This window comes from Flexilinea flocculi (assembly GCF_001192795.1).
In the GTDB taxonomy this organism is placed as follows: Bacteria; Chloroflexota; Anaerolineae; order Anaerolineales; family Anaerolineaceae; genus Flexilinea; species Flexilinea flocculi.
In genome coordinates this window covers 808,371-858,913 of sequence record NZ_DF968181.1, presented here as the reverse complement: position 1 = coordinate 858,913, position 50,543 = coordinate 808,371, and the positions used below count along the sequence as shown (strand labels likewise).

Annotated in this window: 36 protein-coding genes, 1 pseudogene and 1 riboswitch (1 of these 38 only partly in view); of the genes and pseudogenes, 16 read left to right on the top strand and 21 right to left on the bottom strand. The window is 43.0% G+C overall.

Going from position 1 to position 50,543, the window contains the following annotated elements:
• The first annotated feature begins 83 nt into the window (after nucleotides 1-83).
• A complete protein-coding gene (locus tag ATC1_RS08620) occupies nucleotides 84-1,262 on the top strand; it encodes an integrase catalytic domain-containing protein (RefSeq protein WP_062280459.1) in 1,179 nt (392 codons plus the stop codon).
• Nucleotides 1,263-1,652: 390 nt separating this feature from the next.
• Here the strand turns inward: ATC1_RS08620 and coaE are convergent, their stop codons facing one another.
• The 3 genes from coaE to ATC1_RS08600 all read right to left on the bottom strand — a co-directional run bounded on the left by coaE (nucleotide 1,653) and on the right by ATC1_RS08600 (nucleotide 4,674).
• A complete protein-coding gene (gene coaE / locus ATC1_RS08615) occupies nucleotides 1,653-2,315 on the bottom strand; it encodes a dephospho-CoA kinase (RefSeq protein ID WP_062280457.1) in 663 nt (220 codons plus the stop codon).
• A 9-nt stretch (nucleotides 2,316-2,324) separates the two neighbouring features.
• Complete coding sequence (locus ATC1_RS08610) at nucleotides 2,325-3,548, bottom strand: tetratricopeptide repeat protein (RefSeq protein WP_172667743.1); 1,224 nt, start codon at nucleotides 3,546-3,548, stop codon at nucleotides 2,325-2,327.
• Between the two features lie 505 nt (nucleotides 3,549-4,053).
• A complete protein-coding gene (locus ATC1_RS08600; RefSeq protein ID WP_062280451.1) occupies nucleotides 4,054-4,674 on the bottom strand; it encodes a hypothetical protein in 621 nt (206 codons plus the stop codon).
• Nucleotides 4,675-4,940: 266 nt separating this feature from the next.
• Here ATC1_RS08600 and ATC1_RS08595 point away from each other — a divergent pair, with 266 nt between their 5' ends.
• The 7 genes from ATC1_RS08595 (at nucleotide 4,941) to ATC1_RS08565 (ending at nucleotide 14,360) form a co-directional block, all read left to right on the top strand.
• The gene (locus ATC1_RS08595) at nucleotides 4,941-5,705 is read left to right on the top strand and encodes an SH3 domain-containing protein (RefSeq protein ID WP_062280448.1); all 765 of its coding nucleotides are present in this window, start codon (nucleotides 4,941-4,943) and stop codon (nucleotides 5,703-5,705) included.
• A gap of 156 nt (nucleotides 5,706-5,861) precedes the next feature.
• Complete coding sequence (locus ATC1_RS08590; RefSeq protein WP_062280445.1) at nucleotides 5,862-7,358, top strand: hypothetical protein; 1,497 nt, start codon at nucleotides 5,862-5,864, stop codon at nucleotides 7,356-7,358.
• Between the two features lie 292 nt (nucleotides 7,359-7,650).
• Nucleotides 7,651-10,122, top strand: coding sequence for a helicase HerA domain-containing protein (locus tag ATC1_RS08585; RefSeq protein ID WP_062280441.1), 2,472 nt, complete (start codon nucleotides 7,651-7,653; stop codon nucleotides 10,120-10,122).
• Nucleotides 10,123-10,398: 276 nt separating this feature from the next.
• On the top strand, nucleotides 10,399-11,250 hold the full coding sequence (locus tag ATC1_RS08580) for a DarT ssDNA thymidine ADP-ribosyltransferase family protein (RefSeq protein WP_062280438.1): 852 nt from the start codon (nucleotides 10,399-10,401) through the stop codon (nucleotides 11,248-11,250).
• A 454-nt stretch (nucleotides 11,251-11,704) separates the two neighbouring features.
• Nucleotides 11,705-12,277 (top strand): hypothetical protein, encoded by a 573-nt coding sequence (locus ATC1_RS08575; protein ID WP_062280436.1) that lies wholly within the window; start codon nucleotides 11,705-11,707, stop codon nucleotides 12,275-12,277.
• A 40-nt stretch (nucleotides 12,278-12,317) separates the two neighbouring features.
• On the top strand, nucleotides 12,318-13,370 hold the full coding sequence (locus ATC1_RS08570; protein ID WP_062280434.1) for a thiamine ABC transporter substrate-binding protein: 1,053 nt from the start codon (nucleotides 12,318-12,320) through the stop codon (nucleotides 13,368-13,370).
• A 27-nt stretch (nucleotides 13,371-13,397) separates the two neighbouring features.
• Nucleotides 13,398-14,360 carry a carbohydrate kinase family protein gene (locus ATC1_RS08565; protein WP_062280432.1) on the top strand — a complete coding sequence of 321 codons (963 nt, stop codon included), beginning with the start codon at nucleotides 13,398-13,400 and terminating at the stop codon, nucleotides 14,358-14,360.
• Nucleotides 14,361-14,855: 495 nt separating this feature from the next.
• Here ATC1_RS08565 and ATC1_RS08560 read toward each other — a convergent pair whose 3' ends face one another.
• The 3 genes from ATC1_RS08560 to ATC1_RS08550 form a co-directional block, all read right to left on the bottom strand.
• On the bottom strand, nucleotides 14,856-15,926 hold the full coding sequence (locus ATC1_RS08560) for an aminotransferase-like domain-containing protein (protein WP_062280429.1): 1,071 nt from the start codon (nucleotides 15,924-15,926) through the stop codon (nucleotides 14,856-14,858).
• Nucleotides 15,927-16,542: 616 nt separating this feature from the next.
• Nucleotides 16,543-17,928: an adenylosuccinate lyase gene (gene purB, locus ATC1_RS08555; RefSeq protein ID WP_062280426.1), complete on the bottom strand. Its 1,386-nt coding sequence runs from the start codon at nucleotides 17,926-17,928 to the stop codon at nucleotides 16,543-16,545.
• 7 nt (nucleotides 17,929-17,935) lie between these two features.
• Nucleotides 17,936-19,210: an adenylosuccinate synthase gene (locus ATC1_RS08550; protein ID WP_062280423.1), complete on the bottom strand. Its 1,275-nt coding sequence runs from the start codon at nucleotides 19,208-19,210 to the stop codon at nucleotides 17,936-17,938.
• A gap of 361 nt (nucleotides 19,211-19,571) precedes the next feature.
• Here ATC1_RS08550 and hpt point away from each other — a divergent pair, with 361 nt between their 5' ends.
• The gene (hpt, locus tag ATC1_RS08545) at nucleotides 19,572-20,123 is read left to right on the top strand and encodes a hypoxanthine phosphoribosyltransferase (RefSeq protein ID WP_062280420.1); all 552 of its coding nucleotides are present in this window, start codon (nucleotides 19,572-19,574) and stop codon (nucleotides 20,121-20,123) included.
• 231 nt (nucleotides 20,124-20,354) lie between these two features.
• Nucleotides 20,355-21,500 carry an SPFH domain-containing protein gene (locus ATC1_RS08540; RefSeq protein WP_062280417.1) on the top strand — a complete coding sequence of 382 codons (1,146 nt, stop codon included), beginning with the start codon at nucleotides 20,355-20,357 and terminating at the stop codon, nucleotides 21,498-21,500.
• A 165-nt stretch (nucleotides 21,501-21,665) separates the two neighbouring features.
• On the opposite strand, the gene ATC1_RS08535 is transcribed toward ATC1_RS08540, so the two are convergent.
• The 5 genes from ATC1_RS08535 to ATC1_RS08515 all read right to left on the bottom strand — a co-directional run bounded on the left by ATC1_RS08535 (nucleotide 21,666) and on the right by ATC1_RS08515 (nucleotide 26,942).
• Complete coding sequence (locus ATC1_RS08535; RefSeq protein WP_062280413.1) at nucleotides 21,666-22,166, bottom strand: C-GCAxxG-C-C family protein; 501 nt, start codon at nucleotides 22,164-22,166, stop codon at nucleotides 21,666-21,668.
• Nucleotides 22,163-23,767, bottom strand: coding sequence for an ArnT family glycosyltransferase (locus ATC1_RS08530; protein WP_062280409.1), 1,605 nt, complete (start codon nucleotides 23,765-23,767; stop codon nucleotides 22,163-22,165). Before ATC1_RS08530 ends, ATC1_RS08535 begins: the two co-directional genes overlap by 4 nt.
• Nucleotides 23,754-24,905 carry an endolytic transglycosylase MltG gene (gene mltG, locus ATC1_RS08525; RefSeq protein ID WP_152024273.1) on the bottom strand — a complete coding sequence of 384 codons (1,152 nt, stop codon included), beginning with the start codon at nucleotides 24,903-24,905 and terminating at the stop codon, nucleotides 23,754-23,756. The genes ATC1_RS08530 and mltG overlap by 14 nt, the downstream gene beginning before the upstream one ends.
• Nucleotides 24,874-25,338 (bottom strand): Holliday junction resolvase RuvX, encoded by a 465-nt coding sequence (gene ruvX, locus ATC1_RS08520; protein ID WP_062280403.1) that lies wholly within the window; start codon nucleotides 25,336-25,338, stop codon nucleotides 24,874-24,876. The genes mltG and ruvX overlap by 32 nt, the downstream gene beginning before the upstream one ends.
• A gap of 116 nt (nucleotides 25,339-25,454) precedes the next feature.
• Nucleotides 25,455-26,942, bottom strand: a complete 1,488-nt coding sequence (locus ATC1_RS08515; RefSeq protein ID WP_062280399.1) for a hypothetical protein — start codon at nucleotides 26,940-26,942, stop codon at nucleotides 25,455-25,457.
• A gap of 256 nt (nucleotides 26,943-27,198) precedes the next feature.
• Between ATC1_RS08515 and hflX the strand changes: the two genes are divergently transcribed.
• Entirely contained in the window at nucleotides 27,199-28,563 is a 1,365-nt protein-coding gene (gene hflX / locus ATC1_RS08510; RefSeq protein WP_062280396.1) for a GTPase HflX, read from the top strand.
• A 76-nt stretch (nucleotides 28,564-28,639) separates the two neighbouring features.
• Here the strand turns inward: hflX and ATC1_RS08505 are convergent, their stop codons facing one another.
• Nucleotides 28,640-30,274: an amidohydrolase gene (locus tag ATC1_RS08505; RefSeq protein WP_062280392.1), complete on the bottom strand. Its 1,635-nt coding sequence runs from the start codon at nucleotides 30,272-30,274 to the stop codon at nucleotides 28,640-28,642.
• A gap of 10 nt (nucleotides 30,275-30,284) precedes the next feature.
• Nucleotides 30,285-31,670, bottom strand: a complete 1,386-nt coding sequence (locus ATC1_RS08500; protein WP_062280389.1) for an APC family permease — start codon at nucleotides 31,668-31,670, stop codon at nucleotides 30,285-30,287.
• Nucleotides 31,671-31,997: 327 nt separating this feature from the next.
• A riboswitch (Lysine riboswitch) is annotated at nucleotides 31,998-32,175 on the bottom strand.
• Nucleotides 32,176-32,886: 711 nt separating this feature from the next.
• Here ATC1_RS08500 and ATC1_RS08495 point away from each other — a divergent pair.
• Both ATC1_RS08495 and ATC1_RS08490 read left to right on the top strand, forming a co-directional pair.
• Nucleotides 32,887-34,629: an ABC transporter ATP-binding protein gene (locus tag ATC1_RS08495; protein ID WP_062280387.1), complete on the top strand. Its 1,743-nt coding sequence runs from the start codon at nucleotides 32,887-32,889 to the stop codon at nucleotides 34,627-34,629.
• A complete protein-coding gene (locus ATC1_RS08490) occupies nucleotides 34,626-35,444 on the top strand; it encodes an energy-coupling factor transporter transmembrane component T family protein (RefSeq protein ID WP_062280384.1) in 819 nt (272 codons plus the stop codon). Before ATC1_RS08495 ends, ATC1_RS08490 begins: the two co-directional genes overlap by 4 nt.
• Nucleotides 35,445-35,472: 28 nt before the next feature.
• On the opposite strand, the gene ATC1_RS08485 is transcribed toward ATC1_RS08490, so the two are convergent.
• Together ATC1_RS08485 and rpmF are read right to left on the bottom strand one after the other, a co-directional pair.
• Nucleotides 35,473-36,030 (bottom strand): ECF transporter S component, encoded by a 558-nt coding sequence (locus ATC1_RS08485; protein ID WP_082174717.1) that lies wholly within the window; start codon nucleotides 36,028-36,030, stop codon nucleotides 35,473-35,475.
• Between the two features lie 139 nt (nucleotides 36,031-36,169).
• Nucleotides 36,170-36,370: a 50S ribosomal protein L32 gene (gene rpmF / locus ATC1_RS08480; RefSeq protein ID WP_062280378.1), complete on the bottom strand. Its 201-nt coding sequence runs from the start codon at nucleotides 36,368-36,370 to the stop codon at nucleotides 36,170-36,172.
• Between the two features lie 554 nt (nucleotides 36,371-36,924).
• On the opposite strand from rpmF, the gene ATC1_RS08475 reads away from it, so the two are divergent.
• The 3 genes from ATC1_RS08475 (at nucleotide 36,925) to secF (ending at nucleotide 40,319) form a co-directional block, all read left to right on the top strand.
• Nucleotides 36,925-37,647, top strand: coding sequence for a SpoIIE family protein phosphatase (locus ATC1_RS08475; protein ID WP_062280375.1), 723 nt, complete (start codon nucleotides 36,925-36,927; stop codon nucleotides 37,645-37,647).
• A 321-nt stretch (nucleotides 37,648-37,968) separates the two neighbouring features.
• Complete coding sequence (gene secD, locus ATC1_RS08465; protein WP_062280368.1) at nucleotides 37,969-39,375, top strand: protein translocase subunit SecD; 1,407 nt, start codon at nucleotides 37,969-37,971, stop codon at nucleotides 39,373-39,375.
• 11 nt (nucleotides 39,376-39,386) lie between these two features.
• Nucleotides 39,387-40,319 carry a protein translocase subunit SecF gene (gene secF / locus ATC1_RS08460; protein ID WP_062280365.1) on the top strand — a complete coding sequence of 311 codons (933 nt, stop codon included), beginning with the start codon at nucleotides 39,387-39,389 and terminating at the stop codon, nucleotides 40,317-40,319.
• A gap of 96 nt (nucleotides 40,320-40,415) precedes the next feature.
• Here the strand turns inward: secF and ATC1_RS08455 are convergent, their stop codons facing one another.
• From ATC1_RS08455 to ATC1_RS08435, 6 genes and pseudogenes are all read right to left on the bottom strand, one after another.
• Nucleotides 40,416-41,135: a hypothetical protein gene (locus ATC1_RS08455; RefSeq protein WP_062280362.1), complete on the bottom strand. Its 720-nt coding sequence runs from the start codon at nucleotides 41,133-41,135 to the stop codon at nucleotides 40,416-40,418.
• Nucleotides 41,132-43,099, bottom strand: a complete 1,968-nt coding sequence (gene pglZ / locus ATC1_RS08450) for a BREX-3 system phosphatase PglZ (protein ID WP_062280359.1) — start codon at nucleotides 43,097-43,099, stop codon at nucleotides 41,132-41,134. The genes ATC1_RS08455 and pglZ overlap by 4 nt, the downstream gene beginning before the upstream one ends.
• A 7-nt stretch (nucleotides 43,100-43,106) precedes the next feature.
• Nucleotides 43,107-43,388, bottom strand: a pseudogene (locus ATC1_RS15000) (NYN domain-containing protein); the annotation flags it as partial.
• 15 nt (nucleotides 43,389-43,403) lie between these two features.
• Nucleotides 43,404-43,751: a PIN domain-containing protein gene (locus tag ATC1_RS14995; RefSeq protein WP_201777265.1), complete on the bottom strand. Its 348-nt coding sequence runs from the start codon at nucleotides 43,749-43,751 to the stop codon at nucleotides 43,404-43,406.
• Nucleotides 43,752-43,933: 182 nt separating this feature from the next.
• Nucleotides 43,934-46,630, bottom strand: a complete 2,697-nt coding sequence (locus tag ATC1_RS08440; protein WP_082174837.1) for a DNA methyltransferase — start codon at nucleotides 46,628-46,630, stop codon at nucleotides 43,934-43,936.
• 355 nt (nucleotides 46,631-46,985) lie between these two features.
• Nucleotides 46,986-50,543, bottom strand: the 3' portion of a protein-coding gene (locus ATC1_RS08435) for a DUF6079 family protein (RefSeq protein ID WP_062280357.1). 219 nt of this gene lie beyond the right edge of the window; only the last 3,558 of its 3,777 coding nucleotides appear in the window; the start codon falls outside the window, past its right edge — the gene reads right to left on this strand; its stop codon occupies nucleotides 46,986-46,988.

Sequence of the window (50,543 nt, the reverse complement as noted above, 5' to 3'; positions counted from 1 at the left end):
CGACGTGAATCATAATTATTGTTACCCAAGAAGCATCGATGAATCAAAATAAATTGTTACCATAGGCTGCGGAGGAAAGGCTGATGGGTAACAAAATGAGTAAGAAAAGCAGGCTGGAATTAGCAACGCAAATACAATCCCGATATCTAAAAGCGAACAAGGCGGCGAAAGAAAAAATTCTCGATGAATTTGTAGAGAGTACCGGTTACCACAGGAAGACGGCGATACGCTTATTGCATTCAGATCTTCGGCCAAAGACGTTCAAAAAGAGACCTGGGCGAAAAAAGAAGTATCCACGAGAGATAATCAAAAAGTTGGAACGGTTGTACGAGATCAGCAATTATATCTGCGGACAGCGATTACAGCCATACATTTCCGAGCTGATAGATATACTGGAGCGATGCAATGAAATGTACTTCACATCTGAGGAAAAACGTCTGCTAACCGAGATGAGTTCGGCAACGATCAATCGAAATCTGAGGGAATACAAGAAAAACCATCAAGGAAAAGGCAAAACCATGACGAAGCCCGGCGGATTACTCAAGAAACAGATTGCGATCCGAACGGGGATGGACTGGGATGATAATCGCCCTGGATTTCTGGAGATAGACCTTGTTGCTCATTGCGGGCAATCAGCAGCAGGAGCTTTCTTTTACACGTTGACAGCTACCGATGTATGCACCGGTTGGACAGATAACTTCATTCTCCGGAACAAATCAAAGGAAGCCGTTGTGGAAGTGATGACTTTGCTTGAATCCCTTTTACCTTATCCCATCCTTGGTATTGATTCTGATAATGGCTCCGAGTTCATCAACCATCTCCTTTTTGATTATTGCAATAATCAGGAAAGAAAGATAATCTTCACCCGATCAAGGCCTTACAGGAAGAACGATCAAGCTCATGTTGAACAAAAGAACTGGGCCGTAGTCAGACGTTTGCTTGGATACAACCGCTTCTATACTCCAGACCATTTTTCACTCATTCAGCGAATTTATCAACTGAACCATGTGTTCAATAATTTCTTCCAACCTGTACGTAAGACCATTGCCAGACCAGATAAAGATGCCGGTGTCTTTTCTCCTAAATACGAATCTGCTAAAACACCTTACCGTCGTATCCTCCTTCAATCTGGTGTCTTATCCATTCCTAAAAAGGCCTCTCTTGTAAACCTGTATATTGCATCAAATCCCGTCAAGATCCTTGCAGAAATCAATGATCTGCTCCGTATTCTTGCCGAAACTTCTTCTTATCAAACAAAGTAACGATAAAAAAACGATAAAAATTGGCTACTTGGGTTTTTCGCTTTGGGCCAATTCCTATCGTTTATGGTAAAATGCCCCTGCACTTCCAGGGGATAGAGCTCTGCTGGGGAGCAACTCGAGCACTGGATGTGCCCAATTTACTATCGTAGAGATGCCTACACATCTCTACATTTTTCGTGACCGTTGGGTAACATTTTTATTTGATTCTTCGATCCCCGCAAAGTAACATTTTCTTTTGATACACACCGCAGCAATTAGAAATTTGATCAGTAATTTGAAGTTTGGTTTGACCTTTCGAATAAAACGAGGAAATTTGTTGTTAAGTCCAGCGCAAAAAGCCGCTTAAACAAATTTCTGCTCTTCTCATAAACAACTTTTCCAGATACTGTCTCAAGATGAAAATGGATTGGTACCATCCTGATAATCTTTCCAATCCAAATTGGCATCCATTTTTTCTAAAAGCAAAATCACTTTTAAACGTAATTCCGAGAGCGGCACATTTGAATTGATAATCGCATCAAAATCATCAAGATTCCAGCAAATGGATTTCTGTGCAGCAACACGAACCCGTGCTGATTCAACGGATAGTCCTCTTTTTTCCATAAGACGATGAATTTGCGTTTCCTCATTTGAAACAACAAGCCATTTTTGTCCGCAGAGTGATGCCAGATCCGTTGACATCAGTTTAATGGCTTCAATAACAACCGGCTGATCACTCTGTTCGATTAACAATTTTATACGCGCAATAATATAAGGATGAGAAACGGATTCCAGCCATTTTAATGCATCCTCATCCGAAAACACGAATTCAGATAAACGCATACGGTTAATGGAAGCACGTTCCGGATGATCCGGAAAGTCTAAGATTTTTTTCCCGAATCTGCCAACAACCGCATCAAATACTGGCGAATCTTTCTGAAAAACTTCATGACTGATTTGATCTGCATCAATCCCTAAAAAACCCAGCGATTCAAGTATTTTTCGAACCTCACTTTTCCCGCTGGCGATTCCTCCTGTCAGACCAATTATGATTTTTTGCTTTCGTTCTTCCATCTTTTTCCTTTAACGATACCCATATGAAGCGCAAATTGCCTGACCATCCCGCACAATTGACATCACCGTTTCATCATCCGCATAAACCATTTCTATATCTTTCGCTGTTTTTACAGCATCCTCACAATAGCGATTCACTTTCGTATGCATGTAGGCCAATGCTCCGACATAGCTGAAATAGTAAGTAACACTGGATCCTGATAATGGAAGTCCTTTAATCTCGATTAATGGGTTCCCGGGATCATCACACTCCCGTACAGTACAGCTTTCTAAAGCGCCGCACCCATAGGTCGCACATTTAAGCGCTTCAATGGCAGCTTCATAATTTCTGGCTTTGTAGTAATTTACACCCAAGCGGCCATACACATCCGCATTGTAAGGATTAATCTGCAGTGCCTTTTTAATATTTAATCCAGCTGCATAGAAATCTCCTGTCTGTGAATATGTATTTCCAATTGCCAAATAAGGCAAAGGATCCAGAATACCCAATTGGTCATTGATCCGTGCTGCTTTTGCAAACATCTCAAGCGCTTTGTCATAGTCTTTGATTTGACGCCAATTAACACCAACTCGAATCTGAAGAAACGTCATGTTGGGAGAAAGCTCCAACGCGCGGTTATAGGCATCAATTGCGCTGCGATATTGCCCATACGACTCAAGAAGAATTCCTTGAACGCGATAAACATCGAACATTTCTGCTTCAGCCTGTTTCCCATATTCCAGTGCCTGACCGATCATTTGCTCTGCCCGTTCATAATTTGCCTGATCAAGAAGTATCTCAGCGTAAAAAGCATATGCCATCGCATTTCTCGGACCGTAATCCACCGCACGGCGAATGTTATCCTCGGCAGTCGCAAGATATGTTTCGACCATATCCGGTCCGCACAGGTCTTCATCCGCATACCATAAATAAACCAACGCCAAAACAGCATAAATATTCGAATCTTCTGTAAAAACACTCTTTGATGATTCCAGTAGGTCAATTGCTTTCGTCAATGTCTCGATCTTCTCTGCATCAGTGGTTTGCGAACCGGTCATATAAGCTAATGCACGTCCCTGTTTCCAAATATATTCCGCTTTTTCCGGATCGATTTTTGCGGCTTCGCTGTAAGCATCCACGGTTTTCTGCAAATTTCCGGATGAAAATTGAGCTTCTGCTTCTAAAGCATAAGAGGCGGCTTCCCGTGTAGGAACAAGTGTCGGAAGCCAGGGAGATACAATTTTTTTTGTCACAACACTCTTCAATAAAAAGAAGCTTAATACGCATAAAAACATTAAAAAGATAACGACTCCGGAGTTGGATCGATTCTTATGTTTAAATTCCAGATTTTTCCCAGTCAAGTTCATATTCGTATTGTACTGCATCTGTTTTTATATTTTTTCTTATGATTCCCTAAAGGCAATCATACGTAATATGGAGAGGTCTTTTGAAAACAGAGAGAACGATAATTTCATCGGAGAAAGATTGATTTCACCATCAACTTGAGATGGTATGAATCGTAGATCGAAAAACAAAATAAAGCTCAGACATATTCCTGCTAATTGATTCCAGGAATTCTGATCAGTAACAGCAATACGAAATATAGGGGGAATCCTTTGTTGTTGTGATGTTTTTGCGCTTCGTGTAAAAAACATCACAACAACAAGTTTTTCCTTCTTTATTCGAATAGCAAGTCGATATTTCGAATTGCCGGATCAGTATGTTCGAATTGATAGAAAAGATGATTAAATTGATTAATCAGGGTCTGTCATTACAACCGTTCATATTATTACCGTATTCGCAGTACCAGCAGCTCCCCTGATAATAATTGAGTTCATCGAAACAATCTGCATTGTATAAACCAGTGATATATCCGTTCTCGTCATATACCAGATTTCCGCCGATAAAACAGGTCCCGTCAGCTGCATAATAACCGGCTTCTATACATTCCGTATAGGTAGAAATAGACTGAGGTGGATTTAAGATCCCATCAACTGCCGACATATACTGGTAGACCGTCTGCCGTAACTGCTGACATCTTAACGCTGTTTCGTTAGCTGAACCGGCATCTGGCAGAAAATTGTTATAGATTTCCCAAAAAGCGTCGGTCAGCTCAGGATGGAAATCTCCCATTAAGTAACTGAAGTTTTCGATGGATACGGAGAACTGTTTTTGAACAGTTTCAAAAGCGGAACCATCTCCGGAAGCAATTCGACTGGCAAAATCAAGCAAATTCTGAGACTCAATCGCCAATAAATTCAAAACTTGCTGAGCACGATCCGGTGGAATCGGAGATTGTGCACCGGCAGCCATATTTGGCAATAATAAAAAGAATAAACAGAACAGCAGGAGGATTTTGTGTTCAGTTCTCATTTTCATAAAGACCTCCAATAATAATTTCCCTTGATGATCAAACGTTTTTCAGAGAAAGAAAGTTTAATAAAAAAATGGATTTATAAAATTTCCTTGCTTCATTTTATAATTTCGAAATATTAAATTATCGATTTTTTCTTCGTGAATTCTTCTTAGCGGCAACTCTTGCAGTTACCCGTTGTGGTTTGATTGGCAATAACTGATTTCTGATAAAGCGTAGCTGCACTATACTATAATCCATTCATATGAAACATTGTCTGAACTGCTATCGAATGCTGCCAAACGATGCAAAAATCTGTCATTATTGCGGAACGGAACAGGCAGAGAAGAAACCTTTGCCCGGAAGAAAAATTGACTGTTGTCCGCGGTGTTTGTCTTTTCTGTATTCAGAAGAGAGCGGATGTCAATCTTGCGGATACATCCATCGATCAAAGAGAAATTATTCCGGATTGGTCATAGCGATTTTGGCTGTTCTGCTGGCATTCTTCCTATTGTGGCAAGCCGGATTTCTTCCCTGGATTCCGCATGGCGGTAAAGCCGTGCAATTCGTCATTAGAAAAGAAGATGGAACGCCGACGAACACCGCTGTGATGGAAGATTTGATCATGAGTCAATCAATCACCAGTACAATTTCATTAAATAGCACAGAAATAAACACTGCCGAACCGGATATGACAGAAACACCGACTGAAGAAAATGATTTGCTTTCAACGGAAGTTACACCTGTCATTCCAGTATCCACGATTGAACCAGTGACTTGTGGAAATTGGGATAATCGTCTGGGAATAGGTTCACACGGAAGTATCATCACAGGCGGACGATCCAGCAAAATTCGAAAAAGTCCATCGACAGACAGTGAACTTGCCGGCATCTTGAGATCCGGGCAGGAGTTTGTGGTAGAGGATGAAAAACCTGTTTGCAACAACGGATATCTATGGATAAAAATCACCACAGTACCGGATCAAATAACCGGATGGACAGTGGAAGCAGACCAGAACGGTTATTGGCTGAAACCAATAGACGAAATAAACGAATAAAACATCTTCCATATTACTTACAAAAATATTACAATACAGGAATGCAAACAAGCAGATCAATCAGCATGCTGCTACGATCTGAATGCAATACGATTTCAGCTTTCTTTGATTAATATCAACAACAATTTTCGAACGAAAAATTTTTCGGAGGGCTTTATGAAAAAAAGCATCGACATCGAGTTGTTCGACAAAATTCTGATAAAAGGCAGCATCTTTTATTTGATCTTACCAATTCTGTTGTTCATCTTCTTTTGGCTTGACGAAAAAGTAGCTCCGTTTATGTTAATTTTTTTATCGTTCTGCGGTTTTCGAATGGATCGTTCCATCGCCTTTCGAAAAGGTGAATACCAAATTACAAAAAGAAATCTGCTATCGTTATTGGTGGTTATTTCCCTGTTAATCGTCTGGTTCTATTTTTCCGGGATTGGCCGATTCGTCTACCAAAATTATGATCATCGATATAAAAATGCCATATTTCAAGATTTGATGACCTATCAATGGCCAGTGCATTTTCATGACGCGGTTTATAACAAACCGGCTATGCTCTGCTACTATTTTTTTTTCTGGCTTCCACCGGCATTGCTTGGAAAAGCCGCAGGTCCGTTTCGAGCAAATATCATCCTTTTTCTCTGGAGTCTGATTGGACTGGCGTTAGGTTACGGTCTCTTTGTCAGGCTTCGCAAGAAGATTTCTATCCTCGAAACACTTTTATTCATTTTTTTCAGCGGTCTCGATATTATCGGATTTCTACTGCTTCATAAATCGTTCCCTGATTTTGGATTGCATTTGGAAACATGGATCCCACAGATCCAGGTGAGTTCAATCACAACACAATTCTATTGGTCTTTTAATCAATTTATTCCGGTACTGATCGGTACTTTCTTACTCTTAAGCATAGACAGAAAAAAGAATTATATAGCAATCTTCTCCTTATTATTTCCTTATTCGCCTTATGCAGTAATCACATTAATTCCACTGGTTCTGTTATGGACAGTATCTGAAAACTATGGGTTGGAATCAAGATTTTCATTCAATTTCAAACAGATCGGGAGCAAGTTCCGTAACGCAATAAATATTGAGAATGTTTTAACGCCGCTGCTCATCATGGTTGTTTTTATTCCATTCTTCCTGATCAACTCAAAACGTGTTCCAATAGAAACAGCTAAGAACTGGATTCCCATCAAAGAATATTTGCTTGCCATTTTATTAGAATTCCTGATTTATTTTTTAATCATGATCCCAAAATTCAAATCAAATATATCGGGCTGGTGTATTGTCACTGTTTTATGTATCATACCGATCTTTTGTACGACTGATTTGAATATGATCCTCAGAGGAACCGCTCCGTTAGTCTTAATTTTACTGATGATGGTTTTAGATTTTTTATCAGAAAAAAGATATCTTCGTAGAAGAATTCTATTAATATGCCTGTTATTGATTGGAGCATGGACACCAAGCAGTGAAATTTATCGGATAATTGAAGCTACAATTCATCATGCTGAAAATCAGGAAGTCTTAACTTTCAGCAACAACGAATACACACCTGAATCGGGTTCCGTCGGAATTCTCACATATGTCAGCCCCGCTCAATATCTCTCTTATGAAGAGGATTATCAAGACAGTTTTTTCTACCGCTATCTTATGATTCGATAGCAGCCGCCAATTTTTCTATATAATTTTTTGGCGCTTCGCCACTGATGACTGAATAAAGATTTGATTCGATCTTTTTGATTTGCTTTAATAAATATAATTTTAGAGTATGAATTTCAATCCAACGCTCATAACACAAGTTCTTTCAGATACGCCACAATAAAATTTTCTCGCTATCTAAAAAGCATTTCCTTATTTCGAAGTATTGGATTCAATCAGAGTAACGCAAATTATCTGATCACATTGAGTATAATTAATTGGACAATTTACTTACAATTCATACAGGAGTTCGTCAATGACAGCAAAAGATCCGAAAAGGTTTTACCTTGGCAACTATATTGATGCACAAGGCAAATTAAGTGACGAAAAATTATTATACGATCCAGAGGATCTGAATACGCATTGCGTAATTACCGGTATGACCGGTTCCGGAAAAACCGGTTTGGGAATCGCTTTGCTGGAAGAAATTGCGCTGAAAAATATTCCTGCAATCATCATCGACCCGAAAGGGGATTTAACAAACCTCCTGCTCCATTTTCCTGAACTCAAAGGTGAGGATTTCGCAACCTGGATTGATCCTGAAGCCCCGCTCAGACAGGGAAAAGATCTTTACGTAATCGCTGAAGAGACCGCAGAAAAATGGCGTAAAGGTCTTCAAAGCTGGGGCTTTGAAAGCGAAGATATTGCATCGTTAAATAATATCTCTTATACCATCTTCACACCTGGTTCGACAGTTGGAAATCCGATTAATATTTTGTCCTCATTTGAAGCTCCGACAAGAACCTGGAAAGAAGGAGATGAAGACATTCGGCAAGAAATTTCGACATCGGTCACTGCACTGCTTGATCTTATCGGGATCAGCAATATTGATCCGATTCAAAGCAGAGAACATATCTTATTGTCGACCATCATCGAGCTCTATTGGAGTATGAATCGTAGTGTCAGTATCGAAGACATGATCAACGCTATTACCGATCCCCCATTTGAGAAGCTGGGAGCCCTTTCAGTCGAGACAATGTATCCAGAAAAAGAAAGATTAAAACTGGCGCTCTTACTGAACAATTTTTTAGCATCGCCGACATTCCAAACCTGGAATAAAGGGCCGAAGCTGAATATCGGGGATATGTTGTATACCGCTGATGGAAAAGCTCGTTTCAATATTTTCTATCTTCAGCATTTGAATGACCATGAGAGAATGTTCTTTGTGACCATGCTCTACTCGCGAATTGAAGCTTGGATGCGAACACAGACCGGAACTGGAAATCTCAGACTGGCAGTCTATTTTGACGAAATTGCCGGTTACCTGCCCTCTTCTGAAAATGAGAATCCGGCATCGCGGCCGATTATCATCCGGATGTTGAAACAAGCCAGAGCGTATGGCGTCAGTATGATTCTTTCATCCCAGAATCCAATCGATTTTAATTACAAGGCACTTTCGAATGCTGGAACCTGGTTTATCGGTCATTTACAGACGGAATGGGATAAAAATCGCTTACTGGATGGATTAATAACCAATTCTGGAGAAATCAATCGCGCTGAAGCAAACAAATTGATCGCATCACTGGAAAAACGACAGTTTCTATATATGAACGTCCATAAAAACGGGTTGCGAGTGTTTTCTTCACGATGGGCGATGAATTATCTGGCAGGTCCGTTGACGCGGAATCTGATACCATTATTGATTGAAAAAGGACTCAGCCAAAGCAATGACAGCAATGCCGGAATTATTCATCCGGAGAAAGCATCAGACAATCATATTCAAAATGAGGGAGAAGAAGTTATGTCACCGTTACCCAACAACAAGCCAGAAGTTCCTGAAGGATCGAAACCGGTCATCGCCCCTACCATTAATGAATACTATCGCAGAAGTGAAAAAACTGCCGAAGAATGCGGGGCAAGCAATTCGCAAATCAATTATTTGCCAGTGTGGGTTGCCCAAGCAGAAACTCGGATTTTTCAGCGTAAATACAATCTTGATTTTTCTGAAAAGAAAACTGCTTTGATTGATGACCCGAATATACGAGGTACATCCATCCGGTGGGAAGATTACGCAATCGATCCGATCGATCCTGCTACCCTGGATCAACGTCCTGAAAGTATGGATGCAAAGTATGAAAACCCGCCAGAGTGGATGCTGGATGACCGATCAGCAAAAACCCGTGAAACGGATTTCATCGATTATGTATACCGTTCCAGTAATATTCGCATTCATGCCAATGAAAAGCTGGAAGTGTATGCCAGTCCGGAAACCACCGAAGCTGAATTCTTTGAAATGTGCAAGGCAAAAATTGCCGAAGCCTCCCAGGCTGAACGCGAAAAATTGACCAAGGCATATGAAAAAGTGGTTGACAAGCTTGAAATCAAGATTCGAAAAGCTGAAGCCGATGTGGAGGATAAAAAGGATAAAGTCAACAGCCGTAATTTGGAAAAATATGGTGCATGGGGTGAGCTGGCATTATCCATTTTGACAAAGAAAAGGCGTTCCGTATCCTCTTCGCTTACAAAATATACACAGTCGGGCGCCGCTGAAAACGCTCTTGAAAAAGCTCAAATCGCATTGGATGCCGCTAATGAGGAACTGGAGAAAGAGATTGAAGCATTCAAAAATAATATTGACGAGGTAGAAGCTCGCTGGGAAACCATTGCGAAAGAAAACTCCGAGATCTCAATTGCACCAATGAAAAAAGATATCTACACAGATATTTTCGGAATTGTTTGGATGCCATATTATATGAATGATGCGGGAAAACTTGTAAAAGCGTTCTGATTTCTGCCTGCTTCATGAAACAATAATCTTGATTATTATTTCACCCTGAATAACTGTTGTTCGAAATTCGTAAAAAAGGGAATCATTTTCGTTGTGTTGTTACTGCACATTCCGCAGTAACAACACAACGATGAACAAGTCTTTTCATTTTTCGATCACAGATTGGATGAGGTAGAATATTAGTTTGCTAATTTATGATTAAATTCAAAATAACAGCTCTTAAAGCGAAGGCAAAAAGAAAAAATCAAGAAATCATTTGAATCCCGTGCACTCCCTATGAATTACAAAATTTCGAACATTGAAAGTACACAACCGATTCAATCCAGGATCGGAAATCGATCTAGCCAAGCCAACTTATCTGATGCAGCTGAAAACGATTCCACGGAAGGTCTACGCCACCGAAGGATAACGTATAGCAATGCACCGCTTCCTTTTCCTCCGGAAGGAATCACTCCGGAAACTGCCAAAGGATTCGCTAAGATCATTAAAGAACGAAAAATTACTTTTTTAACTCATTTCACGAGACTCGAAAATTTAACCTCAATTCTAAAAAATGGATTACTCTCAAGAGGATCGATTCAATCAAATCCCGAAATTGGCACTGTTCGAATGAATGAACCGGTTCTTCCCAATCCCTGGCATTGGGCTGTCAGCTTTAATATTTCCTTTCCAAATTATCGATTATTCTACAAACTTCAGGAACGGATGGGCTTTGAATGGGTAGTTCTTTTATTTGATATTAATCTGTTGATGAGCCAGTCCTTCTATTTCTTTCCATATCCGGCTGCGAATTTAATCCTTTCAGAGAGGTTTCCAACTGAAATATCCCCATTTCTACAAAAGGTGCAATCATTTGAAAAACTCTTTTCAGATACAGAAAATGTACGGCGTTCCATTCTTGAAATTCCGAGTTATTATCCGACGAATCCGCAGTCTGAAGTATTAACTTTCTCGAATATATCCATGCAGTTTCTGCGTGAAATCCATTTTTTCAACGATTACAAATTTAATCAGTGGTTTTTGCAAAATGCTGATTTAGCGCTTTCAATGGACAAAAAAATTTGGCATTCCGGATTGACCTTTTTTTCACCACGCTGTGATTATATTCATTGGAAAAGCAGATCCTGAAAGAATTGTCAACAATATTTTCAAATGGGATCAGAGAAATAATCCAATAGAATCAACTACTTAAAACTTTAAAGACGCATCGAATAGTGAGAGAAAAATCGTAATAAATTTGTTTTTGCGGGAAATGGAAAAACATCACAACAACATTGTTTTTTTCGACTGATTCAAATAGCAAATCAATATTTCAAATTACTGATCGTTATTACAGCATATTATAAAACTGGAATTGTATAATACAGATAGTATTCTGATCCGCTAAGATGCAACAATTTGAACTATGGACAAGCTTGTCGATTGGAGAGAGAAAATCAGTTGTTCTTATGGTTTTACGCGAAGCATAAAACCATAAGAACAACGAAGAATCCTTTTCATATTTCGAATTGCTGACGAAAAAGCAACCATTACTTGGTATAATCGTTTACGACAAAATATAGTTGTTCAGGTGACAGGTTCTATGGCAAAAAATGATGAAGAAAAAATTCTTTTCAGCAATGCGATCAATCAAGGTTTTTATGAAGTTCTGGGAGATGAAGAAAGCATCAAGTACAGAATTTTATTAAACAGTACAAACCTGGCTGGGCAAGGTTTTGAAGAAATTCAATTGATGCAAAGCTTTCTGCTTGAGAAATTCGGCTCAACAGATTCAGAAGGGCTATCGATCTGCATCGGTCAGAGTTCATACCATTTCATAAAAATCTTTTTTGAGAATCTCCTGAAATTTCAAAATCAGGATTTTCGCTTTCTACCTTCCCAACGCCGCATTGAATCTGCCCTTGAAAAGTTCCGATTGTCCTTTTTCCCCATATTAGGATTCGCTATTGAAAAGACAGAACAGGATGAATCGTTCGTGTGGAAAATCGATGATTCTCTCCTCAATGGAAATCACTGTGCATTCTTGATCAGCGGAATCCTTCAAGAGATGCTGACAGATATATCCGGCGGTCGATATTTTCCAATTTTTGTCAATCCTTTAAAAGACGAAAAGCTGCTGGAAATTCACATTTCAAAAAAAGCGCTTGGACATTAATAATCCACTTCCGTGGATAAAAAAGGAATAGAGAATTTACATGAAAAAAATTACATTTTTATTGGTATTGCTTCTATCATTATTCGTATTCAATGCAGTTTGGGCAGAAGGCAACAATAACATTTTATCAATCTTAACCTATGATTCATTCAGCGTCAGCGAAGATATTGTTGCAGCATTTGAGGAAGAAAATCAGGTAAAAATTCAGTTTATCGAAAGCGGAGATGGGACTACCATGCTGAATCAGGCGATTCTTTCTAAAGAAGCGCCTATCGCCGATGTAATCATTGGTCTGAACAGTATCATGCTTTCCAGAGCATTAGAAAATGACATACTCCTTTCATATGAATCGCCCGAATTAGCGAATATCGCAGACAATTACAAAATGGATCAAGAAAATCGGGCGCTGCCCTTTAATTTTGGGAATGTCTGCATCAATTATGACGCTGCATGGTTTAATGAGAAAGGTCTGGCAGTACCCGCTTCCTGGGATGATCTGATTAATCCGGATTATTCCGGGCAATTGGTTGTTGAGAATCCAATCACTTCAACGCCTGGAATCGCTTTTTTGCTCGCTACCATCGCCGCTTATGGCGAAGATGGATTTATTGATTATTGGAAATCTTTATTAGCGAATAAAATTGAAATTGCGGATGGATGGTCGACCGCATATTACACCAATTTTTCAGCAGGCGGCGGGATGGGACCGCAGCCTATGGTTGTATCGTATGACGCAAGTCCGGCAGCAGCTCCGTTTTACGCGGAATCCGAGATGGAAACCGCACCTACCGCTTCCATTCTCAGCGACGGAATGTGTTACCAGGTCGTCGAATTCCTGGGTATTCTGAAAGGAACACAAAATCAGGAGCTTGCAGAAAAGTTTGTCGATGCAATTCTTGGAAAAGAATGGCAGGAAGATTTACCCGGGCAGATGTTTGTTTTCCCAGTAAATAAGGATGCAGTTTTGCCGGATGTGTTTACAAAATTTGCGCTAGTGCCGGAAAATCCGGCCATGCTGGATCCAGATTTAATCAACGAGAAACGTGATAGCTGGCTCCAGAAATGGAATGATGAAATCTTAACCAATTACTAATCAATCGTTTTTATTCGGAGAACAAACATGTCAATCGTTTGCAGTGGTTCCGTCGCCTATGATTATCTGATGAAATTTCCAGGATATTTTAAAGACCATATTCTGCAGGATCATCTTGATTCAATCAGTCTTTCCTTTTTAGTGGATGAAATGGTCCGACATCAGGGAGGTATTGCTCCCAATATTTGCTACACATTTGCCCTCCTCGGCGAAAAACCCCTTCTGTTCGCAGCAGTAGGAGAAGATTTCGAAGATTATCGGCATTGGCTGACAGAAAGAGGCATCGATTGCCGCTTTGCACGCGTGATTCCGGGGAAATATACCGCATCATTTTTTGAAAACACCGATCTGAGCAATGCGCAGATTGCGACTTTTTATACCGGCGCAATGAAAAATTCTGCGGATCTGAAACTTTCTGAATTAAAAAAAGAAAAAATTGATCTGTTTATCGTCTCTCCTTCTGATCCTGAAGCCATGATCGGATATGTTCGTCAATGTAAAGAATACGGTGTTCCGTATGCGTTCGATCCTTCGCAGCAAATCGTTAGAATGAACAAATCGATGATTATCGAAGGGATCAGCGGAGCAAAATTCCTGTTCTGCAATGATTATGAATTTGCCCTGCTCCAAAAACATGGGGAGATTTCTCAGGAAGAAATCTTGAAGAAAGTATATTGCGTCATTATCACTTTAGGTGAAAATGGTTCAATGATCTATGTTGACGGTAAAGAATATCGAATTCCGGTTTTCCCGCCGATGAAGATTAAAGACCCGACAGGTGTGGGTGATGCCTACCGGTCTGGATTTATCACGGGATACTTCAAGGGACTGGACTGGGAACTGTGCGGGAAAATGGGTGCGCTGGCGTCCACGTATGTCCTGGAGCAGGTCGGAACGCAATCCCACGCTTATACGCGGCAGGAATTCATCAATCGCTTCAGATTATTATGGGACGATCAAGGAAAACTGGATATCCTGTTATTAAAATGATACGGAAGATGAGCGCTTGAGAATGCTGTTTTCCTGAAAAGATTACCGTTGTTATTCAGCGAGTGCACTGATAATTAACCATAACCACCGGCATAGCCGGTGGTTTTTTCACCCCCGCTATGCCAAAATGACGTCTGTAGTAGGGAACAACCTCGCTTTTCCTCTGCCTTCTACCTTCTTTTGCTGATTTTATTTGAAGCGGTTAGCGCCCGCTGGCTATTTTTACATTGGAGACGCTTCTTTTTGCCCAAAGATTCTTTTCTCCCCCCTGCTTTGCATATAGTTTTTCCTTTATTAAGAAAGATTGCTTTGGGTTTGTTCCCTCCTTGCAATAACAGGCTGTCATGCGAGCCACACAGGGCGAAGTGCATCATTGCGAGCGTAGCGAAGCAATCTTCTGTCACAGAGAATCAAAAAACGTTTTTCTCGATTCTTGAGAAAAACGTTTTCTGAAAATGTAGGCAGGAATGATCTGCCATTCTGCTAATTTTTCTACTACTTTACAATCACTGGAAGAAGGAGATTAAATACTTCTTCCAATTCTTCGGGCTTCATTCCACAGAAAGGAACGCGCAGGAATCGTTTTCCATCTTCGCGATTCAGGAAGAAGCCTCGTCCGTCAGTAATATTGACACCTGCTTCTTTTGCACGCGGGATCAGTGTTTCCATGTCATTTCCTTCCGGAAGCATGACACCCACAAAGAAACCGCCTTCTGGTTTCGGATAAACTGCATTCGGCAATCCGGTTTCCAAAATTTCTAATGTTTTCTTCAAGCGCGGATAATACAATTCTTTTATTTTCTGTAGATTCGGTTGATATAATCCCAGCTTCATAAATTGATAAGCTAAAGCCTGTGTCGGACTTACCGGCCCGATATAGGTATCACCGGCATAAATGCGAATTTTCTTAATAAAATCAGCATTCCCTACCAGAACACCCAACCTCAACCCAGGAGCCAATGTTTTGGAAAAAGAAGTCATCTTAATGACACGATCCGGTGCCATTGAAGCAATCGTAGGAAGATCTTCGCCTGTATAACGCAGCGCACGATAAGGAACATCTTCCAAAACCCAAAAACCGTATTGCTGAGCGAATTCAGCAATCTTCTTTCTTTTTTCAAGACTGGTCGTTGTTCCCATCGGATTTTGAAAATCAGGGATTGTATAGAAGAATTTTGGTGTATGTTTTTTCAACATCTCTTCAAAAACATTGAGATCAACACCATCTGTCAACAATGGAATTCCGCAGGGATTCAATCCGCGCCGTTTCATAATCAGATTTGCACGGTCATAGGAAGGAGACTCCATAAATACGCAATCGCCTGGTTCAGCTGCGACGGTTGCAATAAAATTCAAACATTCCAATGAACCGTTTCCGATTAGAATTTGATCCGGAGTTACATTTTCTTCCTTTGCAATCCAGTCAATCAGGGGTTTATATCCCGGAGTGGCAACATACGACATCGCCGTTCTGCCATCTTCAAGCATCGCTGCTTTGAACGCTTCAACGAATCCGTCGAGTGCAAAAGATTCTGGAGCCGGAACTCCTCTTGTTAAGTTAATCATACGTCCTCCCAAAAAAAATTATGATACCAATCAGCCAATCCGCAATCGAGGCAGACAAAAAGAAAGAGACGAAAATTTTTTCAGTTCCTTGTCATTTGTATAATACAAAAAAAAGAGAAATTGCTGATGATTTGAGGTTCTGTTAATCGAATCAATTTATCGTTGATAAAAAAGATCTGTCTTTCAGAAATTGGTGAACCATTACTGGCAGAAATTTCCATAATAATAATCATAATCGATTTATGAAAAAATATTTAAGAATAAGGAACAATGTCTGCGTTTCAAATTTCCATAGTCAAGGAAAAAGTAGCAATTCGAACTATGATGGGGATTTTTTATTGTTGATTTATTTTTGTGCTACGCACAAAAATAAATCAACAATAAGATAACTCTTATTAATCAAAAGATCGATCAAAGATCCGAATTGCTGGGGCAAAAAAAAGGAAGTTCCTATAAAATTGTTTTGGTCAAAAAACACGAAAGGAACTTCCAATGACAAAAGTTGTCAAATTTAGTATAACCATAGAAATAGAAAAAGGCCAGAGAAAGGAACAATTCGACATAGAAGCATTCGTTTCGAATAGAGAAAGAAAACGAACAGGTCAAATCGCTGATCTTAGCTACCTTTTATCCGCTTTAAACAAAGTCGGATATAGGTTTCTGTCTGATCAACCGACCGGCCAACATAATCAGAAGGTTCCAATGTTCTGGTGATCTCCTCGATACTGATTCCTAAATTCGTATCTCCCGCAAGACGCTCCAGCAAATCACAAGGTTCTCCATTTTTCATGCATGCCGTCGCCGCCATCGAATGCTTTCGGATGATCTCATGAACAACTTGACGATCTTTCCCTTTTTTAACTGCCAGCATCAGCAGATTTTCTGTCGCAATAAAAGGTAAGTTATTCTTTACTGAATTTTCAATCATCTTTTCATTGACATGCAGACCGGAAATGATCTTTTTCATGAGCAGCAGGATCGCGTCCACAGCCAGAAAACCTTCCGGCAAAGAAATTCTGCGATTCGCAGAATCATCCAGCGTTCGTTCAAACCATTGTGTTGATGCAGTCAATGGTGCATTCATTGCATCCACGATGACATATCTGGCAAGTGAGCAGACACGTTCGCTGAGAATCGGATTCCGTTTATAAGCCATTGCTGACGAACCCACCTGATCTTCCGCAAAAGGTTCTTCAATTTGCTGCATATGCTGGAGCAATCGCAAATCATTCGCAAAGCGGTAACAGCTTTGCGAGAGAGAACTGAGCACATTTAAAATCCTCGAATCAAATTTTCTTGGATAAGTTTGACCGGAAACGCCAAAAAGACGCTGAAAATCAAATTCCGCTGCGATTTGACGATTCATCTCATCGATTTTCGATTGATCTCCTTCAAATAACTCGAGGAAGCTCGCTTCGGTCCCGGTAGTTCCTCTGGAACCCAGAAAACAAATACTATCCAGCACAAAATCCAACTCATCCAGGTCAAGCATGAGATCCTGAAGCCACAGACAAGCTCTTTTACCCACGGTTACAAGCTGCGCCGGCTGTAAATGGGTAAAACCAAGCGTTGGAAGGGATTTGTAACGATCCGCAAACAAACAAAGGCTCTCGATGATCGTCAGTAATTCATCGCGAATCCATCGGAGCGCATCGCGATAAATAATCAGGTCTGCATTATCAGTCACATAACAACTGGTTGCGCCTAAATGGATAATACCTTTGGCAGTTGGACAGACCAGTCCATAAGCATAAATGTGCGCCATCACATCATGGCGCACTTCCTGTTCTTTTTTTGCGACAACAACATAATCAATATCATCAATATGCGCTTCAAGCTCAGCTACCTGGTCTGCACTGATTGGCAGACCAAGGTTATGTTCAGCTCGGGCAAGCGCTGTCCATAGTTTTCGCCAGGTTCTGTAACGATTATCGGCTGAAAACAACCAAAGCATTTTTTCAGAAGCATATCGTGTTCCCAAAGGGCTTTCGTATCGATCCATTTCACCATTACCTTAAGATAATTTCATCTCTTCCTGGCCCAACTGAAACATATTTAATGGGACAATTGATTTTCTTTTCAATATATTCAACATATTCTCGTGCTTCTGAAGGAAGCGCCTCATAATTACGAACAGAGCTGATATCGCATTTCCAGCCAGGCAAAAATTCATAAACAGGTTTCGCTTCATCCAGAATCGCATGGAACGGAAAATCTGTCGTTTTTTGTCCATTGATTTCATATGCGGTACAAACCGGAATCTTGTCCAGATAGGATAGAATATCCATTTTTGTTAATGCAATACATGTGGCTCCTTGTACTTGGACACCATAATTCGTTGCTACAATATCCATCGGACCAACTCTTCTCGGCCGTCCAGTTGCTGCGCCGTATTCACCGCCGGCTTCTCTCAATCGATCCGCATCTTCTCCAAACCATTCCGATGTAAACGGACCTTCACCGACGCAGGTCGAATATGCCTTCACAACACCAACCACCTCATCCACCCGTAAATCCGGCGCACCACATCCAATCGGTGCATAAGATGCCAACGGATTTGAAGAGGAAGTATACGGATAGATCCCATAATCAATATCACGCAATGCACCCAGTTGAGCTTCAAAAAGAATTTTCTTCCCTTCAGCATTTGCTTTTCGCAAAAGAATTCCGGTATCAGTGATATAAGGCGATAAAATCTCTCCAAAGCATTCGGTCCAGGCAAGAATATCTTGCAGACGATAGGGATCAGCTCCGTATACATTTTTTAGAATGAGATTTTTCCATTCAAGAATACTCTCCAGATGGCTTTTTATTTTTTGCGGATACAGGAGTTCTCCCATATGAACGCCCTTTTTTTGGAATTTGTCACTATAAACCGGAGCAATTCCGCGTTTAGTCGATCCATATTTTTTATCAGCCAGCCGTTGTTCCTCCAGTACATCCTGCTGTTTATGAAACGGAAATACAATCATTGCTCGATCGCTGATTTTCAGGTTTTCGGGAGAGATTGCGATTCCAGCACTTTTGAGTTTATTAATCTCTCCGCTTAGATGCTCCAGATCAACGACTGTACCAGTTCCTAAAACATTGACAATATTCTTTCGAAAAATTCCTGAAGGGATAAGATTTAATGCAAATTTTCCGTATTCATTGACAACGGTATGTCCTGCATTATTGCCCCCTTGATATCGCACAACAATATCATAGCTGCTGGATATCAAGTCGACCATCCTGCCTTTTCCTTCATCGCCCCAATTTATTCCGACAATTGCACAGGTTGACATATTTATCTGACTCCAATCTTTTTTATGACTATTCAAATCCAAAAAAAAACGGATGATTAAACTAATTCAATTATAAAACGAGTCACTATTATCATATTTATTTCATGTCAGCAAATCGAAATATCGATTGACTGATCAAATAAAGAAAGGAATAATTCTTTTCATACAGCCAGGCAGCGTTGTAATCTCCCGCCATTGAAAACTGAATATTCAAATAAAATTGTAAGAGGATAAAAAAACAAATTCATCGATTCCCTGACAGTGATTTGAAACATGAATTGACTTTTCGAATAAAGAACAACAATGAATTCTTTTCAAATTTCAAATTACTGATTCTCTGAACTATTTAAAGAGGAAAATAATGCGAATTACCAATGAACAAAATGATATTGCTGAAGTCCTTTTTTCGCAAGAAATGATCAAGAAGAGGGTAGATGAACTGGCTGCTCAACTCACAGTCGATTATGAACAAAAAGATCCCTTAATGGTATGCGTTCTGAAAGGCGCTTCCTTCTTCTACGCAGATTTGTGCAGAAGTATGAAATGCCGATTGTTTATGGATTTTATTGCAGTTTCAAGCTACGGTACCAGTGCCAGATCCACCGGCGTTGTAAAAATCATTAAAGATCTCGACAAGAATATTACGGATAAACATGTGATCATCGTTGAAGATATTATCGATTCCGGTTTGACATTGAAATATTTAACCGAGCTCTTCCACGCAAGAAAACCAGCTTCCATCAAAACGATTTGTCTCGTGGATAAAATCAATAAACATCAATGCGAGATAAAACCAGATTATTGCGGTTTTACCATGGGGGATCATTTTGTTGTCGGTTATGGTCTTGACTATTCGGACTTCTATCGTAACCTGCCATATATCGGAATCCTCAAACCGGAAACTTACGAATAATTGGCTCTTCTGCCTGATTGAATTTATTTTATCAGTATCCTTATCAAAAGAAATTAATCAGATTCCGAGAAGAAAAGATCAATTTTTCGTATATAAGTATAACGATGAAAGTTAATCAAAAACTGATGAACAGGTATTCAACCTGGGCAGCCGGTTTCAAATAGAATCAGCAAGATTTTTTTCTCAGTAACATGACTTTCATCAAATTAATAAAAAAGAAAAGGGGTAGTCATGGAAAATTATCGTCCGGAAAAACCGAAAAAGAACAATACTGTTTCAGGTTTCAATAAAACCGGCATCCTCATTTTAGCAATCTTCGCACTTCTTGTTGTTGCCTTTGTAGCCTTCAAACCAGTCTATATAATGAAGGGTCTGGGACAACAGGAGATGGGTGTCAAAATTCGCGCCGGAGAAATTGTTGATATTGTCGGACCTGGAGGAATTTACAGCGATTTCGGACTTTATGTAAAGATGGAAAGCTACAATATTGAAGGCGTCTGGTTTCAAGTTTCCGATGACGAAGTATTTACAAAAGACATGCAGCCGGTTTATGTAGAAATTCGAGGGCAAGTTTTCCGCCCGTCTTTAACAAGCGTGAAAGAAAAGAAAGCAGACGGAACAATTGAATATTTCAGCAAAGATCAGATTGCAAAAGATTTTGTAAATTATCGAAGAATTTATACCAGCAATGAAACGCTGGAATCCCAAATGGACGGCTTTTCAAGACAGGCAATGAAAGTCTGTGTCGGCCAAAACGATCTTCGTGGCAACGCAGTTGCCGAAGGACGGGATACACTGCGCAACTGTATCGAATCGGAACTGGAAAAATTGACACGGGAAATCGGAATGTATGTCAATAACATCGTTGTCACGGATGTTCAGGCTTCTGATCAGGCAATGGTAGTCATCAACGAAACCAATCAATATTTGCTGGATGCGGAAAAAGCCAAAGCACAATCACAAAAGCTGGAACAGGAAGGAAAAGCAAACGCTGTCCAAAAAGAAGCTGAAATTCGGGTTCAACAGGCAGCAGCCCAAGAAACTGCCCGCCAAAAAGTTATTCTGGCTCAACTGGAAGAACAGGAATTGATCGCAAAACGTGCTGTGATTGAGGCGGGAAAAGAAAATGCAATTCTGGAACAACAGTTGAATGCAGAAAAAGCAAAAGCAGCTGCAGAATTAGCGAAAGCCGATCTGGCGAATACGGAACTTTTGGCAAAGATCTATGAAGAGAATCCATCCTATTATCAATATCTGATTGCTCAATTAAATGCTTCAGCAATCAAAGAAACGGATAAATTCATGATTGTACCCGAAGGAACAGTACCCCAAATTGTTCTTGGAAAAGACGTAATGCCGACTGTACCGGTTGAATAATACAATGAAGAGGGCGCGGAATTCCGCGCCCTCTTTTTATACTCATTCATTACTGCAAAGCTTCAAAAAAAATGAGAGAAATCTTGTTGTTGTAATGTTTGCACTTAAAACGGAAAATCAATGCAACAAGAAGGTAATCCTTCCCATTTTTCATATCACTGTTTTTTATTCCTCAAATTGATTTAAAATTTCAATTGTCCACTTTGCAGCATTGCCAACGACCGATGTGCATTTGTCGACATGTCCGCCGCATGCAAGGTAAAGTTTCCGCTCTTCCGGATCTTTCATATTGAAAGACCGTCCCATAATAGCCGTTTGGACTTTTTCACAGGTCAAGCCACCGTAAACTTCAAAAAATTTGTTGCACAATTCCCGAGCCAGAAGGTCATTCTTGCACTCTTTTTCGCCGCGGTCAAACGCCGCCCGATCTCTACCGTATCGCGTTCCGATAGCAATAATAGCGCCTGCTAATGCACCACAGGTTCCGACACCATTGGATACAGTACCTCCATGCAAACCGTAAGCCGCCTGAAAGATATTATCCTCAATTCCCCCAATTGTATCCATCAGCGCTGCCAAAACACATTGAGCACAATTTCCGCGCGTGCCTTCATATTCATACCCTGATTGATAAGCTTTTAAAATAATTTCATCTGAATATTTCATTTTTCGATTATTCCTTTTCTTCCAACAACCCATTCACTGGAATCCTGGTAGATCATTGGCAAAGCATCACATAACTCGGTAATCCAGTTGTTAGAATCCACACCAATCCAGGAGTCAATTCCAAAAAATACAAGAACCGATTGCCCTTCTAAAACCTGACTGCGAATTCTTTCTATTGTATCTGAATAATCGGCACGAGGCAAATTCGTCGAAGGATCGATCGGATCCAATAAAGCAAAAGATCCTCTTCCTGCCCATAAACTGACAGCTTCTGGTTGGTTGGAATAAATCATGATTTCCGAGGGAATATCCTGGATGATCTGCATCGCGGGTGAAGTCCGCCAGCCTTCCCATGCCCATCCATACCCTTCCGATTGGAATTTTGGAACAAACCGGATTAGATCCTGTGAAAAAGCAATGATAAAAAAACCGTACAATCCCAGCAGAGCCAATTGGAGAAACCATTTCTTCCGCTGCAGGATGAACTTTGCGACAGTAAAAACGAATAGGATCATTACCATAAACACAGGATATAGAATCCGTTCTTCGATGTTAACGGATGCGTCAAAGAAAGAAATGGTCGCCCAGATAAAAGCAAGATAACTGAGAATATAAACAACAAAAACCCATAGCCATTTGATTGATGCGGGGAAAATAGTGCTTTTTTTCAGAGACAATAGAAAAAGAATCACGAGGAACAAGAAACCGGCAAGCGCCAAACCGATAACGATCCATTCCATCCAGAAAACTGTCTGTTCCACATTTTGATAACGGATGGGGAAAATCCATTTCCAAAAAATCAGTATCCCTCCCTTAATTTCCTCGCCGCTCAGTGGATGAAAAAAGAATTCGCGATTGGATGCATTACCGGAAACGATGACATTGCGAATTAACCATGCCGAAATTAAAGGAACCGCTCCGATCAGCAGCCATAACATCGATTTCAGAGTATTTTTTGTCCTCCTGTTCAACATTAAAACGGATAAGATGGCAAAAAGTGATATGATCCCAACGTAACGGGTCAGGAATGCGAATCCGCTGAACAATCCGCATAAAAACCAGTTCCTTTGTTTTTCCGTCTCCAAAGCAAAAACAAAAAACAGAAATGATGCAAGTGTACAAAAGAAAAATAGCGATTCTGACATTGCAAAAACTTGAAAATAAAGGAAAGGCTTCGAAACCAGCATCAATAAAGCAGCCCCAAGTCCAAACCAGATATTCTTTACCATTGCGTGTACCAGAATACCAGTCAATCCAAGATTCAGCATAAAAAAGATCAAGCCAAAATATCTGACTGCAGCAAACCAGTCCGCTTTTAACCAGAAAGGAATGGACAATAAGATGGAATACAGCGGAGGAAAATTTGTAATGGGTTTCAGGATACCGCCTCCACTTTCACGGAAATATCCGTTACCGGCAGCAATGGAACGTGCTCCATTAATGTAATTCACAGAATCGCTGACCAAACCGACACCATGCGGCGTTGTCCGAAAATAGAGTATGCCGCCAACAGCCATAATGACAGACAACATCAACCAAAAGATCAAATTCTGTTTCTTTTCGATTCCCTGTATAAAACCGGTTTTTTCAGTTACAGTCATTTTGTAAATGTTCCTCATAAGTTACGGCAAAATTGTGATACGGCGAACCGTCACATTTCGCTCTGAAATAGAAAAAGGGCGTTTGATCAGGATTTGCTACCCCACGCAGAATTTCGATCGAAGAATTCGAAATCGGACCTTTGGGAAATCCCGCAATCATGTAGGTATTATATTCAGAATAAACCGATAAATCAGATAATTCAAGCGGATTCTTCCACCAAGTCTTCTGATTTTCATCCCAACCCACTGCATATTGCACGGTCGGATCACTTTCGAAACGCATACCTGCCCGCAGCCGATTGTAAAAAACGGAAGCGATCATTGGATATTCCTCAGGTGACATCGCTTCCCTTCCGATCATGGATGCCATCGTCACAGCCTGTTTGAGCGTAATCCCGTTCCGTCTGAATGCTTCGACCATATCTTCGTCGACGATTCGCTGAAAATGATTTACAAATCCGTTCAAAAATGATTCCAATGAAATCGATCGTTTGAATTCATAAACGCCGGCAAGCAGATAACCTTCCAAGGAAGTCCCTCCTGCAGGATGTAATTCTGCAGGATAGTCTTTGGCAGCAATCAGAAAAGCTTCTGAAGAAAATCTCAGTCCGGATTGTTCAATCAGGTCAGCAATTTCCTCAAGACGTAACCCAGGCAACAGTGTCAGACTGATTAATCGATAAGCCGGATCCATTAGATGATCCCCAACCTCAAGGATTGACAAATTGTCCTGCATCGCATATTTCCCGGGCAGAATCTTTTTATCGATGCCGCGGTAAACAAGATAATTCAAGAACAATTCTTTGTCCCGAATGAAACCGCCATCCAGCATTTCCTGAGCAACCGAAATGACTGATTCACCTTCATCTACGGTAATAATCGAGGTATTGCCTGCACTGCCAACCGGTTGACTCAATTCATCCAGCTGCCGTGAAAGAATGAATATCAATCGAATCCGCTGCAGCCAGGATAAATCTTCGGAAGCTGAGCCAATTAGAACGGCTAAACGACTTTCATTTTTTTGAAACGGAAGAATGACTGCAATCATAAGCAACACAATGACAGCTGCCAGAATTAAAAGAATAAGCGGTTTTCCTCTGAGTGGTCTACGAATCATCCTGGTCACGCTTTTCGCCAAAACTTTCCTGATAAGATTGAGAATCTAAAAAATCCTGGAGAATCCAAGCCGCAGCGCTTGCATCTAAATGACCTCTGCGTTTTGTTCTGGGAATTCCCATTTCCACATAATTTTTTTTAACGGCATCGGTCGAGCCGGATTCATCCCACAACAGCACTTCACCCTGAAAAAAAGAACGCACAACATCAGCCACTTTGATTGCATGCCGGGCGGCTGAGCCAATCTGACCTTCAGCATCCAACGCCTGTCCTATCAGGATGATCGATGCACCAACGGAATCGGCTTTCTCGACAATATGCTGCGCGTCCCATTCACGATTCCGATGCTGAAACGTTTCCAGTGGCATGGCAATCATTCCATACAAATCACTGATTGCCAATCCGATATTTTTCTCGCCCAAATCAACTGCTAAAATTTTCTTCCGAATTTTCATCGTGGTTCCATATTCTCCAGTAATCAAAATATGGGGGGATTAATTGCTGTCCGAAAATGTTTTTTTCGAATATCGAATTGTTGTATCATCGCATGAGGAAACAATGCAGACACTTGCTACTGATCCCAAATCCAGATATTTGCGGACACAACAGGAAACGAGTGAATCCACGCTGGCCAAACCTGAACACTGAATGCATCGGAATTTTGAAAAAATTCTTCCAGTTTTGCTTTTCCATACGCAATTTTTTCCCCGGTAACAATTGCTCTTATCTGATCCGCATCATACCGGAAAGATCCAACCCTTTCCGCGATCAGACTCCATGTGATCAATCCATTCTCGGATAATACTGGTGGATTCTCATCCTGAAATGAAATGGCATCATTTTTTGGAAAAAAAACACCATTTTTCTGATGATCCATCATCAGTTTGGCAAACGCGATCATATCCTGATAACTGACGGTACGGACAGATACTTCAATGGTTTGCTGCAGCGTTAATTCAGATCCGGCATATCCGATTTCCGGTGTCAGGATCTCATCAGAAACCTTTTCGATTCGCAGACTGTTTTTTAATGGCATACGTAGAGAGCCATATAAATCCTGAATCGCCTGATTGGCTTCCGACTCAACCTGTTCGAGGATGATCGATGCCGCATGGTCGTAATCAAGTTTGCCAGGGCTTGGATAAATACCATCCGTACCTCCGCTGGTCGGTCTGCTTTGCAGGACTTGGATACAACTATCAAACGGTTTATCAATCAAAACAATCGATCCTTCGGATAAATTGGAATCGGATCCGCTGGAATCTGCAATAATACCAGCATCTTTGGTTTCTCCGGAAGCTAATTGGATTTCTTCCAGCAAATGAAACTTTTTTGGTTCAGAATCAGCAGTCATAACAAGCGTCCCTGCCGAAATCCGTTGTTCATTGATGCAACTGCTTGATAGGGTGATTGTTCCTGAAGCAAGCATACCCTTTGAGTGAACACGATCGGTTGCAGGAACGGTTGCCTGTAGATTTAAAAAAAGATGATCTACCTTTGAAGGTATCCCTCCATTTTTTGTTGCAGTTTCCAATTCTTCGCTTGTCCAAAAAGGAATGCTCAAAGTTTGTACTGCATTTTCTCTGGGAACATAAATAATTGCATGTGGAATCAGCAGAGAGAGAACGATGAAAACAACGGCAAAAGCAGGTAAGAGCAGTAAATAACTCCATTTGGAGACTCGTGTTCGCAAGCTGACTGTTTCCTTATCGGCTTGAAGAGCTGCGAAAGCCTGTTGTCGAACAGGTTGTAAATCCACATCCAATACTTTTTTTGAAATCCAATTCTCCTGCTGCGCATTTTCTCGAGATGAAAACACAGGAATATTTCTTTCAGCAGCGATTTTTTGGATAAAAGGGTCTCTTACGGCTATTGCAATTTGCACATCATGATGTTTCGCCCATGTCGCCAGCCTGCCGAAATCCAGCGGTTCTTCTATTAACCGGCCGCGTTTCGGCCAAATGATTAAAATCCGTTTCACCGCAACATTGGCATTCAATATTTGATTCATTTTATCGATTACGGAATGGACATCATCAAACGGCTGGACAGAAATCATTTCAGTTCTCATTAATTCAAATTATAAAGGATTTTGCTGCTTATCCATCCGTGATCCAGCAATTCGAAATATGGATTGATCTGTCATTGCGAGGAGGGCGTCAGTCCAATGAAGCAATCTATTCCCGCATTTGGCAGAAAATTGCTTCGCCCTTACACAATAACAAGTTTTTTTCTTTTTACTCAAAAGGCTTTTTCAAATTTCGAACCGCTTGTTCCAAAGTAAATGATGAAGTTTTCTCGGTATAATTGGATTTATGGCAGAAAATATACTCAGATCTACAAATGAACGAAAAGAACGCGCTTTTCTGGTTGGCGTCGAGATTAAAAACGAACCTTCCATCTTGTCATTGTCAGATTCACTGGAAGAGCTGGCATTACTTGCTGACACAGCCGGTTTGGAAGTGGTCGGTGAAACCAGTCAAAAGCTGGAACGTCCGCATGCCAGTACTTACATCGGCAGCGGGAAAGTGGAGGAGGTTGCAGCGCTGGCTGAAGAAACGCTGGCAGATATCATCCTTTTTGATAACGAATTATCACCCCGCCATCTGCGAGAGCTCAGCCTCCGTTTTGGAAAATCAGTGCGCATTATCGATCGGACGACGCTCATTCTGGACATTTTTGCTCAGCATGCCACAACCAAAGAGGGGCGTCTTCAGGTGGAATTGGCGCAACATGAATATCGCCTTCCCAGATTATCCCATGCCTGGAGCCATTTGGAGCGGCAGGCAGGCGGTGCGTCCGGACGTTCCGGAAGCGCCGGCGGCGTCGGTCTGCGCGGTCCGGGTGAAACGCAATTGGAAGTTGATAAACGCGAGATCAGAAAACGTATCGCATTTTTAAAAAAGGAAATCGAAAAAGTTTCGGATCATCGCAAAAGATATCGCGCTCAACGGAAGCGGTCTCAGATTCCTGTAGTTGCGCTTGTAGGCTATACGAACTCCGGAAAATCAACCCTCCTGAATTCACTTGCCGATGCGGATGTATACGTCGCCGATCAACTTTTTGCCACGCTGGATCCGACAACCCGCCGTGTGATGTTGCCCGGTTCGCACCTGTGTCTGTTTACAGATACCGTTGGTTTTATACAAAAACTGCCCACGCAACTCATCGCAGCTTTTCGATCGACTTTGGAAGAAATTAATGAAGCGGACTTGCTGCTGCATGTCATTGACGTCTCGCATTTCAACGCAGCGGCACAATATGAAAGTGTCCAGGCAACGCTGGCTGAAATCGAGGCGGATCACATACCGGTCATCAGTGTTTTCAACAAGGCTGATTTGCTGGAAGATGCCGAAGAGGCAAAACAGTTACTGGCAGAAACAGATCCTGACGCATTCCTGATTTCTGCTAAAACAGGGCAGGGGATGGAAGCGCTGAAAGCCGGAATTATGGAACAGTTATATGAAAAGATGTTGCCGATTCGTGTCCGTCTGCCCTTTACCGAAGGAGCGCTGATCGCGCAGTTTCATGAACAAGGATCGATTGATTTGATCGAGAATTTTCAAAACGGAGTCATGATACAGGGTTCCATTCCAGGCAGATTGATTACCCGTTTTCAAAATTTTGTCGATAAACCGACTCACCAGGAAACAGACCGACCGATTTTTCCGGAAGATTAAAAAGGACAGGTTTTTCTTATAAAAAGAAAAACCTGTCCTCGAATTTTGAAATAATAATCCTTCTGATGAGTAGTGGTTATCCTATTTGTCCCGTCTGATAGACAATTTTTCCGCCTACCATCGTCAGTTCCGGATGTATATACTGAATCTGATCCGCTGAAACAGTAAAGATATCCTGATCCAGTATCAATAAATCTGCCAGATATCCCTCACGAATCCGCCCTTTACGCTGTTCCATAAACTGCGCATAAGCGCTGCCGATGGTATACGCATCCACCGCAGTTTCAACATCAACACATTCCTGCGGAAAGAATGCTGCGGGAATTTTTCCGGAACGCTCTTTGCGAGTAACAGCACTGAAAATACATGCGAAAGGATTGCAATTTTCCACAGGGGAATCCGTTCCGTAAGAAATTTTCCCGCCTAATGTATCCAGTGTATGAAAAGCGTATGAAGTGGATGCCAAGTCAGATCCGACACGGCTTTCTACAATCTGCATGTCATAATCAAGAAAAACCGGCTGATAATGCACCAGAATTCCCATGCGGGCAATTCGTTCTAACAGGCCGCGATCGGTTATTTGACAGTGGACAATACTATGACGAAGTGGATTGGTTCCATCCACAAGCACCTTCTGGTAAGCATCTAAAACCTGCTCCACAGCCCCATCACCAATCGCGTGGATTGCGACAGGGATGCCGGCATCTGCAGCTGCAATACAATATTGTTCAACCACTTCATTAGAAATCGTTTCCACGCCGAAGTTTCCAGGATCATCCTGATAACCATTTCGGATCATCGCTGTCCGCGCACCAAGGCTTCCGTCTTTAAACAATTTCAGCGGTCCGAGAGTCAGCCAATCAGGAACTTCATACCGCCCATTTTGATAATCTCCTGTCGCAATCATTTCTTGAAATTCGTTCAAGTTTTTGAACCCGATCTGATGATGATAACGAATAATTCCGTTTCCGGACTCATACAATTGCTTCACCATCTCCAGACCATCACGTGTATTGATCTGCATACCGCCGGCGTCATTGGATTGAACAGATGTGACGCCTTGAGACGCAGCATAGCGCATGGCTTTAACGAGCATCTGCTTGTATTCTTCTATGGTTGGATTGGGAAAAACTGAACGGATATGTTCGCAGGCATTTTCTGCGAATAAACCGGTGGGATAACCATCTGCCTCGGTTTCAAAAAAACCGCCCTCAAACTGAGGAGATTTGGCTGTCAACCCAAGTTTTTGAATTGCACAGGTATTAGCCACCGCAGTATGGCCGCACACACGATACAGCAGGATCGGAATTTCGGTAGAGATCCTGTCCAGATCATGCCGGTTCGGATTGCGAATTTCGCCGGATGTGAAGAGATCCTGATTCCATCCCATACCCAATAAGCCATGTCGAACAGATTCAGGATTTTCTGCGATGAATTCTCTGCAACGATTAACCAAATCATCAATGGAAGAACAGCCGTTGATCTGTACCTGAGAAAGACTGACTCCGACCATCAACAGATGCAAATGGGAATCATTCAACCCGGGAATAACCGTTCTGCCCTGGCAATCGATTCGTTTCTCGATTCCGGAACAATTTAAAATTTCCGCATCCGAGCCTGTTTGAATGATCCGGTCATTCTCAATTAGTATTGCCTGTGCAAAATTGCCCCGGTCTACGTAGACTTTCCCGTTAAATATCGCTGTTCTCATGATCGTTTTCCTAATTTGCCCTTTCTCTCTGATAAATTCTATCGAAAATCAGGTACACTAACACACCTGCAACCTGAACAGCCAGGCTTAATAATGCTGTTGTTGGATCTTCGATAAAAGTATTTACCATTAATCCCATAAAAATTAATGCTGTTATCACTGTCAGCACCGGATAGCCCCATGCTTTATAAGGTCTCTCAATCGTTGGGTACTTCCTTCTAAGGATAATTACAGCAAGTACGGTCAGGAAGTTATAGATCATTCCGGAGAAAATCACCAGACTGGTTAATTGATCCAGACTCCGAAAAACCACCAGAATAATCGATATACCTGCCTGAACGAACAATGCAGCAGTCGGAATTTTGTTGACAGGATGGAGCACTTTAAAACTCTTGAAGAAGTGACCTTCAACCGACATCGCATAGTACATGCGGGGGAAAGCCAGAATACAGCCGTTCAATGCACCGAACATGGATACAATCATACCGACAGTTACCAGAATGGCTCCGAAATTACCCATGAACAACTTCGCGACTTCGGTTCCAAGATAAAAATTTCCGCTGTCAATATAGGTTTTAATTTCTTCCAGAGAAAAGACGCGATAGATTGCAAAATTGAATAAAGTGTATAACACAGTAATACTGACGATTGCGATGATGATGGAAAGGGGCAAATTCCGCCGTGGATTCTTCACTTCCTCGCTGATGGTATTCAGATTCGTCCATCCCTCGTAGGCCCACAATGTTGCAATCACAGCGAATGCTACCATTCCAATTACTTTTCCAGAACTTACAGAGTCTCCCTGTGGAACGAGGCTTAGATCCGGTGTTGCCCGCCCCAGGAATAATGCAGCGACTAAAATAATTACAATCGGAACCAGTTTGGCAACCATGGTGATGTTTTGCAGAACGCTGCCCTGCTTAATTCCTAAGTAGTTGTAAACCGTCAAACCAAGAATCAGAATCACTGCGATCATTTTGATACTGAAATCACTCAAATCAAAAAATGTCCGCATGGCTGTCGGTAATGCAATCGCAATTCCTGCAATGGATCCTGGACCGCCCAACAACCAGCTGCTGAAACCGCACAAAAATCCGACGATTGGATGGTATGCTTCATTCAGATACACAGTCATACCGCCGGCTTTCGGCATGGCTGTACCCAATTCAGCCAGGCATAACCCGCCGAGCAAACAGACAATTCCACCGATAATCCAGGCTAACAGGGACAATCCCTGACTCATTCCGGTACGCATCATCACATAAGAACCGATATAGAAAATACCGGAACCGATCATAATGCCGCCTAACAAACTGACACCTCCGAAAACACCGACTTCACGCTTGAATTCAGTCTTTTCAGTTGTAAGATTTTGGATTTTTAATTCTTCTGCCATGGTATCTGCCCTCTTCACATCTAATGTTATTTGATTTAAATAAATCCATAATATCAAGAACAATAAAAAGTTTCCTATTGGTTGTTGTTCTTGCGATATAAACGAATACAATATGGAACAAATGTAAGAAATTTGGGTAAATTTAAGCCGTTCTGAAAGAATTCGAATTCAGAATCAGCATGAGGTATGTTTCAAATACAGGAAACATGGATGCCAGAAACAGACAGACAAGTTATCCTTCATTTTGGTTCTCCTTTCAATAAAAAAACGGCAGGAGTAATATCGCTCCTACCGTTACATAACCAAAATGCATAACAATTATGTAAACCGAACGATAGCGCTCCACAAAAAATTTGTGACAGTCTTTCGGATATTCTCCGTAAGCCCAGCCTCAATCACTCTTAAACCGATCTCAGCTTCGGCAAAATTCCCTTTCACATGAACATCTACACTGTTTAAGCAGTTCCGTCATGCTACTGATGAATTTCGCGCCTCTATCTGTACAGCCAACCTGCCATATTTTGTTTTAACTTACTTTTGATATCTTATGAAACTTTTTTGTATTTGTCAAGGAATAAAAATATATTCATGATTAAATCGATGACAGTCAAATTTTATTACAGTATCCAAGAAGTTTCATCTCCCAAAACAGCAATCAGCAATTCAAATTATGGATTAACGTTTCGAATCAATCAAGAAAATTTGTTGTTCTTATGTTTTTGTGCGAAGCGTAAAAGATTTATATGATGAATTCTTCATAGATTGATCTGTCATTGCGAGGAAGGCGTCAGCCCGACGTGGCAATCTTTTTTCGTGTGGCACACTTTGCACATTGTTTAGGAGATTGCTACGCCCTTGCAGGGCTCGCAATGACAGGTTCTGCTCCTGTGGGCTCACGTGACAATCTGTCATTGCGAGGAGGGTGTCAGCCCGACGTGGCAATCTATTCTATTCTCGTACATGGCAAGAGATTGCTTCGATCCCTTTAATTCTCATATTTCGTATCGCTGTCGAAGAAACGACAAGCAGAAATTTCGAAAAAACTTCTGAGAAAAAATAGAAAAATTGTTGTTGTGTTGTTTTTGCGCTCCGCGCAAAAACAACACAACAACAAATAATCCCTCTCATAAATCGAATTATTGTCGAAAAAACAAAAAGATTTCCAGATATAATTCGGGAAGAACATCAAAATGTCAGAACAGGACACGCTTCATTCTTGAAACCATTAATTGAGATTGATCACCTGAGCTATCAGCTTCCAAAATCCGACAAAGACCATTTTCGGATCTTAAAAGATATCAACTTTTCAGTCCAGGAAGGTGAATTTATCGCACTGATCGGAGCAAACGGATCCGGGAAAACCACGCTGGCACGGCATATGAACGCATTATTGATGCCCACCAGCGGAAATGTCCTGATAAACGGGATGAATACGCGAAACCAGCAATTCCGGCATCAGATTCGATCGGAAGTAGGCATGGTCTTCCAACAACCGGAAGATCAGATCATGGCAACGATTATTGAAGAGGACGTCGCATTTGGCCCGGAAAACTTGTGCCGGCTGCCAAAAGTGATCCGCGAACAAGTGGATGACGCTCTTGCCGTCGTAAATATGCAAGAACAGCGTAATCGCCAATCTCATCTGTTGTCAGCCGGACAAATGCAGCGAGTCGCCCTGGCAGGAGTTCTGGCAATGCAGCCGCGTTGCATTATCCTGGACGAAGCGACAGCTATGCTGGATCCCAAAGGCAGAAATGACATTTTGGCGCGTATGGAAGCCTTAAACCGCATGGGAATCACAGTGATCTTCATTACCCATTTCATGGAAGAGGTCATGCTGGCTCAGCGAGTGCTTCTTCTCAATCATGGCGAGTTAATTTTTGATGGAAAACCGCAAACCCTGTTTACGGATGATGCTTTACTCGATGCCGGCGGTTTGGAGAAACCGGCCGCAGTCCGCTTTTACCAATGTTTTCCTGCATTGTTCCCTGGAATCAGCGATCCTGTCACTGACCGAAACAAGCTGTTCGATTCGATAACAGCCTATACAGGGGTAAGATCCGAAATCATTGAAATTCCTTTTACCGCCAAAGAGAAAACCGCTTCTGAAATTGAAATCCGAGACCTTTCGCACACGTATATGGCAGGCACACCATTCGCACATCTTTCACTCAGAAGTATCACAATGGACGTTCAAAAGGATATCCCTCATGGATTGATTGGAGCAACAGGATCCGGTAAATCAACCCTGCTGCAACATTTAAACGGATTATATCGTCCTCAAAGCGGGACAATCCGCGTTGGTCCCTTTGATCTGAACGCGGCATCTCTGGATGTCAAAGCGCTGCGCCGTTACGCAGGCATGGTTTTCCAGAATCCTGAATCCTTTTTCTTCGAACAATATGTCGGAGATGAAATTGCGTTTGGTCCAAAACAGATTTTTGGACCGCTAAATCTGCGAGAAAACGTCATGCGGGCGATGGAACTCGTCGGTTTGGATTTCTTTACCTACAAGGATCGAGTTGTCAGCACGTTGAGCGGAGGAGAAAAGCGAAAAACGGCGCTTGCCGCTACACTGGCAATGAATCCGTCCATGCTGATTTTGGATGAACCGACTGCCGGTCTGGATCCGCTTTCCAGAAAAAATCTCCTTAGCACGCTGCACCGCCTGCAAATACAAGGTGTCCAGATCGTGATCTCTTCCCACAATATGGAGGATATTTCGGAAATCGCTCAGAACGTGACCGTTTTGGCGAAAGGCACGAGTCTGACAACCTTGCCAGTAGATCAGCTATTTGCAGATCAGTCCCTTTCAAAGGAGACTGGTATGGAACCGCCAGCGGCTTGGCAATTGGCGCAATCACTTCGCAAAAAGGGGTGGCCGATCTCGTATCAGGCCAACACTATCCAGGCTATCATCAACGAAACAAGCGCAGCCATCAATCGGGGGGAACAATGAACCAATTTGATTTCCTCCAAAAAGCAACCATCGGGCAATACATTCCTGCTGATTCGCTGCTGCACCGCATAGATCCGCGGGCAAAAATCATCGGATTCGGACTCCTAATTCTCGCTGTGACTTTTAGTTCTTCCGGAATTGGTGTATTGATCGGGCTGTTGGCTGCATGGATTGGATTATTGACCGCCAGGATCCCGATCCAATTCGCGCTGAAAGGGTTAATTCCGCCGTTACCTTTTTTGGTCTTGATTGCACTGATTCAAATCTTTCTATTGCCAAAAGAGGGGGAACAAATCCTGTTTGTTGTCGGACCAATTTCCATTTTTACAGCCAATGTTCTGAACAGTCTGCTGATGATGTTGCGTTTTTGCGTTTTGATCCTGCTGCTTAGCCTGATGACATTCTGTATTTCCTCTTCGGAGTTGATCCACGGGCTGCAGCAGATACTCAGACCGCTTCACCGTCTCGGAATTCCTACCATGGATCTCGTCATAGTCATCCAGATTACGCTGCGGTTCTTGCCGTTTCTGGCACAATCCGCAGAAAAAATTGCAAAAGCGCAGGCATCGCGAGGCGCAGAGTGGGGAACGAAAAACGCAGGATTCACTACCCGTATTCGGCAGATCTTTCCCCTGATCATCCCGCTTTTCCTGACGAGCTTGAAACGCGCCGAAACAATGGCGCTGGCAATGGATGCCAGAGCTTATGGATTCAAACCTTACCGAACATCAATGTTCGAGTACGCGTTCCGACTGCGGGACGGAGTATTTCTGCTAGTGATTCTGTTTATCAGTATCGCAGTCGTATCTTTGTGATCCGTCCATGGATGCCGAGCTGTAAACCTCAGATTTTGGAACCCTGTCTTCTGCCAATCCGTATCTGCCGGACAGCAGCGATAACCAGTAAAGACACCAGGGAGGAGACAACGATTTCAGGCAAGCCATTAATAACTGCGATGCTTCCCAAAACCTTCCAGGGCAATAATCCCATTAATCCGATCATACCTAAAACCAGCGTTGTATTCGCAATCGATCCTGCTATCGCTCCGGCCAAAATGCCTGGAACCGGCCAACGCTTCAGCAGTCGATAAACCAGCCAGGCAGCCGGTCCGATGAATAGACGCGGCAAAATGGACAACAACGGATTCGTGAACCACACATCCGTCGGTCCGGCAGGAGCCGCTGCGGCTTGAATCATGCTCAACAAGCCAAAAATCAAACCGATGCCAGTTCCAACGATTGGCCCCTCAAGAATTGCGCCAATAATGACCGGAACATGTAGAATTGTCAACGATACACCACCAAACCATGGAATCAATCCCCAATGCGTAATTCCCAACAGAATCGTTATTGCACCTAAAACAGCCGTAATCACAATTTTTTGTGTACGTTCCTGAGCCATTTCCATCTCCCGTAAAGTTTCTATGATAAAACAACAAAAAATACTTCAAAATAATTCAGAATTCACTCATGTTTCGATTGCAGTACAAATAAAAAAACGGACTGCCGCTATGGAGTCCGTCTTTTTGTCAATGGTACATTTATTCTTTTTTCGCTTCTTTTTTCGTGACGTTAATCACTTCGCGGCCTTTGTAATACCCACAGCTTGGGCAAACTGTGTGTGGCAGGCACATTTCTCCGCAATTTGAACAAGCCGTCAAATTGTTGGGAGTCAGGAAATCATTAGCGCGACGTCGATCTCTGCGTGCACTGGAAACTTTTCTTTTTGGCAGTGGTGTCATTGAAAACTCCTTAATTGTTCCACCATAAATATACCCATTGTACAGGCGAAAACAATTATAGCCATGCAAGATCACTTCGTCAAGTTCAGAAAAAATCTGATGACAATTATCGGTGAATGAATTATGAAAAGAATTCTTTGTTGTTCTTATAGTTTTCCGCTTCGCGGAAAACTATAAGAACAACAAAGTTCCTTTTTTTTGTTCGAAAGTCAATCCATATTTCGAACAACAAATGAAAAAAATTACACATCCAATAACGAAAATTGAATACGATTTTCGTAGGAATTACTGCAATTCGAAATATAGATAAGTATTTCGAATCAATCGCGCAAAAACATCACAACAACAAAGAATCTTATCCATATATCGAACTACAGAAAAAAAATTACACATACACTAATGAAAATGGAATTCGATTTTCGTAGGAATTGCTGGAGTGACAAATAATAAATATATTTATCTTAATTGATTATATATTAGATTTTCGGTCGGAAATTTCGTTTTTCCATATGGGTACTCTCTTATTTTTTCTTAACTTGTGATAAAATTCTTACATGGATTTACGAATTGGCATCGCGAAAACGCATAAATATACCGCTGATGAAAGCGGCGAGACAATTGAAGTCATCGAGCGTCCTTTGTGCGGAGGTTATTCGGTCGTTCTATGTGATGGCATGAATTCAGGCTGTCAGGCAAAAGCAATTTCTTCTTTTGTCGTCACCAGGATTGCCAGTCTCATCTCTGAAGGAGTACGCGACAGCACCGCAATTCGTGCCACTTCCGATCAACTATTCACTACCTACAGCGGAAAAACTGAAGCCTATCTGAATACCGTTTCCATTGACCTCAATACCGGAACATTTGTTGTCAGCCGCAACAGCCCTTGTCCAGTTTATTATTATCAACGGGGGATCATTGATTCCTGGAACAATGCGTGTCAGCCAATCGGCGGCTCGAAACACATCCAACCTTCCATCACAGAGATGCCGATTGAGGCGGGTGTTTTGATCATCCTTTTTTCCGACGGAGTGTTTACTGCCGGACAATCCTACGGTCAGGAAATTGACATCCCGACATTGATTCATTCCATGATGGACGACAGTAATTCTGCAACAGCGCAGCAAATTGCGGATTTTATTCTGAATCAAGCCATCCGACTGGATCAGGAAAAGCCCTGTCAGGATATGTGCGTCATGGTCATGCAGGTAACGCCCAGCGATTCCGGCGTGATCCGGAAAGTATCCTACGAACTCCCGATTCAAAACAATTATTATTGATCCTTTCTTTCAAGTCATCATACCCGGTAATTTGAAATATGAAAATTATTTTTTGATGTTCATATGGCTTTGCGTTTCACGCAAAGCCATATGAACATTTTTTTTCGAAAAGTCAATTCATATACCGAATTGCTGCATCATATCTATATATGGTGCATCGGGCAACCACAAGGATTGCCTCTACGAGTAATTTCCGATAGAAAAATGAAAATCGGGCGACATCGTGCGATTCTGTGGACAAAAAGATTAATGCGGTATAATACACATTTGGATTTTTCCGCCAAATTATGGCAGGTTTAAACTCTGGAGGCATAAACAAGTATGAAAAAGCCCTTTGTAAACCTCATCATAATCATTCTGATATTCCTGTGTGCTCTATTTGTTGACGTGTCCCATGAAAATGGGCTCAGGATCGGCAGTTTACAGCGATCCGGCAACTTATATTTGGGTCTGGACCTTCAGGGTGGTATGCAGGTTCTGCTCGAAGCAGATGTCGAAGACGGCACAGTTGTCAGCGCCGATCAATTAAACACAGCTCGCCAGATTCTTGAAAATCGAAGTAATGGTCTGGGAGTAAGTGACGTTGTTTTCCAGGTAGCCGGCAGCAACCGTATTCTGGCCGAGTTCCCCGGTATGACGAATACCGAAGAAGTGCTTGCTACACTGAAAGGTACCGGCTTATTAGAGTTCGTTGATACCGGAGATGAATTCATGATGGAGGGAGATCCCATCAAAACAGATTTAACTGTTTCTTCCTCTGAAAAATCATCGGAAACAACCACAACTGCGGCAGCAACTGCAGCAAATTTGACTGATTCCTCCGATAGCAGCGATTCCACCGAAACAGCCACAGAAGAAAAAGTGTACCACACCGTTCTGACAGGGGCAGCCTTGCAAAACGTCAGTGTCCAAATGGAAAACAGCACACCGGTAGTTGCGTTTGAATTAAAAAGCGATGCATCCCAAACATTCGCTGATTTTACATCAGCAAATATCGGAAAATATCTGACTATCGTTCTGGACGGTAAAGTAATTTCCAGCCCGCGAATTAACGGAGCTATCACCGGCGGAAGCGGCGTTATCACCGGCAACTTTACGATTGATTCTGCCAACGCTCTGTCCGTTCAATTGAAATACGGCGCCTTACCGGTACCGCTCAAAATCGTCGAATACAAAATGATCGGCGCTACCTTGGGTGAAGACAGCCTTAAGAAAAGCCTGGTGGCAGGCTTGATCGGGTTGGCACTGGCAGCATTGTTCATGATCCTCTACTATCGCCTTGCTGGTGCCGTTGCCGTGCTCGCAATTATCTTCTACGGCGCTGTCTCTCTGGCGCTGTACAAACTGATCCCGATCACCTTATCCCTGTCCGGTATCGCTGGTTTCATCCTCACCACCGGCGGCGCATTTGACGCCAACATTCTGATGTTCGAACGTTTGAAAGAAGAACTGCGCAACGGAAAAACCATCAACCAGGCAATCACACTTTGCTGGACACGCGCATGGTCTTCCATCCGAGACTCCAACGTTGCGACACTCATCACCGCTGCGATTCTCTTCTATTTCGGATCGTCATTCGGCGCGACCATTGTCAAAGGTTTTGCTGTCTCGCTTTGTCTGGGCGTTTTAATCAGTATGTTCACCGCTTTCCTGGTCACAAGGACACTGCTCCACTATACGACAAAAGTCGTTAAACCGGAAAATCAAAATAAATGGTTCGGTGTATAGGAGGAGAAAAAATGAAACTTAATATTCTATCGAAACGCTATTGGTACTTTGCTTTTTCATTACTCCTGATCCTGCCCGGTTTGATCCTATTAATTGTCAAAGGCATGCCGATGGGAATTGACTTCACCGGCGGCACTTTAATGGAACTGAAATTTTCCGAGGGAAACCGTCCCGAGCGCGAGGTTTTATCCCAGGCCGCACTGGATTTTGGAATTGAAAACACCGTTGTCCTTTCCGGGGATAGCAACGCCATCGTGCGCACCCCGTTCCTGGATGACGACCAGATCGAATCCTTCATCAAATTTGCCGCTGAAACCTACAAAGAAGATCCGGCGACACTGCGCTACAGTATCAGCAGCGTCGGCCCTTCCATCGGTAAAGAAGTCGCCAGCCGCGCTTTTCTGGCAGTTGCAGCCGCGGCGCTCGGCGTCATCCTGTACATCTGGTTCGCTTTCCGCTCCATCCCGAATTCATTCCGCTATGGCGTCTGCGCGATTATCGCCATGATCCATGACGGCTTGATCGTCATCAGCCTTTCCGCATTGGGTCGTTTCTGGGGCTGGCAGTTCACATCCCTGACCCTGACCGCATTGCTAACCGTGATCGGTTTCTCCGTGCAGGACAAGATCGTGGTGTTTGACCGCATTCGCGAAAACTCCCGCATTCTGCGCAAACTGGAATTCGAAACGCTCGTCAATCACTCCATCGTGCAAACGCTGCAGCGCTCGATCAACACCCAGTTAATGACCTCCGAATTCATGCTGCTCTCCATGGCGCTGCTGGGCGGCACCTCCCTGCGTGACTTCTCCGTCATTCTGCTGGTCGGCTTGCTGATGGGTACCTATTCCTCGATCTTCATTGCAGCCCCGCTGCTGGTGATCTGGGAAAAAGAGGAATGGAAAAATTGGTTCAACAAAGGCAAAAAATCAACCGCACAGGCTTAATCCTGTTGAACGTTGACTGAATAAGAAACCAGCCGCAGCGAGGGATGACCTCAATGTGGCTGGTTTTTTTTGTTTTTATGAGGGATGGAGCAATGATTATATGATTCTTACCATCTCAAGTCCACCGCCCTGCCGTTGTACCTCAAAACGTTTATCTTTTCGCAGGTTATCAACCCCAACCGTTAATTGAAAGGGGTAGAGTTCCGGTAAATGAATTAAATCATCAAATGGGAGACCATCTGCAGGATGCGCATAAAGCGCACTGCCTAACAGCCATAGCTGCAGATTTTCTCGGGATGAAAAATGTCTCAATAAAATTTGATAGTTTTGTTTTTCACCAGAAACCATAATAGCCCCCCAATTGGTCAACGAGGCAATAATCCTTTCTACAGATCGATCCAAACCACCCAGATGGCCATATTCGCCGGAAATTCGGTCTTTTATCATTTTTCGGGTAATAATTTCCTCCGTGCGGCTAATCTGCCCGATTGCGGCTGTAACTTTTCGAAAAATTGGATAACAGACCAGCGTCATGCCATAATGCAGCCAAAATCGCTCACCGGATGTCGATGAAGCGGAAAACAAAGATAAAGCTTCCTTACGGATTTGGGGGGCTGTTTTTTCTGATTTAACCCAAATCGCGGAGAGCACATCGATGGTTTTTCTTTCTGCTTCTATTCCGATGACAGTTCCTGAAATTGTCTCTGCCAGGCGCTGTCGAATGGTTAATGGCTCGGTATTTTGGACGCACAATGATGCTGTCACATCCAGCCAATCGAGCGTAATTGTTCGACTAAATCCGATACCTTTATTCATAGGTTGCTTTCTTTTGTAATTTGAATGAATGGAACGATGACTTCATCGATTGAAATGCCGCCATGCGTAACGACGACCTCTCCATTGAGAGCAAAGGCATCCCGTCCCTTCGGCATTAATGCGATCATTTGGTCAGGCAAAAGACCGTCATCCGTCCATGCAATAGTGTCCGGGAAATCAGCCTGAACACGCAAGGCAGCCAATCGGTCTTGATAGAGGCGCACGCGTTTTCCTCGTGTCTGTGCCACCAAACCTTCCGAGGGTTGCCCCACGCCAACTGCCTCTACATGTCCGTGATCGCTGGCAATAAACAACGCATATCCTTGATCCAGATATGCATCGAGTTGTGTTTCAAGCGGCAGCGAATTTGTACAGTGCATTGGATCAAGCCACAGGCGAAGGGAAGATAGCTGATCAGCAGCACCAAGGGTGGCATGGTGCGCCAGTCTATCGAGCGTATCGTCAATTAAACACCAAAAATTCACCCGTGGATCCTGCAATTCCGGCAATTGATCGATCTGCCGATCATAATACAGCGGCAACAGCTTACAGGCAGCTTCAGCGATACCTTCTCTCGACCAAAACAATTCCCAGGCTCGTGCTTCGGAAACACAGTGATTGATATCCTCTGCAAAATCAGTCAGCCGCAGGCCTGAAATCATGGCATATCTGGAAATGGAAGTAATAGTCGGAATCTGCGAAAACACGAGATTGGTTCGCATCTTCCAATCTGTATGGCGCTGACTCCATGCGGCAGAAACCACCTGCCAATCCGTTAGAGATAATCCGTCCAGGATCAGCAGTACCACTTTATCCAGACTGCCAGAATTGCGAAGGTATGCCAGATAGTGAGGAATATGATGCACGTGGTGAGGGGTTGGCAAACGCTGTGCACCCAAAGCAGCGTAATTATTCCGGAGCCATACTGTAAAAAGCGGATCCATATCCCGCAAAATACTCCGATAGGCTTCTTCTTGTTCAGAATTGGCAGCAAGATCGGTTTGCATTATCGCGCTGCTGAGTTCAGCCCAGGTCAGCGCCAGTCCCTTCCAAACGTTCCACCCTGCTTGCCCACCCGCCTGGATAGCGCGGACCTGTTGTTGGGTGTTTTCCAGCAGCATTGACAACCGTTGAAGGCGCCCGTCAACGAACATAACCCCAGGACGAGCCCATGTAGGCAAGCCGGCTTGTTCTTCAATCTGTAAAGGCTGGATGGTTCCGCGACGAACCAGACCAGGCACCAGGTCCTGTAACTGCGAGTCGTTTGAAAAGGGGATAGAATACGCGGTTTGCGGTTCGTTAATCTGTTTGCCTGAAATGGATTGATCAATCGATTTCTGCCATTCATGCTGGATAAAGCGCTGGAATGCCTGCGCATCCCGGATCAATACATCGATATTCCACGCTTGATAATCGGAATAACCATTCAAGCGATCGACCAGACTGTTTCGTAGCAGATCCGGAAGCGGGGAGAATTGATGGTGATAGTCAACCAGCCATGCAATCAATACATGAGGTTGACGGAATGCAGCCGGATCAGCATGAAAAACCGTGTGGAGAAGGAATTCGATTGTTTTTCGTCGGCTCAATAGCTGATTTGGTTGTTGGCATGTTTCAAGTATCTCAATTTGGTCAGGACGTAACGTTTGCAGGACCGGATAAGCCAGGTTGGGAAAAAACTGATGCAGCGATACGTTGATCCGATAAGCGCACTGATAAAGGTCATACGGCAGGTCTTCCAATGAGCCAGCGGTCGTTAAGATGATCGGGTGATCCAGTGTAAACGGCCGCACTTCCTCGATGCAGTGACGCAGGAGTACCGGGTCATCTTCCTGGATAACCTGAAATCCACGCCGCGTCAATTCTGCCATCAGCGCTTCACCGGCCAGCAAGCGATCCGGGTCGCTAACCAGAGTAAGCGGGTGCGTTTGGGAAGGAAAATATTTTAATAGATCATCATTCATACTTCATCTACCAGCTTGCTGGTTTTGTAAATGTACCATTTTTATCTTGCAGGGTATTTGGGAATTGACTGGCCGCCAGAACGCCCTGCCGAATATCTTTTACAAAAGTTGCTGTACGTTTTAACTCTTGGCTTGGAGAATTGGGGTGGGGATTGAGTACGATCACTCCTTTATTCAGCTCATTCCGAACGATTTTAATTGCCTCAACCAAGTCGGAATCGTTACTAATCACAATTGCCACACCATAAGCGCCTTGATATCCATCGTGCAGAAGATGCGTGGCAATATTTACATCGGATCCCTTTTATTCGGTTTTGATGACTTCTGCATAGGTTTTTTGCCCTGCTACAGGATTTGCCAATGGCAACCTGACCGGGTGTGTCAAAAAATGGCCAAATATGATCTCCAAATTGGGAATTGTCCTCAACGCACGAAGATACATTTGCTGGCGCAGTGGTTGTTCAGGATCTTGCTGCCGAGCGCTGACCACTGCAGTGAAGTACTTAATTTTTTTAATCTGGTTTATTGGAAGAATCAACTGGACCATTTTTTGGATATCCAGCCATTTATTTGCGGTATTCTTAACAGCTCCATAATACAAATTAAATCCATCTACATAAACATAAGATGGAATCGGATTTTCCCCTGCCATATTTATTGATTTCTCCTGCTTAAATAAGCAGAGGCGGGTATCAGCCGCCTCGCACCCTGCCCCCGAAGGAACAGGGGGGATGTGTTTCTTTTATAGCATGAATCATTTGAAATGTCAAATGAGGTTTCAGTAATTTGTTGTTGGTTTATTAAAACGATTTGTTTCCTCATTTTTGCCAATTTCTATCCTTTTCTCAATTGCGCACTGTCGTAATACATCAGCAGATCCGGATCTTCACGCAGCACATCTTCTGGCAGGCGCTCAGCAATCCTGACGATCACTTGATAGTCCTGACGCTTGAAACAAGCGGCAAAGCCAGCACGCACCGCTTCACTGCGAAAGACTTTCAGTCGACCGGTGCTTTCGGTATATTCTTTGAATTCTTTCAACAAGGCACGCTGGCGCACCTTCTCCAGATCGCTGGCTTTATTATGATCCGGTACATACCATTTGCCTTCTGTATCTTGCAGGAAGTTTTGTTTCAGTATTTCAATCAATTCCAGCGGCTGCTCGTGTTTGGCGCGGTTCATCACGCGGTTGAAGTCGTTGGTCAGGTCGCCCTGGGTCTTGGGCTCACCACCAGAATCTGAATCAAGCTGTTGATGTAGCCAGGTGATGGCTGTCTTCTCATCATTGACGAACAGGGTGAGCTGCACCGGTTTTTTCGCGTTGAGCATGGCGCGGTCGTATTCGGCCACCTGGTCAGGGAGGAAATACATCCCGTCGCGGCGGGTGAAGCGCTGCTCCAAGCCGGCGTAGAACTCGAGCGCTGACAACGGCACCATAACCCCGCGCTGCACATGAAATGCTACCATTCGATCAAAGAGCAAAAATGCCTGGCGTTCAGCATTGACCGCCGGGACACCGTTGGATTCGTTAGTAACAGGGAGTTTACCAAGGTGGTATCGTACGAACTCCCATGCACCGTCTTCCGTTCCAGCTTTCAGTTTGAAACATTCTTCCAGGTTACCATTGGGTTTATAAGCTGAGATGATAAGATCTTGTTTGACAGCACCAGTTGTAGATAATTGTTTTGTTGTTCCCTTTTGTTTGTCGAGAACACGAACATCCGCTACTATGAAATACGCCTTTTGAAGAGATTCTTGAATTACATTCCAAATCTGGTTTTGGGAATTATGAAATTCGACGGTTATCCACCCTCCCGATTTAAGGATTCTTATAAACTCTGAAAAGCAGGATGTCATCAATTCAGCATACTGAGGAATTAGTTTATGCGTATATTTGTTAATTATGGCTTCTTCATGGGAATTAGTAATCACCTTTATCCAAGATTCTATGAGGAAATTTAATTCAGAGTAATTAAGATTGGAACCAAATGGCGGATCAACAAAAATATAGTCAATGGATTCTTCTGGAATCTTCAACCTTGTAGATGAATTAGTCGAAATTACCTTCTTGTTATGTGGAATTTGTACAGAAAGGTGATCCTCTAGTTTTTCATTAACAAAATAAAAAGGCGAAATTTCTACTGGTGTAGAACTAACGTACAGTGTTCCAGATAATGGGCCAACGTGCCTATGATGTTCAAACATATATCGATTCAACTTGTGTAGTCGCGATTGTGAAGAAGTAAACCAAATTTCTAAATAGTGTTTCACTCGTTCAGTAGTATTCTTCTTAAATATAGAATCCTGTATTTTTGCGAGAATCCATAAATTGCGCCTAGAATAATAATGATGAACATGCGTCAATCCTGTGTCATCATTACGTCGGCTCTCTGAGCCCTCAGGCATTCTTTCGGTCGGTATTCCATAGGGGATTTTTTGGTTGCTAATTTTATCTATAATTTCCAGGTCATAATTGTCAGGTTTCTTCTCGAATCTCTTCTTTCCCACGTGATAACTGATCAGCACAGGAACCTGCTTTACTTGGCGTACTGTATTATTGGTTTCTTTATCAAGGAAAGTAGTCCAGGCATATTCAGCTTTCAATGCTCCACACTCTTTACTGGGATTTTTTCCGAGTAAAGAAGAACATCTAGGACAACTCCATGTATCAGTAACAACTCCAGTCGATGGATTTGTTGTTTCATCCCAGAAAGCCATCTCTTGCCCGCAATTTGGGCAAACGAATATATCTGACCAGACAGTATAGTTAATCTTACCTTTCACCCGATTTGGATCGTCACAGTTGGGATGCCAGGTCTCGTACATCCAGCCGCATTCCTGTTCCACTTCGCATAAAATGCGCCTGGCTTCGTGCTCGAAGGCAACCGCATCGACGGGGGTGTTGTAGTTGTAGGCAATGAAAGTGGCGGCAGGGGAAAGATCGTTCAACACGGCCTTGCGCGCGCCCAGACGCGAGATGACTTTCTCGCCTTCCCAGATCACGCCTTGATCATCCACACGGTAGCCTAAGCTCTCCACGGTTTTCTTATCACCGCATAGTTGTGCCGCTACACCAGTCATACCCGTGCCGCAAAAGCCGTCAAAGACAATATCTCCCGGGTCGGTGTAATGCAAAATATAGCGCATGATGGCTTTGTGCGGCACCTTGGTGTGATAGGAATGGGCGTTGTAGATCGGGTCATTCTTGCCTTCGCTGACATCCGCCGCAAATGGCTCGCGCTGGTATTTTTCTTCTTTCAACCCGAGTTTGCTGCGTATTTCTTCGCGTTCCTGCTGCCACTGGGAAAGAATCTCCAGAAGGAAGGGATTGGGGCAGGCGGTGTAGTAGGGCGGATCCGAAAGCGCAAGGATATCCTCGTCCGTTCCGATGGGGAAACCTTCAATGGCGCGGAAAGCGGGATCTTTCAGGTATGCAGCCAGCCGTTGGCGGTATTCCTCGCATTTGGTCTGCTCTTCAGGTGTTAGAGCGGAGTTTTTCGGGGGTATCAATTCGGGTTGATATTCGGTCATAACAATTCCTCTGATAAGTCCATGATAGCTCAATGCAGTTGAACAGTAATGATAATCCCAAAACGGGAGCTGACTCAGATGATCCCTCATTACTCCAGCAATTCGAATTATGAGAAAGATTAATTGTTGTTGTGTTGGTTTTGCGCTCCGCGCAAAACCAACACAACAACAAATTTTCTCTCTTCACTCAAAAAGTTTTTCCAAATTTCGAATTACTGCTATTACTCGCAGCTTGTCCTATTCATCGCTGAGATACGGCGCTGAATCATGAAACCCAAGTCCAGGATGAGTCGCTCGTGAGATCCCCCATTGCGAGGATGTTCGTTTCCAATTACTCCCATCTGGCATTATGGAATTATTGGTCCAGAGTCAGGCGTGTATTACCGGCATCATGGCCGCGCATCTGCTGGTCCAAATACTGCTTGAAACGATTTTGCAGTTCTTCGCGTGTGCAGGGAAGTCCGCCATTTTTTAATGCCTGCAGCAAAGAATCAACTGCCAAAGTCACAGTCTGTATCCCCCGCAAAGCCTGGATTGCTGACGGAATAAATTTGGACGGTAAACCTTCTGCGTCATCGCCTTGCTGCAAGAATGCTTCGACTGGTTTGCGCTCGGCTGACGACATAGCTTCCAGGCTGTGCTGGGCGGTATCGCTGTTCAGGTTGTCGCACAGCGCTTTGCGCCAATTTTTAAGCAGGTCGCTCAACTTGGCGTCCAGCAGGTGAACCAGGGCATCTGAATTGGCTGCCGTGCGTTGCTGCGCCGGTCGTAGATGACAGTAAGGACAGGTGGGTGAATCAGTCAACACACCTTCGTGAAACTCGCGGCATGAAACCAACCCGGTGAGCTGCTGCTTCCAGAATTCAAAATCACCGCTGCGCGTCAGCAACTCAATGGCGGATAGTGCACGCATGGATTCAAAACGCGCATCCCGATAAAGACGCTGGCGTAAATCGTCCCCGCTGGCTGTGAGTACTGATTTACGGTGCAGGTCGCTATATACCGCAATATATTCTTGCTTCAGTTGAGCCAGGTCCCGCAGAATAGCCTGTTGATCAAAAGCCGCGCTGCCTTTTCCCAACCGCCGGATTGAGTCCAGCGTATCCTTCTGAACTTGGCGGGCGTGATGGGACCATTCATGGTCTTCCGGCAGGTTAGCCTGAGCTTCGGCCAGGTAGGATGTGTACGGTTGGATTTGCATGACCGCATCTAATAACTGGCTCGCCCGCTGCATACTTTGCCGATCATTCAAATTTTCCTGAATTTGCCCGGAGGTATAACGCAGATTCCGCAATTTTCCAACAATCGTGTATTTGCTCAATTCTTCTAAAAATTGTTTATATCCGCGCAAGCCGGGTAAAAGGTCCAAGGTGGATAGCGAGAATTCCGGAGCATCACTACCCACCACCGTGCCTTGCTCGACTACAAAAGTCAACCGATCCGTAAAAATCGGCGTGTTCCATAGCTGTATACCCTGTTCCAACCGGTTTTGCAGCTTTACTACCATCTCCAATTCTGCATGAACCAACCGTTGTAGTTCGGTCACCGCGTTTTCGCGCGTGTTTTCATCGCGTATGAGACCAGGTTGTAAACCCAGTCCCTCAAAAATCAGAATCCATAGGTTAATGGGTAACGTGCGAGGGCGTTTGAAGAAACGGAAGTTGGTGATATCGATCATCGAGCGGGTCATAGCACGTTCCAACGAGCCGGCATCCAGTTCTTCACGACCATCCAGACTGAGCACAATATCGCCATTATAGACCAGAGAGAGCAAAATGACAGAAACCCATTCGGGTTCCAGATTGAATTTCAAATCTTTTTCCACCGGTTGAATTCCGCCGGATACCAGGTCAATCACTTCACCGCGGTTGATCACCTGACCATCGGGTTTATCATTGAGCAGCTTTAGAAAATACTCACTATAGGGGGAATCATACGGATGAATACTGCCTTGCCCATCCAGAATGCCCAAGCCTTCCAAAACACCGGAGCCTAAATTTGAAGTACGTCCGCACAGGCAGCGAATGGCTTCCATGGCGCTGTTGGCGCGTGCAGTTTCGGTCACCGGTTGGCTCAATCGATTAAATCTGGGATAGTCCGGGTAGCGATCTTCAAATTCTGAGGAGAATAAGTGAGAAGAAATCAGGCGGATTAACTCCTCAATATTTGTGCTGGCTGTGCCACGCATGCGCGTGAGGACGGAGTAAATGGGCTCGTCAACGCCCTGATAAATAACATGCAGTTTTTCGACCAAATGCGTTTGCAACCAATGCATCAGGCTGCGGAAATTGGTATCAGCTTTGTTGGCATATTCTGTCCGATATTCTGTGGATTCATTGGCCATAGCCCGCGCGCCGGCATAAAGTCGGATTTTTTCTTCAAACTCATGATCCAATCCGGCAAGGTAGAATAGCGCTTCATCGGGCAGCTTCTGATCATTACAGGTACGGCTCTGAAATGGCGGAAGGAAGTAAATATAAAAATCGCGGGGCGGTTGGGCAGTTGTACGCTCATCCGGAGGTCCAAAGAACAGATATCCTGGTCGGGTCACTTTATGATCTGACCAGGGCAGTTCATAAAACCATATGCTATATCCGGTCAGATAGGTGGTATCACTCAGGTTGAGAGCCTGGCGCAAGGCATTATAAAAATAGATGTTAATATCTGACTTATCCATGAAATCACCGCGTTCATGGATTTTTTGATCAAAATCTACCGCTTTTTTCAAATCCAGGTAATATTGGCCGTTTTCGGAATTATAAGACAGGAATTGACCCTGGACAGTCTTCATTATTTCTCTCAGAGCAACCTGAACCTGATCCAACAAAAAGTCCGCATTATTCATCTCAGCTGGTAAACGTTGGAAAAGGCACAAACCATCGCGTAAACCTTCTGCTGTCACACCAAACGAAACGAAAATATCGCTCGTGGTTAACCGCTGCACACTCAATGCTCGGATAATGCGGATCGCCATATCCTTCAGGTTAGGCCGAGTGTATGCATTTTGGATTAATCCCTCCAGGATATTGCTTTTCTGGATCACGCGGGCGATATCATCAATACTACGTAAACTGGGATCGTCTTGAATTAACTTCCAATACTGATCATAGGAAATTAATCCAGGCTGGTCTGCGGGGACTTCCTGATCCAATACAGATCGAATCGCAGTACTGAATGTTTTTAAAACCTGACGTTTTTCTGCAATCGCCAGGTTCTCAAACGTTTCCACATATACTGGATGAATCGGGAAGAGGTCCACAAATTCATCCAAACGATCAGCTATCGCTTTATATAAAGGGGCAAATGTCCTCAAATGGTCAGTAATCCGTGCTTTTTGCGCATCGGTCTTTTTGAGCAGACGTTGGGAAACAACATAGGTAATATCTTCGCGGGCAATATCAATTGGTTCAAAACGGTGTTTGACGCGGCGAAGCTGTTCTGCCACAAAACTGAATCGTGGGTTTTCAAACAAAGTCTCCTGTAAACCGCCTATAAACCGGAAGGGACAGGATGCAGCTACTTCACCCAATTCCCGTAAGAATCCCAGGTCGAGTATCAAGGCATGTTGTTCACGAGTACGCAAATAATCCAGCAGTTCATCCACTGCTAATAGTAATCCCATCCCTGGAAATTTTTCTTGAAATACTGCCATTGCTTGAATGATGGACGTTTTATTATTGGTAATCTGGTCTGCTGACGGAAATATAAAAGAAATCTCCCAGGTATGGAGTGCCGATTGGATCTCATCCAGCAAGATTTCCCGTAATCCACGGGTTACGCTACCTATCTCCACGCGGATAACTTTAAACTTGCCCGCAAAACTTCCGCAAGCATTCTTGACCTTTTCATTGGTAAGGCAATCTTTTAACTCTGCTCTCTCTGCTATTGAGGAAATCACAGACATTAAGTGACT

Bases quoted from the DNA above. Each gene is read 5' to 3' on its own strand.
- pglZ (WP_062280359.1), bottom strand. From the start codon at position 43,099: ATGAATGATGATCTATTAAAATATTTTCCTTCCCAAACGCACCCGCTT.
- ATC1_RS08600 (WP_062280451.1), bottom strand. From the start codon at position 4,674: ATGAAAATGAGAACTGAACACAAAATCCTCCTGCTGTTCTGTTTATTC.
- ATC1_RS08565 (WP_062280432.1), top strand. From the start codon at position 13,398: ATGTCAATCGTTTGCAGTGGTTCCGTCGCCTATGATTATCTGATGAAA.
- ATC1_RS08540 (WP_062280417.1), top strand. From the start codon at position 20,355: ATGGAAAATTATCGTCCGGAAAAACCGAAAAAGAACAATACTGTTTCA.
- ATC1_RS08500 (WP_062280389.1), bottom strand. From the start codon at position 31,670: ATGGCAGAAGAATTAAAAATCCAAAATCTTACAACTGAAAAGACTGAA.
- purB (WP_062280426.1), bottom strand. From the start codon at position 17,928: ATGGATCGATACGAAAGCCCTTTGGGAACACGATATGCTTCTGAAAAA.
- rpmF (WP_062280378.1), bottom strand. From the start codon at position 36,370: ATGACACCACTGCCAAAAAGAAAAGTTTCCAGTGCACGCAGAGATCGA.
- ATC1_RS08535 (WP_062280413.1), bottom strand. From the start codon at position 22,166: ATGAAATATTCAGATGAAATTATTTTAAAAGCTTATCAATCAGGGTAT.
- ATC1_RS08490 (WP_062280384.1), top strand. From the start codon at position 34,626: ATGAACCAATTTGATTTCCTCCAAAAAGCAACCATCGGGCAATACATT.
- hpt (WP_062280420.1), top strand. From the start codon at position 19,572: ATGCGAATTACCAATGAACAAAATGATATTGCTGAAGTCCTTTTTTCG.
- ruvX (WP_062280403.1), bottom strand. From the start codon at position 25,338: ATGAAAATTCGGAAGAAAATTTTAGCAGTTGATTTGGGCGAGAAAAAT.
- hflX (WP_062280396.1), top strand. From the start codon at position 27,199: ATGGCAGAAAATATACTCAGATCTACAAATGAACGAAAAGAACGCGCT.
- ATC1_RS08580 (WP_062280438.1), top strand. From the start codon at position 10,399: ATGAATTACAAAATTTCGAACATTGAAAGTACACAACCGATTCAATCC.
- ATC1_RS08455 (WP_062280362.1), bottom strand. From the start codon at position 41,135: ATGAATAAAGGTATCGGATTTAGTCGAACAATTACGCTCGATTGGCTG.
- ATC1_RS08620 (WP_062280459.1), top strand. From the start codon at position 84: ATGGGTAACAAAATGAGTAAGAAAAGCAGGCTGGAATTAGCAACGCAA.
- ATC1_RS08515 (WP_062280399.1), bottom strand. From the start codon at position 26,942: ATGATTTCTGTCCAGCCGTTTGATGATGTCCATTCCGTAATCGATAAA.
- ATC1_RS14995 (WP_201777265.1), bottom strand. From the start codon at position 43,751: ATGGCAGGGGAAAATCCGATTCCATCTTATGTTTATGTAGATGGATTT.
- ATC1_RS08550 (WP_062280423.1), bottom strand. From the start codon at position 19,210: ATGTCAACCTGTGCAATTGTCGGAATAAATTGGGGCGATGAAGGAAAA.
- ATC1_RS08590 (WP_062280445.1), top strand. From the start codon at position 5,862: ATGAAAAAAAGCATCGACATCGAGTTGTTCGACAAAATTCTGATAAAA.
- ATC1_RS08440 (WP_082174837.1), bottom strand. From the start codon at position 46,630: ATGACCGAATATCAACCCGAATTGATACCCCCGAAAAACTCCGCTCTA.
- coaE (WP_062280457.1), bottom strand. From the start codon at position 2,315: ATGGAAGAACGAAAGCAAAAAATCATAATTGGTCTGACAGGAGGAATC.
- secD (WP_062280368.1), top strand. From the start codon at position 37,969: ATGAAAAAGCCCTTTGTAAACCTCATCATAATCATTCTGATATTCCTG.
- ATC1_RS08560 (WP_062280429.1), bottom strand. From the start codon at position 15,926: ATGATTAACTTAACAAGAGGAGTTCCGGCTCCAGAATCTTTTGCACTC.
- ATC1_RS08505 (WP_062280392.1), bottom strand. From the start codon at position 30,274: ATGAGAACAGCGATATTTAACGGGAAAGTCTACGTAGACCGGGGCAAT.
- ATC1_RS08570 (WP_062280434.1), top strand. From the start codon at position 12,318: ATGAAAAAAATTACATTTTTATTGGTATTGCTTCTATCATTATTCGTA.
- ATC1_RS08585 (WP_062280441.1), top strand. From the start codon at position 7,651: ATGACAGCAAAAGATCCGAAAAGGTTTTACCTTGGCAACTATATTGAT.
- ATC1_RS08485 (WP_082174717.1), bottom strand. From the start codon at position 36,030: ATGGCTCAGGAACGTACACAAAAAATTGTGATTACGGCTGTTTTAGGT.
- ATC1_RS08575 (WP_062280436.1), top strand. From the start codon at position 11,705: ATGGCAAAAAATGATGAAGAAAAAATTCTTTTCAGCAATGCGATCAAT.
- ATC1_RS08595 (WP_062280448.1), top strand. From the start codon at position 4,941: ATGCTGCCAAACGATGCAAAAATCTGTCATTATTGCGGAACGGAACAG.
- ATC1_RS08530 (WP_062280409.1), bottom strand. From the start codon at position 23,767: ATGACTGTAACTGAAAAAACCGGTTTTATACAGGGAATCGAAAAGAAA.
- secF (WP_062280365.1), top strand. From the start codon at position 39,387: ATGAAACTTAATATTCTATCGAAACGCTATTGGTACTTTGCTTTTTCA.
- ATC1_RS08475 (WP_062280375.1), top strand. From the start codon at position 36,925: ATGGATTTACGAATTGGCATCGCGAAAACGCATAAATATACCGCTGAT.